Raw genomic sequence first — 54,743 nt, forward strand, 5'->3', positions numbered from 1 at the left:
GGCGGGGGGTGGATTCCCGCCCTGCTGGCCCTGGTCATGGGCATCGCGCTCACGGGCGCCTTCCACGAGGATGGCCTGGCCGACACCGCCGATGGCCTGGGCGGAGGCCAGACGCCGGCCCGCCGGCTTGAGATCATGCGCGACAGCCGGGTGGGAACCTATGGCGTCATCGCCCTGGGGCTGGTCCTGGCCCTGAAGGCTGCGGCCCTGGCGCAGATGCCCCCCGCCGCCGCGGCGCTGGCCCTGATCAGCGCCCATGGCCTGGGCCGGGGCGCCTCCGTGCTCGCCATGCGGCTCAGCCCCTATGCCCCCGACGCCTCCGGCGGCAAGTGGAAGCCCATGCCGCAGGGGGTCTCCCGCGGGGAGGCGCTGTCGGCGCTCTTCCTTGCTGTCTGGCCCCTGCCCTTCCTCGTCGTCCTGGTGGGACCGGCGGGACCTTTCGCGGCGGTCCTGACGGGGCTCGCCCTCGCGGCCCTGCTGCTGAGCCTGGCCCGAAGGCTCATCGGCGGCCACACCGGCGATGTGCTGGGCGCCGTGGAGCAGCTCTTCGAGGCCGGCTTCCTGCTGGCCCTGGCGGCGAGCCTGTCATGACCATCGTCGTCAGTCCCCTGGCGGGCGCGAGGGCCTGTTTCCAGCGCAAGACGCCCACCCACGTGGTCAGCCTGCTGTCGCCGGGCATGGCGCCGCCGGCCTGGCCCAGGCGGGACCTGGCGCGGCTGCACCTGGTGTTCAATGACATCGTCACCCCCCGGGAAGGCCTGATCCTGCCCGCCCCTGAGCACATGAACGCCTTCCTCCAATTTCTCGAAGGCTGGGACCGCCGCTCGGCCCTGATGATCCATTGCTGGGCGGGCGTCAGCCGCTCCACGGCCGCGGCCTATGTGGCGGCCTGCCTGCGCGACGGGCCGGGCTGTGAGGACACCTTGGCCCAGAACCTTCGCGCCGCCGCTCCCTTCGCCACCCCCAACGCCCGCCTGGTGGCCCTGGCCGACGAGGCCCTGCAGCGGGACGGTCGGATGACCGCGGCGATCCTGGCCATCGGACGCGGGGCGGAGACAACAACCGGAGCCGTGTTCGAAATCTAGGCCACCACCCAAGATTGAGCTTGACCACGGCTCGAACAAATCATGAACTGTCGACTGAACCTTGAGCGAGGGCGCCATGTCGATCCTGAAGCGGTTATTTGGAGGGGCCGGTTCTGCGGACCCTAAGGCCGAGGCTGTTCCGGGCCCGACCGTCGAGGACATGATCGAACAGATCCAGGCGGCCGCCCAGCCCTGCGTCCGCCTGACGCTCGGCCCAGGAGGCCAAAGCTGGCTGGGGGGCGAGGCCCGGTTCTTGGGACCCTGGCCCCGGTTTCAGGGCGCGCCCCTGACCCATGTCGCCCATATCGACCTGGCCGAGGTGCGCGCGGCCGGCGGGCCGGACTGGCTGCCGGCCGAGGGGCATCTGGCCTTCTTCTATGACATGGCGAGCCAGGGCTGGGGCTTGGGGCCTGAGGAAGCTGGCTGCGCCGTGGCGATCCATCAGACGGGCCCAGCGCCGTCGCAGGCGCCCCCTGCCGACCTGCCGCAGGACCTCATGATCCCCTCCGCGCCCGTGCGATGCGAGGCGGCGAGTTCCTATCCCCCCGCCGACCGGCTGGGCCTGAACACCGCAAGGCTCAAGGGCCGGGACTACGGGAGGCTCGAAGCGGCGGAAGAGGCGCTGCTGCCCTCAGGGCCGGCGCACCAGATCGGCGGCTTCCCCTTCCCTGTTCAGGCCGACGAGATGGAGGCCGACTGCGAGCAGAACGCGCCCCGCGAGCCGGGCCGGCGGCCGGGGGACGGGGCGGCGGAATGGCGGCTTCTTCTGCAGCTGGACAGCGATGACCGGGCCGAAATGGCCTGGAGCGACTCAGGCCGGCTCTATTTCTGGATCCGCGAAGTGGACGCCCGGGCGGGCGACTTCACCCGGATCTGGACCATCCTCCAGTCCTGCTGAACCCCGCCCCTCACCAGGTCCAGCGCAGGCCGACGGAGGCCTGTCGTCCCACCGAGCCGATCTGCAACAGCCGGCTGCGGGCGCCGTCATAGGCGAGGTCCCGGACATTGGTCAGGTTGGAGCCTGACACGACAAACTCTCCTCCCAGGGGCAATCGGTAGACGGCCTGGGCGTCAAGATAGCCCGCGGCGGCGACCGTGAAGTCGGACACTCCGCCGCCCTGAAGATCGGCTTCGGAGCGGAAGGGCGAGCGCCAGGACCACGACAGGTGCACCGCCAGCGGCCCGCGTTCCACATAGGGACTGAGCGACCAGGACCAGTCGGAGACGCCGGTCAATCGCCCGCCGCCCCTGAGCCGCGATTGGGTCCATGTGGCGCTGGCCCATAGACCCAGGCCGGCGGCGATCCTGTGGTGGAGCCCTAACTCCACGCCATCCACGATGGCGCGGCCCACATTCTGCGGCCGGGCGATGGGGATCGCCGCCACGACCGGCTGCCCGGACTGGGTCTCGAACACCACCTGTTCAACGGCCTCCACCGTCTCGATGAAGTCCTCGATGGACTTGTGAAAGTAGGCGGCTGAGACGCTGGTGCGCCGGCCGGTCATTTCATAGGACAGATCGAGGTTCGTGGAGACATAGGGCCGAAGAGCGGGGTTTCCGCCTACGCCGCTGAAGATCAGACCCGGTTCCGGATCGGTCAGAGCCTGCGTCCCGTCACGATAGATCGCCGAAACAAGCACGCTGGCCGGCACGGTCGAGGCGCGCAGGTCAGCGAGGGAGGGGCGGGTCATGGATGTGGAAGCCGCCAGGCGCAGGATCGCATTGGGCGTGAGATCGACCGCCACGTTCAGGCTGGGCAGCAGGATGCGGTGGTCATCTTCGAAGCGAACCTGGCGCACCTCGGCGCTCGGCCCGGCCAGAACCATCCGCGCCCCCTGGACCTCGGTGCTTGTCTGCACCGCCCGCAGCCCCAGATTGCCCGACATACTCAGCGCGGCGACCTCGCCCTCAAGGTCGAGGCGGACATAGGCGGCGGCCACCTCTTCGATGACGCCATAGGCGTTCTGGCGATCGGCGCCAGAGGCCTCCGCCTCACCCGGTCGAAAGACGATGTCATAAGGCGAAGCGGCCAGTTCGAAGGCCGCGCGAACCCGGTCAAAATCGGTGCGGATCCAGGGCCATGGTCGAACCGTGATCAGGTCGGAAAAAACATTGTCGGGGGTCGCGCCAGAAAACAGACCTGCCAGGTCGCCCGCGCCGTCCCGAAGAACCGCCCGGCGGTCGCGGCGGTCATAGTCCCGCGTCCTGCGGCTCAATTGCACCCCAAGGCCCAGGCGAGAGGCGCCCATCGCCGAGCCGTCCCGGCCCAGTGAGTGGCCCAGCGGGCGCTCGGCGTCGAAGCGCAGGGTGGCGTCGGTGTCCCGTGACTCCACGGCGCGGACGTTCAGTTGGGCCAAGGTGAGTTGGCCGGGGTCAAGAAGATCGAAGGGCGTGGTCAGGGTGGCGGCGCGCCGGCTCCGAACCGCATCCCCCAGGTCAAAGACGTAGGACGTCGTCGGCGATTGCATGGACAGGCGCTGCAGCGGAGTATCAAGCACCGAGGTCGCCGAGGAGAGGCTGATGCGCGGCGCCAGCCGCCAGCCTCGGAAACCCATCTCCGCCCCGAGAGAGGCCAGGAGATTGACATGGGCCTGGTCGGAAAACTCTGTGTTGTTGTCGATACGCCCGGCCTCGATGGAGCCGGCGGTGACGACCCCGTCCCTGACCTGCGTCACGGCGCCGGGCCGGGCCAGGCGTTCGCCCAGGCCGAACACCAGACGATCCTCGCGGATGGTGTTGTCGAAGGTCGAGACCAGGGCGTCGAAATCCAGACTGAAGTCCGCGCTCGGCCGCCAATCGCCCCCCAGGAAGAGGCTGCGCCTGAGCCTTTCCTCCTGTTCCACCGTCATGCGCACATCGTTGGGCGTGGCCAGGAGGACCCCATCCACCCGCGTCTCGCCATAGCGCATGATCTGAAAACGATCATAGCGGATGCTGCGCGCTTCCTGGGCGACGCCCAGGACCAACCCCAAATCTCCCGCCGTCGAGATCAACCGACCGGCCAGGGCGAAATCGGGGCTCAAGGCCGCGGCGCGATCGTTGATTTCCCCGCCCAATCGCAGCGAAACGAACGGCGAGCCCTCCAGGCCGCCGGAGGTCTCGATGTCGATGTTTGATCCGATCCCGCCGGCGATCAGATCGGCCGTGGCCGACTTGGTAAGCCGCGCCCCCGACAGGAGGTCCACCGAAAGGGCGCGAAACCGGAACTGGCGACCGCTCTGGGTTGAATTGCGGATGTTCTCGTTGAACGCCACGGGCGCGCCGTTCACCGTGACGGACTGAAACAGGGGGCCGAGGCCGCGCACGCTGACGAACTGCCCCTCCCCCACCTCACGCTCGATGGCCACGCCGGGCGCTCGCTGAAGCGCTTCGGCCAGATTGGCGGCCGGCAGGTCTCCCAGGCGGTCGACGGAGACTCCGTCGGAGATGGTGTCCGCCGCGCGCTTGGCCGCCAGGGCGGCGTCGATCTGGTCCGAGAACCGGCCCGTGACCACAAGGGGCCGCACCTCCACCGGGCCATCGGCGCCGGCCGGGAGAGCCGGAGCCTCAGCCGCGACCCAGACCCGCACACCCCGCGCCCCGACGAAGCGATAGCGCAGGGTCGTTCCCTCGCTCATCTGGGCCAGGGCCGAACGCCAGCTCATCTGCCCCCGAACGGCCCGCGTCCGCACCGCTCGTCCCGAGGCGGGCGTGAAGGCGAGGTCACAGCCGGCCGCCAGACAGAGCCGCACCAGGGCCTCGGAGGCGTCCTGGGCGGGGATGTCGATGTAGAGGATCTCGCCGTGGGGCGGTGTCGGGCGCGGCTGCGCATGCGCGAGAGACGCCCCCGCCAGGGCCGCCGACAGCGTCAGGGTGGCCGACAAGCGCCGGAGCGGCGGCGTGCCGCCCCTGTCTCGCGCGCACGACGATCTGCCCCCGGAACGGTCCATGCCTGGGCGCTCTACCCCACAGGCGTGACAGCTCTGCGATACCGTGCGCCGAGACCAGCCCTAGGATGGCGCTCTCATTCTGCGCGTACGAGGACCCTTCCCTCGGCGTCGCGGGTGACGCGTATGGGCAGCAGGCTGGCCATACGCTGGGCCAGTTCGCCCTCCCCATCCAGGGGCAGGACAGCGGTCACCGTGATCTCATTCAGGCGCGGATCGGCCGCCACCAGCGGGCGCTCGGAGTACCGGGCGGCGGCGGACACCACCTCGGCCAGGGTGGCGTTGCGGAAGACGAGACGCCTCCGGCGCCAGGCGGTGTGGGCCTCCACGTCGGCCCGCGCGGTGACCAGGTCAGCGTCGCCCACCCGGAATTGCGCGGTATCGCCCACCGTCAGGCTCGCAGCGCCGCGATGGGTGTCGGCGCGACCAGGATCTGGCCGGCTGACAAGGACCCGGCCCTGCAACACTGAAATCTCGGCGCCGTCGCCCCTGAGGCTGGTGACGAAGCGGGTGCCCACGACGATGACCTGGCGGTCGCCAACGGCCACCTGGAAGGGTCGCGCGCCATCATGAACAACATCGAAATAGGCCGCCCCTCTATGCAGCGACACCTGGCGAACCCCGCGCGAGAGATGGACGTCGATGGCGGAGTCCGCGTCCAGGGTCACCTGCGTTCCGTCCTCGAGGGCGACGTCCAGAATCTGGCCCGGCAGGCTTTCATACAGTCGCGGCCCCCGCCCATCGGACCACAACGGTGCGGTCACGACCACCGCCACCAGTCCGGCCGCGGCCAGCCCTCCGACCAGGCCGCGGCGCCCCATGAGCGGGGGCGCCTGCGCGGGCTGGCGACGCCAACGGGCGAGGTCGTCCTCGAACCCGCCGCGCAGGTCCTCAAGCTGAACCTGCAACGCCTTCAGCGATTCATATTGGGGCAGATGGGCGGGATCGGCTTCCAGCCAGGCGTGGAAGGCGGCTTCCTCATGCCCGCGCAGCCGCCCGCGTCCCATCCGGGCGAGCCAGGCTTCGGCTGACCGGGGCGTAGGCGCGAAAAATGCAAACAGCCGGCGAAACATCAGCAGACGGCGTCCCTTCCGAGTCCGAAGCGCAGAGTGGCCCGGGCTCCTGAGGGGACAACGATCCCCGCCGCCCATCCCTCAATCATCCTGGGACTCCTTCAGCCGGCGGAGCGCCTCGGCGATGTGCTTCTCGACCATGCTCACCGAGATTCCTAGACGCCCGGCGATCTGTCGATAGGTGCAGCCCTCGAAGCGATGCAGCAGAAACGCCTGCCGGGTCTTGGGGGGCATGTTGCGAATGGCCACGCTGGCGGCGGCCAGGTTCTGCCGGTCGATCAGTCCCTGATCGGCGCGGGGCGAAGGATGGCTCACCGCCCGCGGGCCGGCGTCGAGCGCATAGACATCGTCGGCCGTGCTGCGCCTGGCTTCGCGGGCGGCCACCTTCCAGCGATCGAACTGGATGTTTCGGGCGATCACGAACAACAGGGGCCGCGCGTCGCTCGCCGACAGATCGTGACCAGCCTTCTGAAAGCGAAGAAAGGCTTCCTGGACCACATCCTCGGCGTCCACGGCGCCCTGATCACGGCGACGCAGATAGGCCATCAGGTCGCCGCGCAGTCGGCCAAGGTCAGGGTCGCTACGCATGGCGGACGGCTGGGCTCGTCCCTGGGCCCAAGCGGGTCGTCCTGGCGCAGACGCGCCAACGCCCCCTCCAATGGAGGGGGCGCGACGCCCGGCGGCGCCCAGGGGAAGGAGGCGCTCCACCGGCGGACTTGATGCGATCGAGGTCCGACAGCAGCCTCACCACCCCATACGAACGCCCAGGCTGAAGCGTCGTCCGGAAAGTTCGTACATGGTCGGGAACGACGGGTGCATGGTGTAGCCCTTGGTCGCCTCGTCGGTGATGTTGATGCCTTCGAAGCTGACCTGGATTCGGTTCGTCAGATTGTAGCTGACCGAGATGTCGGTCTGACCGTAGCCCTCACGCCAGATCGGGTACATTTCGTAGCCGATCGCCTCAACATACTTGTCCTTGTAGTTGTACGAGGCGCGCGCCTGGAAGCGGTCATTCTCATAGTAGAGGGTGACGTTATAGGTCGTATCGGCCAGGCCCACCGGCGGGGTGGGAACGTCGATGTCCGACTCCCCGGTCAGGGAGCTGTCCAGCAGGGTGTAGTTGGCGTTGAGGCCGAACCCTTCCAGCGGCCGGTAGATCAGCCCCAGGGGGATGATGGCCACCAGTTCGACGCCGCTGACGTCGTACGACCCCTCGGCGTTGACCGGCTGATAGACGTCGAAGTCATAGACGCCGTCGATGGTGCCGTTGGCGTTGTACTTGGTGACGTTAGGCGCCGTGCCGGTGAGTTCGTTGCGGACCACGCCCTCGATCTGCTTCCAGAAGTAGGAGGCCGAGAGCAGGCCGCCGCGGGGAAGATACTTCTCGAGACCCAGTTCCCACTGCTTGGCATAGGTCGGGCGCAGGCCCGGATTGCCATCGGTGAAGCGGAAGGAGTTCCAGCTGGCCGTGCGCTTGTAGGCCAGGTCCGTCAGGGCCGGGCGGATAAGCGTCTCGGACGCCGCTCCGCGCAGGAGCAGGCTGTCGGTGAGCTCGGCGTTGAAGTTCAGGCTCGGCAGCACCTTCTGGTAACCGCCGGTGCTGGAGACGGGCTCCGGCGTGTAGGTGGTTCCGCCGGTCGGCGTCTGGATCTGGTGGAAGCCTGACGAGGTGACGCTGGTGTCGATATAGCGGGCGCCGCCATTGATGAAGACCGGGACCGGACCGATCTGGAATTCCAGGTCCGCCATGCCGTAGAGGCTGAACACCTCTTCGGACACCTCATAGTACTGGCCATCATCGAAAGGGGTGAAGAAGCCGGCGTACCGGAAGGTCTCGCGGGCATAGGCGTTGGACACCTGGCTCCAGTTCAAGTCACGAACGCGGTAGTCGCCCCCGGGCACGAGGTCGCCGATGGCGGTCAGGGGGCTGTCGGCCAGGGTGCGGGTATTCACCCAGGAGGCGTTGCCAGGTCCCGGCCCCTGGATGTTCAGAGCGCCGTACTGACGTTCCTTTGACTTGTCGGTGTAGCGGACACCAACCTCCATGCGGCGCAGGGCCGGGAAGACATCGAGATTGAAGTCCCGTGAGAGGTCGGCCTGGGCGGCGTACTTGTCGTCAGTGATGCTCTCCAGCGTGGTTTCATAGGCCTCGAAGAGATAGCTCCGCGGCGAATTGTACATGTCGATGCTGGCGGGATTGGCGCTGCGGATCGTCTCGCCGCCCTGAGCCGTCCAGCGGGTGCGCGAGGGCGCGTAGGCCACGTGCTTGAGGTTGGCGTAGTCGATGGTCCTCTCGGCGCCGGAATAGCCCGCCATGGCGTTGAACGCCCAGAAGTCGCCGCGCCAGTTCAGTTCGGCGCCGAACTGGGCGTAGTCGGTCTTGCTGATCCGCTCCTTGCTCAGGAACTCGTGCTGGGTGGCGGTGTAGGAGACATCGCGAAGCACGACGATCCCGTAGTCGCTCAGCGTGGTCCGATCATACTCGTGGATGGTCTCGAAGGTGCTGCGGCTGGAGGCGGAATAGGCCGCGGCGTCGTATTCATCCTCGGTGGCGTCATAGCCGCCGATCATGCCGTCAAAGGCCAGGCTGAAGCTTGCGGATGGGCGATACTGCAGGGAGACGGTCGCGCCCCACTGGTCCTGTTCGTTCAGATAGACGCGGTCGCCGACCTTGTCCTGGAAGATGATCCGGCCGGTCTGATTACGATCGGAGCGATTGGTGACCACCACGCCGGCGTCGCGGGCAAGCACGCTCTGCGCCTGGGTTCCCCGCACGCCGGAGGCTTCCAGGAAGCGGAAGGCGGGACGGAAGTTGATCCCGGAATTTGAGTCCGTCCGATTGGTGCGGCGGGCCGTGGACACGGAAAACAGCGCGCCCCAATCCCCCCAGGTGTTGCTGGCCAGCACCGAAATCTTGGGATCGATCTCCTCGGAGATCGAATTATACGCCCCCTCCACAGAGCCCACGACCCGCGGGCCGGCGAAGTCGAACGGCCGGGCGGTATAGATGTTGATGGAGCCGGCGATGCCGCCCTCTTCATTGGCCGCCGTGGGCGACTTCTGCACCGTGACCCGCTGAATGATCTCCGAGGCGTAGATATCGAACTCCACATCGCGACCGCCGCTGCCCGAGGCGGTGGCCAGGTCATTGATCGTGACGAAGGTGAATTCGCTGGGCAGACCGCGGACCATGACCCGGCGGCCAAGGCCCTTGTTGCGCTCGATCGTCACCCCGGGAATCCGCTGGAGGGCTTCGGCCAGGTTCTGCTCGGGGAAGTTGGCGACGTCGGTCGCCAGGATGGAGTCGGAAAAGCCCACCGTCTCGCGCTTCAGATCGACGGCCTGCTCCAGGCTGCGCTGATAGCTGCCGGTGACGATCAGTTCGCCCACCTCGGTCACGTCTGTCCCAGCCGACTGGGCCTGGGCGCCGGTGGCCGCCAGCAGGGCGACCGCCGCGCAGCTGGTCAGGAGCCCCGCCCCACGCCGGGCGCTTTTGATGCTGGCCTTGGATTGAATACCGGTCACTGAAAGTCTCCGCATGTCGATGTTGCGACGGCGGGGAACCTGGCGATCGCCCGGTCCTTGCCCCCGCCCCCTCAACGACGGCCCGTTGCGACCCCTCAATTTGTGACGGCGCTTTTCATTCAAACTTCATGGAGACGTCACAGAGCGTCGGCGCGGCCCCAAGATCATCCGCATTGTTCCGCCTAACGGAACGACGTTCTAATTTCTGTTATTCTTTGTTCGGGTATGGCATAGGGCGGTCAGCAGTAGTGATGACGCGCCCATGGACCGAGCGGTTTCCCGAGCCTTTTCCCTGTTGGAGCGCCTCTCGCGAGCGCGGGAGCCCATGCGCCTGACCGACCTGGCGCACGAGACCGGTCTTCAGAAGAGTACGGCCCATCGTATTCTGACCAGCCTGATCGAACTGGGCTATGCGCAGCAGGACCCGGGCGGTCGCTACGGCCCCACCCTGCGCGCCTGGGAGATCGGCGCCCGCGCCGTGGCGCAGCTGCCGGTCAAGAAGGTCGCCGCGGGCTTCCTCTACAGCCTGCACAGGACCACAGGCGAGACGGTCAGCCTGACCCTGCTGTCGGGGGATGACGTCGTCTATCTGGACAAGATCATCGCCCCGCGTCCGGTGCAGTTCCGCACCAGCATCGGCAGCCGGGCGCCGGCGGTCCTCACCGCCAGCGGCAAGGCCTTGCTCAGCCGCCGACCCGACGGGGCGGATATCGCAACCCGCGCCGCCCCCGCCCACAATCTGGATATCTCCGTCCTCCTGGCCGAGCTGGATGACGCCCGGCGGCGGGGATATGCGCTCTCCGGCTACAGCCCCGGCGTCTCGAGCATCGGCGTCGCGGTTGAGGCCGGGGGCGCAGCCCCCTTCGCCGGCCTCTCCATCTCGGCGCCCAGCGATCGCCTGGCGGGCAGCAGCCGCGACCAGGTCATCGAGGCCCTGCTCGAGACCGGCGCACGCATGAGCGAGGCCCTGGCGCAGTCATGAACACCCCCTCCACGGCCGCCCAGCCCCGCGACGTGACCGGAGCGCTCAGCGCCTATGTGGCCGGCGCGCTGGCCTCCACCCCGCCCGCCGAGCACCGGGAGCTGGCGCGGCTGCATCTGCTGGACACCCTGGCCTCCATCGTCGCCTGCCGCGACCTGGAGCCGGCGGTCCTGGCCCGCAAGTATGCGCTTTCCCTCAGCGGCGGCGCAGGCGAGACCACCATCCTTGGCACGCGCCAGCGCGCCGGCCTGGTGGACGCCGCCTTCGCCGGCGCCATGACCGGCCATGGCGCGGAGATCAACGACTTCATCCCCTCGGCCTTCGTCCAGCCGGGCCCGGCCGTGGTGTCCGTGGCGATGGCCACGGCCGAGCAACGGGGCGCGTCCGGGGCCGATCTGCTGCGGGCGGTCATCGCAGGCTATGAATTGGCCGGGCGTCTGCCCAAGGCCCTCGGCCTGAACAATCTGCGAAAGGCGGGCATCGCCAATCACGGGATCGGGCCCGTGTTCGGCGCAGCGGCCGCAGCCTCGGCCCTGCTGCGGCTGTCTGAGACAGAGATCGACCACGTCTGGACCTACTGCGCCCAGCAGGCCTCCGGCTCTTGGCAGTGGCTGCTGGACGTGGAGCATGTGGAGAAGGCCTTCGTGTTCGCGGGCCTGGGGGCGCGCAACGGCCTGCAGGCGGCCCTGATGGTCCAGGCCGGTTTCCGCGGCGTGCCAAACGCCCTGGATCACCCGGCCGGCTGGCTGCGCAGCGGCGCCTTCGCCGGCGGCGACCGTGACCTCGACTATCTGGTGAGCGACCTGGGCCGCCGCTCGGAGCTGCCGCTCACGGCCTATAAGCGCTACCCCGTGGGTGGTCCCACCCAGCCGGCGGTGGAGGCCCTGCTTTCCCTGTTGCCGCGGCTGTCGGGGGCGGTCGTCGAGGCGGTCGAGATCGAGATGCCGGGCCGCTGGGAAGCCTTCCGCGACGCGGCCATGCCCGCGCTCAACCTGCGCTATCTGACGGCGATCATCCTGATCGACGGCCGGCTGGACTTCGTCTCGGCCCAGAGCCTGGCGCGGATGGCCGGCGACGGGGCGGTCCGCCAGATGATGGACCAGGTCCAGATCGCCCATGACCCGGCCCAGGAGGCTGCGCCTGGTCAACCCCGCACGGAGTCGGCGCGCGTCACGGTGCGCCTGCAGGGGGGCGAGGCCGTCACCGCCTTCATCCCCCACGTCCTGGGCTTTCCCTCACACCCCATGAGCGCCGCCCATGTGGAGGCCAAGGCGCTGGAACTGATGGAGCCGGCGCTTGGTCCGGCGCGCGCCGCCCAGGTGGTGGAGACGCTCCGGAACATTGAGGCCATGCCGCAGGCGCGCGGCCTCATCGACCTCATCGCCCGCTGAACCCGCAGGAGAGCCCATGAGCACCGAGACAGTTCCCGAAGCCGATCAGGATCTCGTGGTGGTGGAGACCGCCCAGGGCAAGGTTCGCGGGCGCCGCGCCTCCGGCGTCAGCGTCTTCAAGGGCATGCGCTACGGGGCCGACACCTCCGGCGCCAACCGTTTCCGCCCGCCCCAGCCCGTAGCGCCCTGGACCGGCGTGCAGGACGCCCTGGGGTTTGGCGACCAGTGCCCGCAGATGCGCGGCATGCTGGCCGACAAGGGGCCGATGAGCGAGGACTGCCTGCGGGTCAATGTCTGGACGCCGGCGGCCGATGCGGGTCGACGGCCGGTGATGCTGTGGTTCCACGGGGGCGGCTTCGAGGCGGGGTCGGCATCGCAGAAGGTCTATGACGGAACCCGGCTCGCCCTGCGCGGCGACGTGGTCGTCGTCAGCATCAACCATCGCCTGAACGTGTATGGCCACTGCTTCCTCGGCGATCGTCTGGGGGAGGCGCACAAGGCCTCCGGGAACGCCGGCTATCTCGACCTGATCGCCGCCATGCGCTGGGTGCAGGAGAATATCGGCGCCTTCGGCGGCGACCCCGGCAATGTCACCCTGTTCGGACAGTCGGGAGGCGGGCGCAAGGTCAGTCTCTGCTATGCGGGGGCCGACGCCGCAGGTCTGTTCGCCCGGGGGGTGGTCCAGAGCGGATCCCACCTGCGCATCCAGACCCCGGAACAGGCCGCCAGGCTTACCGACGCCCTGCTGGCCCAGCTGGAGATCGCCCCTGCCGATATCGCCCGCCTGAAGGAGGTCCCCGTCGAAACGCTGACGCGGGCTCAGCTGCGGGTGATGCGCGAGCAGCGGTCGCGCTTCTCGCCGATGCTGGACGGGCTGGCGTTCACCGAGCATCCCTTCCTGCCGCAGGCGCCGGCGCGCTCCAGCCACCTTCCCATGATGGTGGGAACCACACGGACCGAGCTGTCCAATCAGCTGGGCTATGAGGAGGGCGCCTTCACCCTGGACGAGGCCGAGCTTCGCCGGCGTCTCGCCCGCTATGTGCCCGCCGAGGACGTCGAGACCGCCATCGCCACCTTCGGCGCCTCGCGGCCCCAGGCCACGGCGTCGGAACTCTATTTCACCATCACCTCGGCCAGGGGCTATGTGCGCGACGCCACGCTGATGGCCGAGCAGCGGGTCCTGTCGGGGGCGGCGCCCACCTATCTCTACCAGCTCACTTGGCGCTCGCCGGCCGATGACGGGAAATACATCAGCCAGCACACCCTCGACCTGCCCTTCGTGTTCGACAATGTCGAGGCCGCGCGCCACCTCACCGGGCCGGAGAGCGATGAGACCCGCGCCCTGGCCGAGGCCATGTCGGAGACCTGGCTGAGCTTCGCCCGCACCGGCGATCCCAACAACGCCGCCATTCCGCCGTGGCGGCCCTACGACCTCGACACCCGCTCCACCCTGCTCTTCGACGCGCCGCCGCGGCTGGCCGACGATCCCTGGGCGCCGGAGCGGGTCTTCATGAGCCGCTATCCGTCCCAGCAGATGGGCCGGACCCTGCACCGCTGAGCCGTAGGAGACACCATGACCACTGATCGCAGAGCCTTCATCACCGCCGGCGCGGCGCTGGGCCTCGTGGCCGCCGCCCCGGTCCGCGACGCCGAGGCGCGGCTGTTCCCCGTGGTGGAGACCGCCGAGGGCAAGGTTCGCGGGGTCAGCTCCGGCGGCGTCACCGTCTTCAAGGGCCTGCGCTACGGGGCGGACTCCTCCGGCGCCAACCGCTTCCTGCCGCCGCAGCCGGTGGCGCCTTGGGCCGGCGTCCGGGACGCCTTCGACTACGGCAATATCGCCCCGCAGATCCCGGGCAACCGCCGGCACGTCTATGCCGACCTGATCCTGAACGACGTCCAGCCGGGCGGCATGGGGGAGGACTGCCTGGTCCTGAACCTCTGGACGCCGGAGCCCAACGCCAACCGCAAGCGTCCGGTCATCGTGCGCTTCCACGGCGGCGGCTTCTATGGCGGGTCCAGCAACAATCCCGGCGGCGACGGCGAGATGCTGGCGCGGTTCGGCGATTGCGTGGTGGTGACGGTCAACCACCGACTGAGCGCCCTCGGCTATCTCTATCTCGGCGATGAAGGGCCCTATGCCGACTCCGGCGCGGCCGGCATGGCCGATCTCGTCGCCTCGCTGCAATGGGTGGCCCGCAATGTGGAAGCCTTCGGCGGCGATCCCGCGAAGGTGATGATCGTCGGCCAGTCCGGCGGGGGCGCCAAGGTGAGCCACCTGATGGCCATGCCGGCCGCCAAGGGACTGTTCTCCAGCGCCGGGATCATGAGCGGGTCGGCCCTGACCTCCATGACCCGCGAACAGGCGGACAAGGCCTCGGCCCAGCTGCTGGAGCGACTGGGGCTGCGCCGCGACCAGATCAAGGAGCTGCAGGCGGTTCCCTTCACCACCCTGCTGGCCGCCCAGGCCGACGTGGAGGCCGAGGAACGCCGTCGCGGCGAAGCTCCGCGCTCCTTCGCGCCGGTGCTCGGCGAGCTGATCCCCCGCCACCCCTTCACCCCCGGCGCGCCGGAAATCTCCCGCGACATCCCCCTGGTGGTGTCCACGGCGCTGGATGAGCGCACCTATCGCGAGACCCGTTTCGACCTGGGCTGGGACGAGGTGCTGGCCACGCTTCAGCGGCGGGTCGGGGAAGACGCCCCTCGCCTGCTGGAGGCCTATCGGGACGAGACGCCGTCAGCCACGCCCTTCATCATCAACGCGCGCATCGCCAGCGACACCTATTTCCGCCTGGCGGCCAACACCATGCTGGAACGCCGGGTGGCGGCCGGCGGCGCGCCCACCTGGGCCTATCTCTGGGAGGCGCCCAGCCCGGCCTTCGAGGGGCGCTACGGCGCCACCCACGGGATCGATGTCGCCTATTCCATGCACGACATCCGCTTCCCCCTGGCCGGTCCCAGCCGGGACAATCTGCGGCTGGCCGACGAGATCGCCTCGGCCTGGGTGTCCCTGGCCGCCAAGGGCGATCCCAACAACCCCAAGACGCCGGACTGGCCAGCCTATGACCTGACCGAGCGCACCACGCTGGTCTTCGGCCATCCCACCCGCGCCGAGAAGGACCCAAGAGGCTTCTTCCGGGAGTACTGGGCCAAGCGCGCCTCAGCCCGCGGGGGCTGAGGCCGCCTGACCAAGGGGCTCAGCCTGCGGACGGCTCCAGATGGCGTCGCCAGAACGCCATCCAGGAGTCCCGTTCGAAGGCCGGGATCTCCACATGCCGGCCGGGATTGATGTGCATGGTCTTTTCCGCAGAGCCGAAGGCGTCGAAAAGCGCCAGGCCGTGCTCGCGCTTCATCAGCTCGTCGTCCCACTGATAGACGAAGAGCACCGGGATGCGGATCTTCTCGGCGGCGTCCTTGTGATCCTCGAGCCCCGGAAAGGCCCCGAACAGGCCGAAGATGGCGCAGGTGATGCGGGGTTCAGCGGCGACGAAGGGCACGCCGAACCGCGTCCCCATGGACACGCCCCAATAGCCGATCTTCTGGTCGCGGCCCACGAAATCCAGGGCCTGGGCGGCGTCGAGGGCGGCCTTCCATTCCCCCACCACCTTGTCGACGGTGGCCGGGTCGCGGGAGATCTTGGGCTGATCGCCTGCTGGGGGCCGACGGCCTTCCTGGGCCGCCTTGCCGGCGGCGAGCGCCGCCGCCCGCACCTTCTCGGCGGCGTCCCGGCTCACCCGGTCCCCATGGCCGGGCGCGTCGATGGCCAGGGTCGCATAGCCCAGGTCGCGGGCATGGGCCACGGCCGCCGCGGTCAGATTGGCCACCTTCTTGTGCTGGGCGCCGCCATGCCCCAGCAGGATCAGAGGCCGCGGCCCACGCGCCCCCTCCGGCGCCCACAGGCACCCTGGCACGGTGTCGCCCGCCACCTGCAGCCGGAACTCCCGCCGCGTGACGCCCGCCTCGGTCTTCTCGCCGATGAACTCCATCTCGCCTCTCCCCAGTTCGTTTGTAAGGTCGGCGTCACGATATCACATTCTAGTCTGCAGTATGTTTGATTTCCGAGGGTTCCCTGACAGGTGAGACCTCGACCTTGATTCGGGTGCGGCCTCTCGCCCTGCGCCTGCGGGCCATGTCCATCTGCAGACCGAGGGCGCCCATCAGAACGAGACACAGGGACACCACGCCGGCCAGGATCAGGTTCTGCGCGTCCCGGCCCAGCGGGGCCAGGAAGGTCCATTTGTGCGCCAGGGAAAAGCTGGCCAGTTCCGGCCTCGCCGCATCGGGGGTGATGTCGGCCAGGACACCGGTGGCGGTGTCCACATAGAGGCTGGCCTTGAGCGGCGCGCCATAGGCGATCTTCCAGACCGGCAGGCGCTTGTTCCGGAAGTCATAGCCGTCGCCGAAACGGGTCACCATGGAGACCTCGGTGATGGCCTCGCGACCCAGGCCGCTGAACCGCTCGCCCAGTTCGATGGCGTAGTCCCGGTCCCCGCCCGCCCAGGCCGCACCGGTGGACGCATCCAGATAGACCACATCACCTTCCTTGGCGCGCCCGTCGAAGCGGGCATGGCGCATGGCGTGGTGATCGTGGGGGCCGGTGGTAACGTCGGGCGCCATGGACAGCCGGTAGAACCAGCCCCCGTCCGCGCGCTGCACCAGGGAGAGGCTGTTGACGCTCATGCCGTCCGCCACCTCCGCCCACCGCGCCTGGAGGGGATAGGCCGCTCCACGCAGATCCAGCGGCTCGGCGAGGGTCAGGGTCCGCTCCCGCTCCGCCCCCGCATGGCTGAGCAGATGGAAGAGGCCGCTGCCGGCCAGGGCCAGGATCGGAAGCCAGAGGGCGTAGCCCGCCAGCCGATGCCAGCCCCGCAAGGCAGGCGCGGGTGCGTTGCGCCGGATCAGCGCCAGCATGAGCAGGCCGGTCGCCGCCATCAGGATGAGGCCGCTGAGGCCCGCCGCCATCATCACCACCCGAAGAGGCTCAAGGACCTGGGGCATCCAGCTCCAGGTGTGAATCCACTGGAAGGCCGTGAGCATCAGGGCCTGCCGCCGGTTCGTGAGCGCCGCCAGGGCGTTGGTCTCGGTATAGACATAGGCGGTGAGCCGGTCGGCGCGATCAAACTCGACCCGATAGACCGGGAGAAGGCGGTTCACGGCCGGATAGGCGTCGGAAAAGGTCGTCACCCGCGTGAGACTGCGGACGTCCTCCGTTCCGGCGCCCGTATAGTGGCGCGCCAGGAACAGGGCGTGGCGCGGGTCATGGCCCAGCCGCTCCGCCCCATCGGTGAGGCTGAAATAGCGCCGCGGCGCATCCTGGGTCTCGGTGACCTGCAGCAGGGTCTCGTCCTCGCTCACGACCACCTTGACCGCGGCGGCCTTGCCCACCTGCGCCTGGGCGAGAATTTCCTCCAGCGGCATGGCCTGCGCCAGATCGAGGCTCCGCTGCGGGGGAAAGAAACTGGCCGGCTGCGGCGCGAACAGGCTCATGCCCACATGGATGAGGCCGGAGCCCCCCCAGAGGATCAGGGTCAGTCCCCCGACCAGGGCGATGGCGCGGTGCCAACGGATCATTCGGGCGCGCAGATGCGCCTGGCGCGGGCCGGCGGCCTTGGCCGCCTTGGGGTCGCTCGGTGTCATGGAGATGGAAGCCTTGGTCGTGCAGGAGATCACGCGGTCCCGGCGTCGCGACGGGTGAGCGTCGGCGAGGCGCAGGCGTCCGCTCCCACCGACATCGCGCACGGGCGCGGGGGCCGGGGCGAGAGCGGCGGGGCGATGGCGCCGCAGGCGCGCAAGCGCGCCCGGCGGCGAGGCTCAGACGTGGAGAGGCGGTCCGGTGGCCCAGGGCGGCGGGGCGAAAAGCCCGCGATCAAAGAGCTGCGCCCGGGCCTGGGCCGAAGCGGGCGCGGGGCTGGCATAGGACGCCCGCGTCCCCAGGGCGAAGGCGACCGGCTCGGCCAGGGGCGGCGTGGCGGCGAACACGCAAGGCGAAGCCTCGCGCCCGGCTCCATCCTCCGAGCCATCGGCAGCGTCGCCGGCCAGGCCCATCGCCCCCATGGCAGGGTCGATGACCCTGTCGGAGAGACCCTGGCTGGTGCAGATCTCGATACGAACCCCCTGGTTCGTCGTCTCCACCATGTAGCCGGCCGGCACGAGGGCGCGGCAGAGCAGGGTCATCAGGACCAACGCCAGAACGGCGTGTCCTCCCTTGATCCTGGCCAGCCCCTGTCCCATGGCCGCGCCGATTAGCAGGCGGCCCGCGCGCCTGTCGAGCCGCAATGACGGGCGCTTGGCGCCCTGCCCTGGACGGGCTCGGCCGGCGCCGCCCGTTCCTGAGGCGCCGGACGGCATGGAAGGCTCAAGTCGCGGCGTGCGCTGAAAAGTCGATTGATCGTTACGATATAACATCGCATAGCGACCCCCTTTCTATCGGGGGTTTATTTCGTCATGGATTTCAAGGTCCGCCCTTCGCCAAATGCCATTGGGCCGCCGGCGCCAGCTTGTCCGTTCTTCTTGGGGCCTGGCCCCTCGCCGCTATCGCCGATGAGGCCCAGGCCGATACGGCCACCACCGTGCGCTCGGTTCTCGTGGATGGTTCGCGCGGCGCCTACGCCCCGCCGCCGGTGTCGATCGGCGGCAAGGAGCCGGTCTCGGTCCTGGATGTCCCCAACACCGTCAGCGTCATCACCCGGCAGCGGATCGAGGATCAGAACCTGGTGACCATGGTCGACGCCCTGGCCCAGGTCCCTGGCGTCTATGTCACCACCTGGGACGGCCTGATCGGCCAGATCCGCTCCCGCGGCTATCTGCTGGACGTGTCCTATGACGGCATTCCCGCCTGGAACAGCGGACAGGCGCAGGAGTTCGACCTGATCGTCTATGACCAGATCGAGGTGCTGCGGGGACCGGCGGGCATCTTCAAGGGCTCCGGCCAGCCCAGCGGAACGGCGAACTTCGTGCGCAAGCGCGCACCCCGCGCCTTTAGCGGCTCCGTCGCCGCCTCTGTCGGCAGCTGGGACAACTATCGGATCGAGGCCGATATGGGCGGCCCCATCGCCCTGGAGGGTCGCCTGCGCGGTCGGGTGGCCGGTTCCTATCTGCAGCGGGACTTCTTCGTCGACCGGTCCCACGAAGAGAAGATCGTCGCCTACGGCACGGTGGACTTCGACATCACGGAGCGCACCCTGGCCTCGCTGGCGGTGACCTATCAGGATGACCAGGGCGACGCCATGAGCATGGGCCTGGCCAACTACGTCCTGGCCGGCCACCCGCTGAACAACCAGTTCCTCAACGCCCCGCGCTCGACCAACCAGTATCCGGACTGGAACCTCAACGTCTATGAGACGATCGAATACGCCGCCGACCTGCGCCACCAGTTCGACAATGGCTGGGTCCTGCGCTCCAAGGCGACCTACCGTGAGCAGCAGAAGATCTTCACCGACGGCTATCCCACCCCGGGCATCGGCCTGAACCCGGTCACCGGGCGCTTCGCAAGCTACAACCGCCGCACCAATGACGGGACCACCGAGCGGACGGGTGTGGACCTCTATGCCTCCGGCCCCCTGCGCCTGCTCGGGCGCGAACACAATCTGACGGTGGGCTACAGCTACGAGTTCTACGAGAACATCAATCGGGGGATTAGCAACGTGCCCTATACGGGCGCCCCCGCCGGCTCGGGGATCGCTCTGGGTGAGGCGGCGAACGTGCCGCGCCCCAACTTCGTCTACAATAACGGCGGGCATACCCGCACCGAACAGACAGGCTTCTACGGTCAGGGCCGCTTCGAAATCCTGGACGGCCTGACCCTGGTCCTGGGCGCCCGTCTGAGCGACTTCGACTCCAGGTTCCGCAACATCGCCCCGAGCCCGACGCCCACGGCGTTCCGCAGCCAGGGCCGGGAGACCGACTTGATCACGCCCTATGGCGGCTTGGTCTATTATGTTCGGCCCAATATCAGCCTCTATGGGAGCTATTCCGACATCTTCATCCCGCAGACCGCGCTCAAGTGGGATGGCGGGTCAGGAACGCCCCTGGACCCCCGCGTGGGCAAGCAGGCCGAGGTGGGGATCAAGGGCAGCTTCTTCGATGACGGCCTGATCGCCTCGCTCGCGGTCTTCCGGACGCGGGAGGTCAACCGCTCCTTCGCCGACGTGGCCCACCCCGGCTTCTTCCTGCAACTGGGCGAGGTGGAAGTCCGAGGGGCGGATTTCGAAGTGAACGGCCGTCCCTGGGCGGGGCTCGACCTTTCGTTCGGCTATTCCTTCCTGGAGACCGAGCATGTGGCCAATTCCAATGCCAGCCTGGTGGGCGCGGCCTTCAGCACCTGGGAGCCCAAGCGCACCCTGAAGGCCTTCGCCAAGTTCACCCCCAGCGCGCCGGGCTGGGACCGGGCGTGGATCGCCGCCGGCGTCCAGGCTCAGAGCACCCTGGTGGGCGGCGGGGTTCCGGGCGTCCGCGAACAGGAGCCCTATGCCGTGGTGAGCCTGCACGGGGGCTATCCCCTGACCCCGCGCCTGACGCTCTCGGCCTCGGTGAACAACCTCTTCGACGAGGTCTATTACGCCCGGGTGGGCGGACCAAACACCTACAACACCTATGGCGACCCGCGGAACTGGACCCTGGTCCTGCGGGCCCGCTTCTGATCTGAGCCTGAGGGCGCGGCCGGTTCTACCCCGACCCGGCCGCGCTCAGCGCCAGCGTGCGGCGACAACACCTAGGGAACAAAGATCGCGCCGGTGACCATGGCCGCGGCCGTGGAGACAAGCGCCAGGAGGATGGCCCAGGGCAGTCCGAAGCGTTGCAGCTGTCCGACGTCGGCCCGGATCAGGCTGGCCACCAGATAGATCGGCGCAATGAACGGGCTGAGCGCATGCAGCGGCATGCCCATGAGCGCGGCGCGTCCGATCACCTCCGGCGGCACGCCATAGGCTGCGCCGGTGGCGCCCAGGACCGGAACGATGCCGAAATAGAAGGCGTCGTTGGACATGAACATCAGCAGCGGCATGCTGATCAGCGCCGTGATCGGCCCCATATAGGGCCCCAGGGGCGCGGGGATGGCCACCACCAGGCTCTGAGCCATGGCCTCGATCATGCCCGTGCCGCTGAGGATGCCGGTGAAGGCCCCCGCCCCGAAGATCAGGGACACCATCATCAGTATGGTCTCGCCATGGGCGGCCAGGGCGGCCTTCTGCTCGGCCAATCGGGGGAAGTTCAGGGTCACGGCGATGGCGAAGCCGCCCATCACCACCGCCGGCAGCGGCGCTATTCCGCTGAGCATGCCGCCGATGAGGCCCAGGGTCAGCAGCAGGTTGAGGATCAGATTGCGGCTCTGCCGGAGCGGCGGCTCCACGGGGGGATGGGTGTCGGCCAGGTCCGGCGCGGCCTGGCCGCCACGCGCCAGACGGCGCTGCTCCATACGCCCGAGGCCGTAGGCCAGGGCCAGCACCGCCAGGAGCGACAGGCCGAGCGCCGGCAGAAGTGGGCCGACGATGTCCATGACATCGACCCTGAGCGCCATGGCCGCCCGGGCCGCCGGCCCGCCCCAGGGCAGCCAGTTCATCAGGGTGTTGCTGAGGCCCAGCAGCACGGCGAGGATCAAGGGGTTCAGCCCCAGACGCCGGTAGACCGGATACATGGCCGAGATGGTCACGATGGCGCTAGTGGCGCCGTCCCCATCCAGCGAGACGATCATAGCCAACACGGCTGAGCCCACCACCACCCGGACGGGATCATCCCCGGTGACCTGCAGGATCTTGCGCACCAGGGGCTCGAACAGCCCGGCCTCGATCATCACGGCGAAGTAGAGAAGGGCGAAGATCAGCATCAGGGCGGTGGGCGCCACCTCCACCACGCCTTCCAGCATCATGTCGCCCAGCCCCGCCCCCGCGCCGGCGATCAGGCCGAAGACGATGGGCGTCAGGATCAACGCCGCCACCGCCGACAGCCGCCGGGTCATGACCAGGACCATGAAGGTCGCCAGGCAGGCGAAGCCAAGTATCGCCAGGTTCATGAGCGCCCTCCTGCTGGCCCGGGCGTCGCCGCCCGTGCGGCCCGCCCCACCGGCCGCTTAGCCCGCCCCGTGAGCGAACGTCAATATTTTGCATCCAGTTTGTTGACCGAATGGGGCCACTCTCGCTAAGCCTCGACGAAAGGCGGTTGAAGGACGAGGGATCGGGATGGAAGACGGCCCAGTGAAGATACTCGTGCCGGTGGGCTCACTGGGCGCGGGGGTCCGGGAAGAGGAGCTGCAGTTCGGCTTGGCTCGCGGCGCGCAGGCCATCGCCACCGACGCCGGGTCCACCGACAGCGGCGCGGCCTATCTGGCGCTCGGCAAGTCCAAGAATGACCGCAGCTCGGTGAAGCGCGACCTCGCCCTCTTGATGAAGGCCGGCGCGGAGGCCGGGATCCCGGTGATCGTCGGCACCTGCGGCCAGGCCGGGGGCGACCGCAACCTCGACTGGACCCGTGACATCGCCCTGGAGATCGCCGCCGAACTCGGTCTGAAGCCGAAGATCGCCCTGCTCTATTCCGAACAGGACAAGGCGGTTCTGAAGGCCAGGAACGCCGCGGGTCGGATTCGTCCCCTGCCCCCGCACGGCGCCCTGGACGACGCCGACATCGAGGCCTGCGACCACATCGTCGCGGCCATGGGCGCCGAGCCCTATATCGCAGCCCTCAGCCAGGGCGCCGACCTGATCCTGGGGGGACGCACCACCGACACGGCCGTCATCGGCTGCTTCGCCCTGTGGCGCGGCGCCCACGCCGCGGCGTCCTGGCATGCCGCCAAGGTCGCCGAATGCGGCGCCCAGTGCACGGTCAACACCGGGGACGGCGCAGGCGTGCTCATCTCGGTGGGCGCCGACGGGTTCGAGGTGGAGCCGCTCAGCCCCTCCAACCGGTGCAGCCCGCACAGCGTTTCGGCGCACATGCTCTATGAGAACAGCAACCCGTTCCGCCTGACCGAGCCCGGAGGCGTGCTGGACGTCACCGAGGCGACCTACACCGCGGTGGACGCGCGCACCGTTCGGGTGACGGGCTCCCGCTGGGAGCCGCAGCCCTACACCATGAAGCTGGAAGGCGCCGCATCGGGACGGTTCCAGACCCTCATGCTGATCGGCATCCAGGATCCCGAGGTGCTGTCGCGCCTGGAAGAGTTCCACGACAAGCTGCTGCACGCCCTCTATCAGCGCACGCGGCGCACCATTGGCGAGGCGGCCGGAGACTTCCACATCTCCCTGAGGTTCTATGGCTGGAACGCCGTCTCCGGAGACAGGCCTCCCCCCGGCACGCCTGCGCCCCGGGAGGTGGGCGTGCTGTTCATCGCCACCGCCGACAGCCAGGCCATGGCCACCCAGATCGCCAACACCTGCAACGCCTACTTCTTCCACTTCCCCCTGCTGCGCGACAAGGAGCTGCCCAGCTACGGCTTCGCCTTCACCCCGGCGGAGGTCGAGCGCGGCCCCATCTATGAGTTCAAGCTCAACCATGTGGTGGAGATGGAAGACCCCATGGAACTCGTGCGCACGCGGTGGATCGACCTGTCAGACGAAGGATCCGCCCATGCCGACCGTTAAGGACGTCTGCCATCATGTCCGTTCGAAGAACGCCGGGCCCTTCTGGGTGACCTTCGATCTCTTCTTCGACGGCGCGGAGAGCTTCGCGAAATACGCCGAGGCGCCGGCCCTGGGACCGCCACTCTTCGCGCGGCTGTTCGGCGCTGATCCCGCCTTCGTTCAGCGCTTCCCCGTGCCGAGCCTGAACATGGTCAAGATCTCCTACGCCCGGACGAAGCCCCAGGGCGGGATGGTCGAGCGGGACATGCATTGCGGCCAGCAATATGTCCGCCTGCTGGACGTGGAGCTCGACTGAGCGCCGCAGGCCGCTCAGGCGCCGGACGGGGCCAGCCAGGGGTGACGCGCCAGATGCGCGGCTTCGAACGCCCGGATTTCGTCGGCCCGGGCCAGAGCCGCCCCCACCGCGTCCAGGCCGTTCAGCAGGGCGTGGCGTCTGGGAGCGTCGATCTCGAACCGCCAGGCGCCGCCGGCGCCCGAGATGGTCTGAGCCTCCAGGTCGACGCTCAGCCGGCTGGTCTGTGGCCGCGACACGCGATTGAGCAGCGCCTCCACATCGGCTGGCGGCAAGGTCACGGCCAGGAGGCCGTTGCGGGCGCAATTGTCGAAGAAGATGCCGGCGAAACTGGTCCCGATGAGGGCGCGGATTCCCAGCTGCGCCAGGCCCCAGACGGCATGCTCCCGGCTTGAACCGCATCCGAAGTTCGGTCCCACCACCAGGAAGCGCGCCTCCCGCCAAGGCGCCCGGTTGAGGACGAAGTCCGGCCTCTCCGCGCCGTCCTCGCAAAACCGCAGATCAAAGAAGACGCCGCGGTCCAGACCCGCGCGATCGACGCCCTTCAGGAACTGCTTGGGCATGATGACATCGGTGTCGATATGGGCGGCCGGCAAGGGCGCTGCGATCCCTTCGACCCGTCGGAACGGCTCCATGCCTAGTCCTCCCTCCGGCGCACATCGGCCAGCCGCCCCGCGATGGCCGCCGCCGCCACCATGGCCGGGCTCATCAGATGCGTGCGGCCGCCCGCGCCCTGGCGGCCCTCGAAATTGCGGTTGGTGCTCGAGGCGCACCGTTCCCCCGGCGCCAGGACGTCATCGTTCATGGCCAGGCACATGGAGCAGCCGGACTGGCGCCACTCGAAGCCTGCCGCCAGAAAGACCTGATCCAGCCCCTCAGCCTCAGCCTGACGGCGCACGGCGGTGGAGCCAGGGACCACCATGGCCCGCACCCCAGCGGCCACCTTGCGGCCGCGCAGGACGGCGGCGGCCTCGCGCAGGTCCTCGATGCGGGCGTTGGTGCAGGAGCCGATGAAGGCCCGGTCGATCCGGATGCTTTCCAGCGACGCGCCGGGTTCAAGACCCATGTATTCCAGCGCGCGGGCGGCATCCCGCCGCCGCGATGGCGTGGCCTCGGCCGCAGGGTCGGGCACGCGGCCGAGAACAGAGACGGCCTGATCGGGGCTGGTGCCCCAGGTGACCATGGGTTCAATCTCTTCGGCTCGCAGGACTTCTTGACGGGCATAGACGGCGCCGGCATCGGCCTTCAGCTGTCTCCATGACGCCACGGCGGCGTCCCACAGGTCCCCTTTCGGCGCCCTCGGCAGCCCGGAAAGGTAGGCGATCACCTTGTCGTCCGGCGCCGCCAGTGCGCCCCGAGCGCCGCATTCCACGGCCATATTGCAGAGGGTCATGCGGCCCTCGACGCTGAGCGCCTCTATGGTGTCGCCGCAGAACTCGATGGCGTAGCCGGCGGCTCCGTCGGCGCCGATCCGGCTGATCAGGGCCATCACCACGTCCTTGGCGGTGACCCCCACGGGCAGGCGGCCTTCGACTTCCACCTTCATGGGCTGCAGCCTGCGATAGACCACGGTGGAGGTGGCCAGCATGTGCTCGATGTCCGACGTGCCGATGCCGAAACCCAGGGCCCCAAACGCGCCATAGGTGGTGGTGTGGCTGTCGCCGGCGGCCACCACCATGCCCGGCAGGATCAGGCCCAGCTCCGGGGCCACCACATGCTCGATCCCTTGGTTGGGATGGAGGATATCGAACAGCTCGATACCGAAGTCCCGGCAGTTGCGGCTGAAATAGGCCACCTGTTCGGCCCCGCCCGTGTCGGGCATTTCGGCTGTGCGAACCGGCGCGGTGGCGTTGACGTGATCGACCACGCCCAGCAGGCGTTCCGGCCGCCAGACCTCCCGCCCGGCTTCCCGCAAGCCTGTGAAGGCCTGGGGGCTCGTATATTCGTTGAGGACGCTGCGATCGACATAGAGCAGCACCGTGGCGCCGTCGGCGTCCAGCCTGGCCACGGTGTGGGCGTCGACCAGCTTGTCATAGAGGGTACGGGGCGAGGTCATGGGCGCGCGCCCCGGCCGGGGCGGCCGTCGGCCACGACGCAGCCGGCCGGCGGGTCCTGTCCCTCGAGGACGGCGACCACGCAGCGGGCGGCGATCATATTGGTGCGGGCCAGCCCCTCGCGGGTGGAGGCGCCGGCATGGGGGGCGGCGATCACGTCCGGCCGGGCGATCAGGGCGTCTGTGACCGGCTGCAGGGCCGGATCGCTCTCGCTTTCGAAGACGTCCAGTCCGGCGCCGCCCAGGCGTCCGGCCTCAAGCGCCGCCAAGAGGTCGCGGTCGCAGACCAGGCCGCCGCGCGCCGTATTGATCAGAAAAGCGCCCGGCGCCATCCGCGCCATGGCCGCGGCGTCGATCATGTGACGGGTGGCGGGCGTCAGCGGGGCGTGCAGAGTGACGTAGGCGCTCTGCGCCAGCAGGGTCTCCAGATCGACGATCCGCACCCCGGTTCGGGCGGCGTACTCGGGATCGGGCCGGGAGGTGGCGACCAGCACCTCAGCCTCGAAGCCGCTCAGGCGCTGGACGACGCTGCGCCCGATGCGGCCCAGCCCGACGACCCCGACGGTCTTGCGATAGAGATCGGAGCCCATGAGGATGGACCAGGCGCCGGCGTTCATCTGCGCCTGGGCTTCGCGAAAGCGGCGGCCCAGGGCGATCATCATGCCGATGGCCTGATCGGCCACCGAGGCGTCGTTGCCGCCCGCGGCGATGGTCACCACCCGTCCGAGGTCTGCCGCGGCCTGCAGGTCCACCCGCTCATAACCGACGCCGCGACGGGCGACGACGGCCAGGTGCGGCAGGGCGGTGAGCAGGAAACGGGTGACCCTGGCATGGCCGACGATCCAACCCTGTGCCCCCTTGAGCAGAGCCGCCAAGGTGTCGTGGTCAAGGCCGCCATCGGCCTCGCCCGGCGGAAGGTCGGCGAGCACGACCTCGCAACCCGCCGACTCCAGATAGGCGATGGCGGCGGCGTCGAAGAACCGCTGGGTCACCACCACCCGTCGACTGCTGCGCGTCATCCTGCACCTCCCTTGGACGAGGGTGCGGTAACCCGGCGCGGCGCGGACAGGCCAAGGCCGGTTGCGCATAAGCCTATGCGCAGGTCTTTTCGGATCGGATCAGCGAGTGGCGATACTGTGCAGGCGCGCCTTGGTCCGCAGGACGTGTTCGCGCATCAGGTCGCCAGCCGCGCCGCTGTCGCCGCGCCGGATGGCTTCGAGGATCTCTTCGTGCTCGGCCTGCGAGGTCAGGATGAAGTCCGGCGGGGTGGGCGGCACCTCGCGCAGCCGGAGCGGCACGTGGTCGGCCACGGCCGGACAGAGCCGGGCGGGATCGCCGAACAGCGGATAAAGCAGGGTCATGCGGATGGCGCTGCGCAGGACCGTGTTCTGCGAGGCCAGCTGGATCCCCCGGTGAAACAGGCGGTTGATGGCGTACCAGTCCCGCTCAATGGCTTCCGACCAGCGGCCTTCCGCCAGCAGGGCGCCGCCGCGGGCCACCAGGGCCTCGATCTCGCTCAGAGCCTCGGCGCTCCACCCCATCTCCACGGAGAGCCGGCAGCCCAGGCCCTCCAGCTGGGCGCGGACGTCGATGGAGTCGAGGATGTCGCTGAGCCTCATGCTCTGGACGGTGTAGCCGCGATTGACCCCGTAGCTCACCAGGCCCTCGGCGGAGAGCACCGCCAGGGCGCTGCGCACGGGCGTGCGCGAGACGTTCATCTCGGTGGCCAGGGCCTCGGCGCGCAGCCGGCTGCCAGGCGGCAGACGTCCCTGGACGATCTGTTCGCGCAGGTGCGTGAGGACGGTGTAGGTCGCAGGCTCGGTATAGGGTTCGGTGCTCGCCGCCCCGAACGACGCCAGCCATCCGTCACCTGTCATCCCGCGCCTCCTCCCGCCAAACTTCTGCGCCGCAACGCTAGGCCCCGGATACACCAACACGCACCGATTCAGCGCCCCCGCGGGCGTGGCGTCGATGGGGTGCTAATCTAAACGCCCCAGCTTGCGGGACCCAACTTCAGGAGACGGCGGATGGAACTGGCCTGGCTCGACGACTTCCTGGCCTTGGCCGCGCACCTGAACTTCTCGCGCGCCGCCGAGGCGCGGAACATCTCCCAGCCCGCCTTCAGCCGCAGGGTCCGGATGCTGGAGGATTGGCTGGAGGCGCCGCTGTTCAGCCGCGACACCCACCGAGTGGAGCTGACCGCCGCGGGCGCCGAATTCCTGCCTATCGCCCAGGAGATCGTCCGCCGCATCGCCTTTGGCCGGGAGCGGGTGCGCGAAGCCTCCGAGTTGGCCGCCAATCGCCTGCGCATCGCCTGCACCAATGTGCTCTCGCTGACCTATTTTCCGGCCTGGCTGCAACGGCTGGAAGCCGGCGACGCCGCCTCGCCCCCGAACATCAGCCTGGTCACCGACAGCATGGCCGACTGCGAGCGCCTGATGATCGAGGGGCAGGCCCAGTTCATCCTCTGCCACCACCACGCGGCCGCAGCCACCGCCTTGGATTCCGCCGCCTTTGTCAGCCTGGACGTGGGCGCCGACACCCTGGTCCCGGTCAGCGCCCCTCTGACGCCTGCGACCGCCGCGCCACGCCATTCCCTGCCCGGTTCAGCCGACGCCCCGACAGCGCACCTGGCCTTCAGTTCGGCCTCCGGCATGGGACGCATCATTTCCATGAGCCGCGCCGCAGGCGGCCCGGCGGCGTGGCTGACACCGGTCTTCACCGCCCATCTCGCCATGGTGCTGCTGATCATGGCCCGGGAGGGGCGCGGCATGGCCTGGCTCCCCTTAAGCCTCGTCGCCGCCGATCTGGAGGCCGGACGACTGGTCCGCTGCGCGGAGGCCAGCGACTGGGACATCCCCATCGGCATCCGCCTGCACCGCCCGCGCGCCCGGCAGAGCCCGGCGGCCGAAGCCTTCTGGGCCCAGGCCCAGGCCGCGGCGGCGCAGCGGTGAGGCGACGGGATCAACGGCGAAATCGCGGGGTCGCCCTGTCGATCAGGTGGCGGCGCCCAGGGGATCGGGCAGGCCCAGGATGCGCTTGGAAATGATGTTGTTCTGGATCTCATAAGAGCCTGCATAGATGGTCGAGGCCTTGCCGGAGAGCCATTCGCGGGTGTTGGCCAGGGCGTCGGCGTCGAACGCCTCGCCCTCCCAACCGAGGCCGCCAGTTCCGTAAATCTCCAGCAGAAGTTCAGCCCGAGTCTGGTTCACCACCGAGGAGACGTTCTTCAGGATCGAGGTGGCCGCGCTGGGGCCCGCCCCCTTCGCCTCGGCCGCAGCCCGGTCCATGGTGAGGCGCAGCAGCTTCTTGTCCATCAGATGCTCGGTGAGGCGCCGGCGCAGGTCATGATCGGTAAGGCGCCCTGACCGATCGAGCCCGATCTGCTCGGCGGCGACCTGATTCAGGGGCCGCCCCTCCCCCGGCCGGGCCGGGGCGTCCTCGCTGCGCTGGCGCTCGTACTGGAGCAGCCGCTTGCCCACCGTCCAGCCGCCGTTCAACGGCCCCACCAGGTTCTCCTTGGGGACCCTGACGTCGGTGAAGAAGGTCTCGCAGAAGGGCGAAGAGCCGGAAATCAGCTGGATCGGACGCACCTCCACCCCCGGCGAGCGCATGTCGATCATCAGGAAGGAGATGCCCTCGTGCTTCTTGCTGGTGTCTGTGCGCACCAGGCAGAAGCACCAGTCGGCGTGCTGGGCGCCGGACGTCCAGATCTTCTGGCCATTGACCAGGAAGTGGTCGCCCTTGTCTTCAGCGCGGGTCTGGAGCGAGGCCAGGTCCGATCCCGCGCCCGGTTCCGAATAACCCTGGCACCACCGCCGTTCGCCGCGGGCAATGGGCGGGATGTGACGCTGCTTCTGCGCCTCGGTCCCGTATTCCAGCAGGGTGGGGCCGAACATGCGCACACCCATCGACCAGCCGATGGGATTCCAGCCGCCCGCCCTGCGGATTTCCTCGCGCACGACCCGGGCTTCGGCCGGAGAGAGGCCGCCGCCGCCATACGCCGCCGGCCAGGTCGGGGCGCCCCAGCCCCGAGCGCAGAGGCGCTGTTTCCAGAGGTCGAAGGCGGCCGTGTCGTCAGGCTCGCGCTGTCCGATCACCGGCGCCCGGCCGGCCAGCTCCGCCGGAAAGTTCGCCGCCACCCAGGCGCGGGCCTCCTCCCGCAGGGCTTCAAACTCGGTCACGGCGGCCTCCTTGCGACGGGGTCAGACCGATTGCGTAGATTTGATTGGTGCGACCGTCAACATAGCCAGAGCGGCAGAATATCGGTTTCGCAGCACCACATCCGGCGATGGTTGCGTCGTGGCGGAACATATGTATTGGTTGCTTCGTCAGAATGTGCCGAGGCGGAGGAAACCATGGCCCCCTATGCGAGCGGGCGCGTCTATCACGACGCCGACAGCCATGTGATGGAGCCCGGAGACTGGCTCATCCCCCATGCCGACGGCCCGCTGCTGGCCCATCTGAAAGCTCGAAAGTCCGCGGAGCGGATCGAAACCCAGGTGGCCGCCGCCCGGGCCCGCGCAACCGATCCGGAGGCCGCCCGGCGAGCGGCGGAAAAGCTGGTAGACGGCCCCAAGGGCTGGATCGCCTATGGCGCCTTCGACGCGCAGGAGCGCCGCCGCGCCCTGGATGAACTGGGCTTTTCCCGGCAGCTGGTCTTCGCCACCTCGTCCATCGCCCACTTCCGCGACAGCAAGGACCCCGAGGTCCTGTTCGCCGGGGCCCGGGCGCACAACAAGGCCATGGCCGCCTTCTGCGCCGATCCGCGCCTGATCGGCGTCGGCTTCGTGCCGCTGGACGATCCGCAGAAGGCGGTCGAAATCGCCCAGGAGGCCATCGCGCTGGGCTGCGGCGCCTTCTGGGTGCCCTCCACCCCGGCGGGAGACCGGTCGCCCGGCCACCCGGACCTGGATCCCTTCTGGTCGCTGCTGGCCAAGAACCGCATCCCCTTCATGCTGCACATCGGCCAGGGGTCGCGGGTCCTTCCCAAGGCCTACAACAACAATGGCAAGCCGCGCTCGCCCGACCTGCACGGCGGGGGCGAGAACCTGAGGTTCCAGGACTTCATCGTCCTGCCCTTCTCGGCCCAGATGTTCCTGGCGGCCATGGTCTATGACGGCCTTTTCGACCGGGTCCCGGACCTGCGCGGGGGCGTGATCGAGTTCGGCGCGGCCTGGGTCCCCGGCTTCCTGCGCCAGATCGACCTCGGCTATCGGAGCTTCTCCAAGACCGACCCGCAGCTGAAGGCCCTGGCCCTGAAGCCGTCTGAATACATGCGCAAGCACATCAAATTCACCCCCTTCCCCGGGGAGGATGTGGGCCACCTGATCGCCGACGCCGGCGCCGAGCTCTTCCTGTTCTCCAGCGACTATCCTCATCCGGAGGGCACGACCGACCCGATCGGCCGGTTCGAGCGGACCTTCGCCGAACTCACCGAGGATGAACGCGAGCGCTTCTACAGCCGCAATTTCGAAGAAATGATGGGCGCGTTCTAGAACGCCCGCCTCAGGGAGAGACCCATGGGCGACCCGGTCCAGGACAGGATCATCGAGGGCGAGTTCCGCACGCCCCATAACGGATTCCAGCAGGCGCCGGGCTCCATCCACAATGACGCGGTGGCCTCCAAGCTCGGCTTCAAGGGCGGCACGGTGCCGGGCTCGGTCCACATGGACCAGTTCGCGCCCATGCTGATGGAGGCCTATGGCGCCGACTGGTTCGCGCGCGGGAGCCTGTCGCTTCACTTCACCCAGGCCACGGTGGACCGCGAGCCGGTGAAGGCGGTGATGGCCGTCGGCGGCCAACGATCGCGCCTGACCATGTTCAACCGGGAAGGCGATCAGGTCTGCGTCGGGACGGCGAGCGGCGAGACCCGCGATCCGGAGTCGGAAATGGCCCAACGGATGGCCGCCCAGAGCCAGGCCGCGCCCGGGACCCTGCGCATCCTGGCCGGCTACGCCATCGGCGACGTCAACACCGACATTCCCATGCGCATCGAGCGTGACGCGCTGGAGAAATCGCTCGGCCGGATCACCGAGCGGCTGCCCATTTACGATGAGGGGGTCCTCCCCCCCTCTCACCTCGTGCGGCTGGCCCATATCAGCCGCCCCACGGTGCTGGCCAAGGTGAACCAGTCCGTGGGCCTCTTTGGCGCGCTGGAGATCCGCATCGCCGACGGACCGCTGCGCGCGGGCCATGACTATGTCGGGCGGACCACCATGCTGAAGCTCACCGAAAGTCCCCGGACGGAGAACGCCTGGTACGATGTGGACATCGCCGATGCGGCGACCGGGCGGGATGTGGCCACAGTCACCTTCATGATCCGCTTCATGAAGGCCTCCTCCCCCCTCTGGGCCAGGGACGCCTGACAGAGTAAGCCTTGCGGTCCATGGCCGCGTCGCAACTCCAGACCCCGCCCCCCACGCCGCCGCGCCTGACGCGGGAGGCGCTGTACGACGAGGTGTGGGCGACGCCGCTTTCCACCCTGGCCGCCCGCTGGGGGATCAGCCGCAACGGCCTGGCCAAGATCTGCGACCGGGTGATGGTGCCCTATCCCGGACGCGGCTACTGGAACGCCCAGAAGGCGGCGCGTCCGCCGCTGCCGCCGGCGCCGGCGGGCGCCGAGGCGGTCATCGACCTGTCCAAGCGCGCCAGGCGCGCCCGGCGCGACCGGACCCGGCTGTCGCCCGAGGCGCGGCAGGACCAGCTGATGGCTGCGGCCGCCGCCATCATCACGGCCGAAGGCCTGCATGCGGCGACCATGAAGCGGATCGCCCGCGAGACGGGCCTGAGCGAGGCCCAGGCTCACAACCTCTTTCCCCGTCGCGCCGACCTGCTCACCGCCCTGGCCCGACGCGAGCTGGCCGCAATGAACGACGAGCGGCAGGCCGAGATCGAACGGGGGCAGGACAATCTCACCCGTGTCACCCTCTCGACCCTCGCCTATCTGCGCCAGGTGGAGCAGCGCGGCGCCCTGATCCAGCGCCTGCTCAACAGCCCCGAGGTGCGCGCCGGCCTGCGCGCCGAACGAGAGGCCCAGAGCGGCTATTCCCGGCGGCGCATGACCGAGCGGCTGCAGACGCGCTATGGGGTCGAGGCCGACCTCGCCCGGGGCGCCACCGTGGTGCTGACCGCCGTCTGTCTGCGGGCAGGCCGCCTGCTGGCCGAGGGGAAGATTCCCCTGGCCATGGCCGAGCGGCTCAGTCTGGCCATCGTCACCGGCGGCAACCGCGAGATCGTTCGGGAGGGCCGGACCGGCCCCTAGCCCAGGTCCGGCGTCAGCGCGCGCAGGGACGACCCGATCAGCCGCCGGTTGAGCTCGCGCCCCCGCGTCAGGGGCAGGTCCCCCGCATGGACCATGCGGCCGGTCTCCTCCGGGATGGTGGTCAACAGGCTGACCGCGGCGACGGCCTCCTTGGGGGACAGCCGCAGGGTGAGGCGGGCGGTGCGCGCCAGGCGCCGGGCGATGCGGTCGCGCACGGCTGCGACGGCGGGATCGATCCGGCCGGCCATGAAGGGATCACGCAGGATGATGTGGACCACGGGTCCGGCCTTCGCCACCGCTTCCAGATAGAGATCGGCGCAGGCCTGGGCGGCGTCGAACGGGTCAGGCCGCGCCGCCGCCGCCTCAAGGCCCGCGGCCGTCATCTCCGCAAAACGACGCACCAGCAGGGCGTTGGCCAGATCGGGCTGAGTCGGGAAGTAGGCGTAGATCAGCGCCTTGCTGACCCCGGCCGCCTGGGCGACCTCGGCCAGCGGCAAGGGCAGGCCCCCATGGACCAGTAGAAGCGCCTCGGCGGCCTCGAGAATCCGCTCCCGTCGCACACTGGGGCTAAGCCGGGCGCGCCCACTTGTCTGCGCCGTGTCGGAGCTCATGGCGGAGTTGTGGGCCGCGTCTCTCCAGGGCGCAAGATCAACCGCACAGTTGCGCAGTCGACCTAGTGACATTCGCACCATTAGTGCGTCATATTGGCGCGATCCGCCGGTCGATCAGGAATCTCGACCCGTCCGGATCAAAGGCGATCAAGAAGGTTCGGCCATTGACGAAGACGCCATTGAGAGCGTCGCGGCCGGCGCAGGGAGGCCCCATGGCAGGACGGCTCGACGAGGATTCCGCAAACGCCCTGAAGGCGGCCGCCGAGCTTGGCATGGCGCCGGCCTTCTGGGCCGCGCGCCAGCCGGACAAGGTGGCGGTGTTCGAGATGTCCGGCGCCGCCCGCACCTTTGGCGAGCTCAACGCCAACGCCAACCGCATCGCAAGGCTGCTGCGGGCCAGCGGCCTGGAGCCGGGCGACTCCGTGGCCCTGCTCTGCCCCAACCGGGCGGAATTCGCCGATGTGCTGTTCGCCACCCAGCGCTGCGGCCTGCGCATGACGCCGGTGAACTGGCATCTGACGCCCGAGGAGATCGCCTATGTGATCGACAACTGCGAGGCCAGGGCGCTGTTCGCCGACGCGGCTGTCACCGGCGCCGTGGAGGCCGCAGACCAGTGTCCGCGCCTGAGCCTGAAGGTGGCGATCGGCGCGCCGCCGCCGGGCTTCGTGGATTATGAGGCGGCCCTGGCCCCCCATTCCGCCCACGACATCGAAGACCCGGTGCGCGGCCACACCATGCTCTATTCATCGGGGACCACCGGACGGCCCAAGGGCGTCTATAAGCCCAACGCCCCGATCCCCACCTATGACCCGGCCTATCAGGACGACGACGTCCATTTCTGCACCGGCCCGGCCTATCACGCCTCACCCATGGCCGGGGACGTGCGCAAGGCCCTGGTCAACGGCGTGCCGACGGTCCTGCTGGACCGGTGGGACAATGAGAAGGTTCTGGCCACCATCGAAGCCCGGCGCGTCACCCGCAGCCACTTCGTGCCGATCATGTTCCAGCGTCTGCTGGGCCTGCCTGAAGAGGTGCGCGCCAGATACGACCTCAGCTCCCTGCGGCGCATCTCGCATGGCGCGGCGCCGTGCCCGCCCGAGGTGAAACAGGCCATGATCCAGTGGTTGGGTCCGGTGCTGTTCGAATACTATGCCGGCTCCGAAGGCGGGGTGGGCTTCTGGGTCACCTCCGAGGACTGGCTGAAGAAGCCCGGCACGGTGGGCCGGCGGCCCGATCCGCTGGCGGCGAAGATCCTTGATGAAGCCGGCGAGGAACTGCCCTGCGGGGAGGCCGGGACGATCTATATGCGGTTGGCCGACCAGGGCGGCTTTGAGTACTTTAAGGACGCCGCCAAGACCGACTCCGGCCGCCGCGACGGCTATTTCACCATGGGCGACATCGGCTATTTCGATGAGGACGGCTATCTGTTCCTCACCGGCCGAAGCGCCGAGACGATCATCGTCGGCGGGGTGAACATCTATCCGCAGGAGATCGACAACGCGTTGATCAAACACCCAGCGGTCGCCGATTCCTGCACGGTTGGCGTGCCTCATGAGGAATATGGCGAAGAGGTGCGGGCGGTGATTGAACTTGCCCCCGGCTACGTCCCGTCCGAGGCCCTCAAGGAGGAAATCCTGGCCTTCGCCCGCCAGGCGGTGGCCAAGTACAAGATCCCCCGCGCCGTGGACTTCGCCGACCGCCTGCCCCGCAGCGAAGCCGGCAAAATCCAGCGCAACAAGGTGCGAGCGCCCTACTGGGAAGGCCGCGCCCGGGCGATCTGAGGGCTTTCCTGCCGATCCGGTCGACAGCGCCCGAACCCTTTCCCCCGGCCGTCCGTTTCTCTCCGATCCGGAGGAGGCAGACGCTCATGAGGTTATGCGTGGTGTTGGCCGGCGGCGCGGGCCGCCGCATGGGCGGGCGCAAACCTCAGCGCCTCTATCAGGGGCGCAGCCTCGGCGAACAGGCCCTGGCCCTGGCGGCCGGCTTCGGCGATCAGGTGGCGCTGTCCGTACGCGATCACGCGCAGGCCGAGGGGCTCCCGCCCGTGCCGCTGCTGTTTGACCCTGCTGATATCGAGGGTCCGCTGGCGGGGGTCGTCAGCAGTCTCGACCACGCCGTACGGATCGGGGCGGCGCAGGTTCTGACGATCCCTTGCGACACGCCCCACCTTCCCGATGACCTCTTCTTGCGGCTTGACGCCGCGCTCGCTGATTTCCCCGAGGCGCTCGCCGCCTCGGCCCACGACGGAGAGCGCGATCAGCCCGTCTGCGCCCTCTGGCGCGCGGCGGCGATCACCCCCGTCAGGGACTATGCCAGGTCTGGCCGACGCTCGCTTCGGGGCCTGCTGCAGGATTTGCAGGCTCCCCAGGTCATCTGGGATGACCCCAATGCCAACCTCTTTCTCAACCTGAACACGCCCCGGGATCTGCAGGCCGACAGCTCCTGCGGTCAGGGGGGCCACGAGGCCCAACCGGAGCACTGAGGGCCGGACAACCTGGGGGTCGGCCGAGAAAGGGAGCTGCGCCTTAGGAACGAAGCAACCTGGGGGCGGTTGTGGCTCCACATCAGCTCTGAGGCCCTATGACTCCCGTCGCCCCCCCGCGTCACCCCGGTCTCAGCATCTACTACGCCCCGCCTGGCGTTCTCCTGGAGCGCGATGGCCCTTCGCGTCTGGCGGAGCGGGCCGAGAGCCTTGGCTTCAACCATCTGCTGCTGGCGCCGCCCTTTGCTCACAACGGCGACATTTTCCGGCCGGCCGACCACGAGCGTTCCAGCCTGGCAGGCGCGTCGGTGTCTGAGGTGCTCAGGGTCCTGTCCGAAGCGTGCGCCGCCCGGAACCTGCGCCTGATGTTGGACCTCGACCTCAGCCGGTTCGACGCCGAACACCCTCTCGTGACGGAACGCCCGGAGGCGTTCACCCTGAGGCGCGAGGCGGTGGCCGACGGCCCTATCGATCCCAGGACCCCCACGCCGCCGCGGGGCATGGCGCTCGCCCGGCTGAGGGATGAGTCTTCCTGGGCGCTGGTGTCCGATTGGATATTGGCTCGCGCCGAGGCCTGGATCGAAAGCGGACTGTCGGGCTTCCGACTGCTGCGGCCCGATCAGGCGGAGCCGGCCCGATGGACGGGGCTGCTGGAGCGCCTCAGGCGCGCGCGTCCGGACCTGGTCGTGATCGCCGACACCCCTGGGCTTAGCCGTCAGGCGGCCATGGCGCTCGCTCCTTGCGGGTTCGACGCGCTGGTGTCCTCATCCGCCTGGTGGGACGGCAGGTCGCCCTGGCTTGTGGAAGAGCACGAGGATCTTCGCCCGATCGCCCCGCTCCTCGCCCAGCCGGAGGCGCCGTTTGGCCCCCGTCTGGCCAGTCGCCTGCCGGCGGGGGCGGACCTTGGCGCGGCCTATGTGCGGGCCCTGCGCCTGACGAGCGCGACGGGCGCCGGCATGCTGATGCCCATGGGATTCGAGGCCGGCGAGCGCATCCCCTTGAGCGAGGGAATGGCGCTTCCCATCGAACGCCCGGAGCTTGCCGAGGCGGTGAAGGCGGCCAACCGGTTGACGGCGGAGCTCGCCCCCTTCGGAGGGGAGATGCGGATGCTGACCGGCTCCGGCGCCCCCGCCACCGCCTTCGTCCGCGCCAGCGGCCCCGACCTGCGCACGGCTCAGGCCGTCATCCTGGTCCTCGCCAATCCATCCCTTGAGGTCTCCGCCGACCTCGAGCCTGCGACGTTCCTGCCGGCTGTCGGACCCTTTGGCCCCTTTGAGGCCCTGGACGGGCGAGAGGCGGCCTTTGAACCGCTGGCGGCCGGCGAAGTTCGTCTGCTCGGCGCCAGGCGCAGTCTTCCCATTACGAGCGCCGCGCGCGGGGGGCGGCAAGGCGCAAAGAGCGCCGCCAAGGCCCCACGCCTGGTGATCGAGGAGGTGTCGCCCCACGTCTCCGGCGGCGCCTTCGCGGTGAAGAGGATCGTGGGCGAGACCGTCGAGGTGACGTGTGCGGTCTATGGCGATGGTCACGAAGAGCTCGCTGTGGAGCTGCGGTGGCGCGCCGCCGACAGCGATGCCTGGTCATCCATGCGCATGGCCGCGCTCGGCAATGACGCGTGGCGGGGCGCACTCTCTCTCGAGCGGCTGGGGCGCCATCAGTTCACCGTCCAGGCCTGGATCGACCGCTACGGCACATACCGCCGCGACCTTTCCAAGAAGATCGAAGCCGGCGTGGCCCAGGCCGTCGATTTCGAGGAAGGGCGGCTGATGATCCTTGAGGCGGCGCCGCAGGATCCCTCTGGAGAACTGGCCGCCCTGGCCCGTGACCTGGAAGCTCTCACCCCGCAGGAGGCGGGTCAGCGACTGCTGGCGGCGGAAACCACCGATCTCATGGATCAGGCGCAAGGCCGGGCCTTCGCCTGCACAGCTGAGGTTCAGGGCATCGACGCGGAGCGTCGAGAGGCTCAGTTCGCCAGCTGGTACGAGCTCTTTCCCCGCTCTCAGACCGACGACCCCGCGCATCACGGGACATTCGACGATGTCATCGCCCGCCTGCCGGACATCCGCGCCATGGGCTTCGACGTGCTCTACTTCCCGCCGATCCATCCGATTGGCGAACGCCACCGAAAGGGCCGCAACAACAGCCTGACCGCCGAACCCGGCGATCCGGGCAGTCCCTACGCCATAGGTTCAGCCGACGGCGGGCACGACGCGATCCACCGGGAGCTGGGGACCTTCGAGGACTTTCGGCGTCTGGTGGCGGCCGCCGCAGACCAGGGTCTGGAGATCGCCCTGGACTTCGCCATTCAGTGCTCGCCTGACCATCCCTGGATCAAGGCGCACCCCGGCTGGTTCGACTGGCGGCCGGACGGCACGATCAAATATGCGGAGAACCCGCCGAAGAAGTACCAGGACATCGTCAATGTGGACTTCTATCGGGCAGAGGCGATCCCAGACCTGTGGCTCGCCCTGCGCGACGTGGTCCTCTTGTGGGTGCGCGAGGGTGTTCGGACCTTCCGGGTCGACAACCCCCACACCAAGCCCTTCGCCTTCTGGGAGTGGATGATCCGCGAGGTCCGCAGCGCCCATCCGGATGTCATCTTTCTGTCGGAGGCCTTCACCCGCCCAAGGGTGATGTACCGCCTGGCCAAGGTCGGCTTCTCGCAGTCTTACACCTACTTCACCTGGAGACACACCAAGGCGGAGTTCGTCGACTACCTCACCGAACTGACCACGACGGCGCCCAAGGCGTTCTTCCGCCCGAATTTCTTCGTCAATACGCCCGACATCAATCCGTACTTCCTGCAGACCTCGGGCCGCGCCGGCTTCCTGATCCGAGCGGTGCTGGCCGCAACCCTGTCCGGACTGTGGGGAGTCTATTCCGGGTTCGAGCTGCTCGAGTCCGAGCCCGTGCCGGGCAAGGAAGAATACAAAGACTCCGAGAAGTACGAGATCCGGCCGCGGGACTGGAAGGCGCCGCACAGCATCGTTCCGGAGATCACCCAGCTGAACCGCCTGCGGCGCAGCCATCCGGCCCTGCAGACGCACCTCAACGTGCACTTCCTGCCGGCCAGCGACGACAACATCCTGTTTTACGCCAAGCCGAGCCCGGACGGCGGCGACCTCATTCTGGTGGCGGTGAACCTCGACCCTCACGGCGCCCACGAGGCCGACGTGGAGGCCCCGTTCTGGCGGCTGGGCCTGGATGATCATGCCGCCGTTCAGACGGAAGATCTCCTGACCGGCCAGACCTTCACCTGGCAGGGCAAGTGGCGTCGTCTCGCCCTCGATCCTGCCCGACCCTACCTCATGTTCCGGATGGAGGCCCCGCGATGAGCGTCGCCTATCTCGCCGAAGACGCGGCGGCGGACGTTGCCCCGGCCGCCGACCCGCTATGGTACAAAGACGCCGTCATCTATCAGCTGCACGTGAAGTCGTTCTTCGACTCCAACGATGACGGCGTCGGTGATTTCAAGGGTCTGTCGGCCAAACTCGACTATATCGCCAGCCTGGGCGTCAATGCGGTCTGGCTCCTGCCCTTCTATCCGTCTCCGCGTCGGGACGACGGCTATGACATCGCAGACTATCGCGGCGTTCATCCCGAGTATGGCGACTTTGACGATGTAAAGCGCTTCATCGACGAGGCGCACGCCCGGGGGATACGGGTCATCACCGAACTGGTGATCAATCACACCTCTGACCAGCACCCATGGTTCCAGGCCGCCAGACGAGCACCCCCCGGCTCGCCGGAGCGGGACTTCTACGTCTGGTCGGACGACGACACCGCCTATGGCGGGACGCGCATCATCTTCCTCGACACCGAGACATCCAACTGGACCTGGGATCCCGTGGCCGGCGCCTATTACTGGCACCGCTTCTACGCCCACCAGCCCGACCTGAACTTCGACAATCCGAAGGTGCTGGAAGAGGTGCTTTCGGTGATGCGCTTCTGGCTGGAGGCCGGTGTCGACGGACTTCGCCTGGACGCCATTCCCTATCTCATCGAGCGCGAGGGCACGAACAACGAGAACCTGCCCGAGACCCATGACGTCCTGAAAGCGATCAGGGCCCATCTCGATGAGCACTTCCAGGACCGCATGCTGTTGGCCGAGGCCAACCAGTGGCCCGAGGACACTCAGCTTTACTTCGGGGAGGGCGACGAATGCCACATGGCGTTCCACTTCCCCCTGATGCCGCGCATGTACATGGCCATCGCCCAGGAGGACCGGTTTCCGATCACCGACATCATGCGCCAGACGCCGGACATTCCGGAGTCCTGCCAGTGGGCGATCTTCCTACGCAACCATGACGAGCTGACCCTCGAAATGGTGACCCATAAGGAGCGGGACTATCTCTGGAGCGTCTACGCCTCCGAAAGCCGGGCGCGGATCAATCTGGGCATACGCCGCCGCCTGGCGCCGCTGATGGAGCGCGACCGCCGCCGGGTCGAGCTGATGAACTGCCTGCTGCTGACCATGCCCGGGACGCCGGTGATCTATTACGGCGACGAGCTGGGCATGGGGGACAACATCTATCTCGGCGATCGGGACGGGGTCCGCACGCCCATGCAGTGGTCGCCCGACCGCAATGGCGGATTCTCGCGCGCCGACCCCGCCAGCCTCGTTCTGCCGGCCATCATGGACCCGCTCTACGGTTTCCAGGCGATCAATGTAGAGGCCCAGAGCCGCGACAGCCACTCGCTGCTGAACTGGCTTCGGCGGATGTTGGCAGTGCGGCAGCGCCACAGCGCCTTTGGCCGCGGGTCGCTCCGGTTCCTACGCCCTCAGAACCGCAAGGTGATGGCCTATCTGCGGGAGCACGAGGGCGACACCATCCTGTGCGTGGCGAACCTCTCCCGCACAGCCCAGGCGGTCGAGCTGGACCTCTCGGAGTTCGCCGGATGGGTGCCCCTGGAGATGTCGGGCAGCAACCCCTTCCCGCCCATCGGCCAGCTGACCTACCTCCTGACCCTGCCGCCCTATGGATTCCACTGGTTTCAGCTTTGCGAGAAGCTGGAGGGCCCCAGCTGGAGCACGGCGCCTGCGGGCGTGCAGCCCGAACAGCACACCTTCGTGTCGCGCGGCGACCTCAAGGGGCTGACCCAGCCGCCGCACAGGGAGGTCCTGGAACGCGAGGTGCTGCCAGCCTGGATGGCCGGGCGGCGCTGGTTCCAGGCGAAGAATGCCGAACTGCTGCGCGCTCGCGTCGATTATGCCGTCACCCTGCCCGACGCCCCCGACCAGCTGATGATCGAACTCAGCGCAGAGACCACGGACGGCGAGGCCCACTACCTTGTCCCCCTCGGCATCGCCTGGGAGGACGACGTGGCCGACCCCTTTGCGCACACCCTGGCGGTCGCGCGGGTTCGAAGAGGCGCACGGGTCGGGGATCTGACCGACGCCTTCCTGACCACCGACTTCGTCCGGGCGGTCATCTCAGGCCTGCAAGACGGACTTCGGCTCGACGCGCCATCAGCTCAGATAGAGTTTCAGTCCACCGGGCTGACCCTCGAAGACGACGCCGACATCGAGTGGTCGTCGGCCGAACAGAGCAACAGCTCGGTCATCATCGGTCGAAAGGTGGTTCTCAAGCTGCTGCGCAAGGTTGTCCCCGGCATCCACCCGGAGGCGGAGATGACCCGGGTCTTGAGCCAGCGCGGCTATCGGCATGTCCCCGCGCTCTTGGGGGACGTCCGCCGCATCGAGGCCGATGGGACCCCGCACACCCTGATGGTGGCGCAGGCCTTCATCGAGAGCCAGGGCGATGGCTGGGCCTGGACACAGGAATATCTGCATCGGGCGATCGACGATCTGGTTCTGGCCGGCGGTCCGGCCGCCACGCCGGATTTCGCCTCCTATGCGGAGTTCGCCGGCGTCCTTGGGCGCAGTCTCGCAGAAATGCACGCCGTCCTGGCTGAGCCCACCGACGACCCCGCCTTTTCGCCCGAGACGATCGATGAGGCCGCCGTAGCAGAAATCCGCCGCAGCATAGGCGAGCAGGTGAACGGCGCGCTGGACGTCCTGGAACGCGGGGGGGACTGGACGGCTCACCCTCAGCTCAAGCAACTGGCGCAAGACCTGGTCCACCGTCGCGAGGCCCTGAGCCGCCTGACAGAGACGCTGTCGGCCGCGGCCCTGGGCCAGGTGCGGACTCGCATCCACGGCGACCTCCACCTCGGTCAGATACTCGTCACCGGCGGCGGCGTGACCTTCATCGACTTCGAAGGCGAACCCGCCAGGCCGCTGGAGGCTCGTCGTGCGAAGGCGAGCCCCCTGCGCGATGTGGCGGGGCTTTTGCGCTCATTCGACTATGCGGCGGCCACCGGCGCTGTGGCCGCGGCGGGCCTCGCCCAAGGCCTTCACGAACGGACCGTCCTGACGATCAGTCAGTTCGAGACGGTGGCCCGCGAAGCCTTCCTTCGGGGCTACAGTGAGTCAGGCGGCGCCTATCCTCCCGCCCTGCTGGACCTCTTCCTGCTGGAGAAGGCCGCCTATGAGGTGAGCTATGAGGCGGCCAACCGGCCCGCCTGGCTGGGTACGCCCCTGCGCGGACTGGCGGCGATCGCTGATCGGTTGCTGGACCAGCCCGCATGAGCACGTCTGGCATCGCCCTCAACCACGCCCTGACCGCCGCGCTCATGGAGGGCCGGTTGACCGACCCCTTCGCCTTCCTGGGGCCTCATCAGGAAGACGGACGGACTGTGGTGCGAACCTTCCACCCCGGCGCCGCAGGGGTCACGGCCATTCAGTGCGGCGGGTCGAACTCCCCCCTCCAGGAAGTCGCGCCAGGGCTGTTCGCCGGCCCCCTGGCCGTGGAAGGCCCCTATCGCCTGAGCATCGACTGGGCGGGGACGATCCACGAAACAGAGGATCCCTACGCCTTCGGCCTGCTCCTGGGTGAGTTGGACCTCCACCTCTTCATGGAGGGCGCACATTGGGAGCTGGCCCAGCGCATGGGCGCCCAGCCGCAGTCCTTTGAAGGCGTGGAGGGCGTGGGGTTTTCCGTCTGGGCGCCCAACGCCCGGCGCGTGTCCGTCGTCGGAGACTTCAACAGCTGGGACGGCCGCCGACACCCCATGCGCCTGCGCCACCCCGCGGGCGTCTGGGAGCTGTTCGTCCCCCGCCTGCGGCCAGGCGAACGCTACAAGTTCGAGCTGGTGGGCGCGCAGGGCGACCTCCTGCCGCTCAAGGCCGATCCGCTCGCGCGGATGACGGAGCTGCCGCCCGGCCAGGCGTCCATCGTCGCGCCGCCCGCAAGCCACGCCTGGGGCGACGCCGAGTGGATGGCCGAACGCGCCGCGCGACAGAGGCCGGACGCCCCCGTCTCGATCTATGAGGTCCACGCCGCCTCCTGGCTTCGACCGCAGGACGGCCAGGCGCCGAACCTGGACTGGGACGGACTGGCCGAGCGACTGGCGCCCTATGTGGCCGATATGGGCTTCACCCATGTGGAGCTCCTGCCGATCATGGAGCATCCGTTTGGCGGCTCCTGGGGCTACCAGCCCTTGTCGCAGTTCGCCCCCAGCGCGCGTTATGGCGCGCCAGACGGTCTGGCCCGGTTCGTGGACGCCTGTCATCGCCTGGGCGTGGGGGTGATCCTCGACTGGGTTCCCGCCCACTTCCCCACGGACGCCCATGGCTTAGCCGGCTTTGACGGCACCCACCTCTATGAGCACGCCGATCCGCGAGAGGGTTTCCACCAGGACTGGAACACGCTGATCTTCAACCTGGGGCGCCGGGAGGTGCAGGGCTTCCTCATCGCCAGCGCCCTCTACTGGCTTGAGACCTTCCATATCGACGGACTGCGCGTCGATGCCGTGGCCTCCATGCTCTATCGCGACTACAGCCGCGAGCCCGGCCAATGGGTGCCGAATGTCCACGGCGGCCGGGAAAACCTGGAGTCCATACAGTTCCTGGGGCGCCTGAACGAGGTGGTGGCCGAGCGTTGCCCGGGCGCTGTGACCATCGCCGAGGAGTCGACAGCCTGGCCGGGCGTCTCAAACCCCGTCGCCCAAGGCGGGTTGGGCTTCCAGTACAAGTGGAACATGGGGTGGATGCACGACACCCTCCACCACATGGCCCGGGACCCGGTCCACCGGAGCTGGCATCAGAACGAACTGACCTTCGGCCTGATCTACGCCTTCAGCGAACGCTTCGTCCTGCCGCTGTCCCATGACGAGGTTGTGCACGGGAAAGGCTCTTTGCTGGGGAAGATGCCGGGGGATCGATGGCGGCAGTTCGCCAATCTGCGCGCCTACCTGGCCTTCATGTGGGCCCACCCGGGAAAGAAGCTGCTCTTCATGGGCGGCGAACTCGCCCAGCCTTCGGAGTGGAACCACGACGGGGTCGTGCCCTGGGACCTGCTGCGGCAGGCCGAACATGCGGGCATGCAGCGGCTGGTCCGCGATCTCAACGGCGTTTATGGCCGCGAGCCGGCTCTGCACGGAAGCGACGCTGATCCGGAAGGCTTCGCCTGGATCTGCACGGACGCCGAGGCCGGCGTGCTCGCCTTTCGTCGCCAGGCCGACGGCCAAGCGGCCCCACTGATTTTCGTGCTGAACGCGACCCCTGAACCTCGCCGCAGCTTCAGTGTGGGGGCCCCAGCCCCCGGCCCCTGGCGCGAACTGATCAATACCGACGCCGCCTTTTACGGCGGCGGGAACATTGGAAATGGCGGCGTGGTTCACACCGAGCCCACCGCCGCCCACGGCCTTCGGCAATCACTGAACCTCACCCTCCCCCCCTCGGCGCGGGTATCCTGCGTCATGAAGGAAGCTTGGCTTGATCCCTATTCCTGAGCGGCTGGAGGGCGGCCTTCCCTACCCCCTCGGCGCGAACTTCGACGGGCTCGGCATCAATTTCGCCGTCTATTCCGCCCACGCCGAGAAGATCGAACTCTGCGTGTTCGAAGAGACCGGACGGCGGGAGATCGCCCGACTCCCTCTGCCGGAATGGACCGACGAGGTCTGGCACGGCTACCTCCCTGGGGCGAAGCCTGGGCTGCTCTATGGCTATCGGGCGCATGGCCCTTACGCCCCTCTGGAAGGGCACCGCTTCAACCCCAACAAGCTGCTCATCGACCCCTATGCCCGCAGCCTGGCAGGCGATCTTCGGTGGACCGATGCGCTCTTCGGTTACCGCGTGAACGCCCCGCGGGCCGATCTCACGTTCGATCGACGCGACAGCGCGCCGGCCATGCCCAAGTCGATGGTCACCGCTGATCCCTTCGACTGGAGCACAGACCGCAGGCCCAACACCCCGTGGTCGGACACGGTCATCTACGAGTGCCACGTCCGCGGCCTGACCATGCTGCTGGAAGAGGTCCGCCCGCCGGTGAGGGGGACCTTCGCAGCCCTCACCCATCCCAAGGTGATCGATCACCTCAAGCGCCTGGGCGTCACGGCGGTGGAGCTGCTGCCCGTTCACGCCTTCGCCCAGGACCGGTTCCTGCAGGAAAAGGGCCTCGCGAACTATTGGGGCTACAGCACCCTCAACTACTTCACCCCGGAGCGTAGCTATCTGTCCGGGGGAGACCAGAACGAACTGCGCATGGCGGTGCGGCGGTTGCACGCCGCCGGGCTGGAAGTGATCCTGGACGTGGTCTTCAACCACACGGCCGAAGGCAGCGAGCGCGGGCCCACCCTCTCGTTCCGCGGCCTGGACAATGCCAGCTACTACACCCTGGTGGAGGGCGAACCCCGGTTCTGCGTCAATGACACCGGGACCGGCAACACGGTCAACATGTCCAACGCCCGCGTGGTCCAGATGGTCGCGGACTCCCTGCGCTACTGGACGCAATCCTACGGCGTCGACGGTTTCCGGTTCGACCTGGGCGTCACACTGGGGCGGGAGAAGCACGGCTTCGACCCCGGCGCCGCCTTTTTCGATGTTCTGCGCCAGGACCCGACCCTGCAGGGGATCAAGCTCATCTCAGAGCCCTGGGACATCGGGCCGGGCGGCTACCAGCTGGGCAACCATCCCCCCGGCTTTGCGGAGTGGAACGACCGGTTCCGCGACAATGTGCGGTGCTACTGGCGCGGAGATGAGGGCGGCAGGCCCGACCTAGCCGCGCGGCTTTCAGGCTCGGGCGACATCTTCGACCGGCAGGCCAGGCGGCCCTGGGCGTCTGTGAACTTCCTCACCTCGCACGACGGATTCACCCTGGCGGACCTCGTCTCCTATGAGGAACGCCACAACGAGGCGAATGGCGAGGACAGCCGCGACGGCCACAGCGAAAACCACTCCCGCAACTGGGGGGAAGAGGGACCGACCGCCGACGCCGACATCCAGCGCACCCGCGGGCGGGTGATGCGGGCCATGTTGACGACGCTGTTCGCCTCGTCAGGCACCCCCATGCTGCTGGGGGGCGACGAGTTCGCCCGGACCCAGGGCGGCAACAACAATGCCTACTGCCAGGACAATGAAATCTCCTGGTTTGACTGGCGTCAGCTGGAGTCGCCCGAGGGTCAGGGCCAGATCGACTTCGTTTCGCGTCTGATCGCCCTTCGCCGGACCTATGGGACGCTGAGGCCCAACCAGTTTCTCCACGGGCAGAACGAGTATGCGCCCGGCGTCCTCGACGTGGATTGGTTCGACGAGCACGGCCGCAACCTCTCCACCGAAGACTGGCAGAACCCGCACGGCCTCGCCCTGACCATGCGCCGCGCGGCGCCCCGCGAGGACGGCCGGGTGGAACTCATGTTGCTGCTCACCAACGCCAGCGACGACGCGATCACCTTCCATCTGCCGGAGCCCATGGGCGCACCGCAGGTCCTTCTGGACAGCGCCCACCCGGGGGTCGCAGAGCACGCCTTGACCGGCACTCAGGTCGAGGTGGAGGCCCATAGCGCCGTTCTTTTGCAGTCGGTGGTCGAGGGCTCCGGCGGCTCCGGGCGCTGGGTCCACGAACTGCCCTTCGGCGCCACCGTGCTCTCCGAAGATCGGACCCGCTTCCGGCTCTGGGCGCCGGCTTGCGAGACCGTAAGTCTGGAAGTCGACGGTCTGCCCGCTCAGTCCATGACCGCGGCCGAACAGGGCTGGTTCGAGGCCGAGGCGCCCTGCGGCGCGGGCTCCCTGTACCGCTTCCGGGTGAGCGAGGACGCCGCAGTCCCCGATCCGGCCTCGCGCCGTCAGAACGGGGACGTCCACGACGCCAGCGTGGTCGTCGACCCGGCCGCCTACCGGTGGCGGACCGCCGACTGGAAAGGCCGCCCCTGGGAAGAGGCCGTGATCCTGGAGGTCCATCCGGGCCTGATGGACGGCTTCGCCGGCATCGCCCAGCGGCTTGCCGACCTGAAGGCCTTGGGTTTCACGGCTGTGGAGCTGATGCCGATCGCCGACTTCCCCGGCCAGCGGAACTGGGGCTACGACGGCGTCCTGCCGTTTGCGCCCGACGCCGCCTATGGCTCGCCCGACGAGTTGAAGGCGATGATCGACCGCGCCCACGAGCTCGGCATGATGGTTTTGCTCGACGTGGTCTACAACCACTTCGGGCCGGACGGAAACGCGCTTGGCCTGTATGCGCCGCAGTTCTTCCGCGACGACATCCAGACCCCCTGGGGCGCGGCCATCGACTTCCGAAGACCCGAGGTCCGCCGGTTCTTCATCGAGAACGCCGTCTATTGGATCAATGAGTACCGCTTCGACGGACTGCGGTTCGACGCCGTCCACGCCATCAGCGAGCGCGACTGGATCGATGAGATGGGCGAGGCCGTCAGGGCCGCGGCCGGACGGGAGCGGCATGTCCACCTCATCCTCGAAAACGACGACAACGTCCCCGAGCACCTCAAGGGCGCCTTCGACGCCCAATGGAATGACGACGCCCACCATGTGCTGCATGTGCTTCTGACCGGCGAGCGCGAAGGCTATTACGCCGCCTATGCCGAGGCGCCGGCCGAAGCCCTGGCCCGGGCCCTGGCCGAGGGCTTCGTCTATCAGGGTGAAGCCTTCGCCCTTCGGGACGGCGCCCCCCGAGGCGGGCCGAGCGCCGGCCTGCCGCCCACGGCCTTCGTCAACTTCCTCCAGAACCACGACCAGATCGGCAACCGGGCCATGGGCGAGAGGCTCTCAACCCTGGCCGATCCCGCCGCGCTGCGTGCGGCGACGGGTCTCATCCTGCTGGCCCCGCACATTCCCATGGTCTTCATGGGCGAGGATACGGGCAGCCATGCGCCGTTCCTCTATTTCACCGACCACAACGATGATCTCGCCCACGCTGTGCGGGAAGGACGGCGGGCCGAATTCGCCCACTTTCCGGCCTTTGCAGACCCAGAGACCCGGGCGACCATCCCCGACCCCAACGACCCGGAGACCTTCGAGACGTCCCATCCCGATCCCGGGCCGGACGCCGCTGAGTGGCGACGCCTTTACGCCGACCTGCTCAAGGTGCGCGCCCGCGACCTGGTCCCTCGGCTGAAAGGCGCGCGCAGCCTGGGCGCCCACGCCGTTGGGCCGGCCGCCGTCACGGCCGCCTGGCGATTGGGAGACGGCGCGCGCTGGACGCTCGCCCTCAACTTGGGGACGGAGGCTGTCGAAATCTCCAGCCCGCCGGAGAGGACGGCGCTTGTGACCCTGGGCGGGGGGCTCGACGAGGCGGACCTGCTTGCGCCCGCCAGCCTGGTCGCCTGGCTGGAACCACGGCGGTGAGCGCGGCGGACCTCGAAGCCTTCGCAGCCGAAGCTGGGATCGCCGTGGATTGGGAAGACGTCCACGGCGCTCCGCAGCGGGTGAGTCCCGGCGCCCTGCGCGCGGTTCTGCAGGCGCTTGGTCTTCCAGCCGACACCGACGCGCAGCTGCGTGACAGCCGGGGCCGGCTGGGCGAGGCCCCACGGCCGAACTTCATGACGGCTGAGGTCGGCAAGCCCTTCCGGCCAGGCGGGGGCGGACGCGGGCTCGCCAGGCTCAGGTTTGAAGATGGCGGGGCGATGGATCTGCGGATTGATCCCGGCTCAGGCTTCACCCTCCAGGCAATAGACGCGCCCGGCTACCACCAGCTTGAGGTGGACGGACGGGACATCACTGTGGCGGTGGCTCCGGCCCGCGCCTTTTCGATCAATGAGCTTGGAACCCAGCCCCGGCTGTGGGGAACGGCGGTCCAGCTATATGGACTTAAAGGCCGGGACGCCGCCCCCTTCGGCGGGTTTGGTGAGCTGGCGGCGTTCGCCGCCGTCATGGGTCAGCGTGGCGCCGCAGCCTTGGCGGTCAGCCCTGTCCACGCCCTCTTCGCCGCCGATCCGGGGCGTTTCAGCCCTTATGCGCCATCCAGCCGTCTCTTTCTGAACGGGCTCTATGCAGACCCCGCGGCGATCCTGGGGCCAGTTCTTGGGGATCTGGGCGAACAGGCCGAAGGGGGCGCCCTCATCGACTGGGACGACGCTGTTCCCCGGCGGATGGCCGCGCTTCGCCGGGTCTACGGCCGCTTCAAGACCCAGGCGCCCCCAGCCATCAAGGCGAAACTGCGCCGCTTCGTCGAGGAGCGCGGGCCCGATCTGCGCGGTCACGCTCTCTTCGAGGCGATCCATAGCGTTCAGTTTTCCCAGAGCGGCGCCCGAGGTTGGCAGGACTGGCCTGCGCCCCTTCAGGACTGCGCGGGTCAGCCCGCGACGGCGTTCGCCGCGGAGAATGCCGACGACGTCGAGTTCCACATCTTCGTGCAGTGGCTGGCTGACGAAGGCCTCGCCCGCGCCCAGAGTGCGGCGCAAGGCGCCGGAATGCCCATCGGCCTGATCACCGACGTCGCGGTGGGCATGGACCCCGGCGGGAGCCATGCCTGGTCGCGTCCCGCCGATCTGCTCTCGGGCCTCAATGTCGGCGCCCCACCCGACGCCTTCCAGGCGAATGGGCAGGATTGGGGCGTCACGACCTTCTCCCCCCGCGCCCTGGCGGCCAGCGGCTATGCGGGGTTCCTCGCCACTCTCCGGTCGGCCATGCGGCACGCCGGCGGCGTGCGGATAGACCACATCCTTGGCCTGCGGCGTCTTTGGGTCGTGCCCCATGGGGCGGGTCCCATGGAAGGCGCCTACCTTTCCTACCCGATGAAGGACCTGATGCGCCTGATCGCGCTCGAATCCCATCGCTACGGCGTGCTGGTGATCGGAGAGGATCTGGGCACTGTCCCGGCCGGAATGCGCGAAACCCTGGACGCCGGCGGCGTGCGGGGCATGCAGGTGCTGCTGTTCGAGCAGAACGAGCAGGGGCGCTTCAAGCCCCCTGGGGCGTGGTCGCCCGGCGCCTGCGCCCTGACGACGACCCACGACCTGCCGCCCATCGCAGCCTGGTGGCGAGGCCTCGACATCGACTGGCGGATCAAGCTCAACACGGACCTCTCCGCAGAGCAGGCCGCCGAGCTGCGCACCGATCGCGCAAACCAAAGGACCGCCCTGTGGGAGGCCTTCAGCGCGGCGGGCTGCGCCAAAGGACCGGCGCCGGCCGCAGACATCACCGAACCCGTCGTCGACGCCGCCGCGTGCTTCCTCGGCAAAACAGCGTCCGAACTGGCGATACTGCCGGTCGAGGATCTGCTGGGGCTGGAGGCGCAGCCCAACCTGCCCGGCACCACCACTGAGCACCCCAACTGGCGACGGCGCCTGCCCGGGCCCGCGGCGGACCTGCTGGACACGCCAGCCGTCGCCCGCCGGCTCGCTCAGCTGAACAGAGAGCGGCCCAGATGATCCCGACGGCCACCTACCGCGTGCAGTTCCACGCCGGCTTCACCTTCGCCGACGCCGCAGGCCTGGCCCGCTACTGGGGGGACCTCGGCGTCAGCCATCTCTATGCCTCGCCCATCGCCACGGCCCGATCGGGGTCCATGCATGGCTATGACGTGGTCGATCCGACGACCATCAACCCTGCGCTTGGGGGCGAAGGCGGCTTTCGTGACCTCGTGGCGCGGCTGAGAGCCGAAGGCCTGGGGGTCATTCTGGACATCGTCCCAAACCACCTGGCCGTGGGCGGCGGCGACAACGCCTGGTGGCTCGACGTGCTGGAGAAGGGCGAGGCGAGCGCCTATGCGCCCGTGTTCGACATCGACTGGCGGCCGGCCGACCCTGCCCTGCGGGGCAAGGTGCTCGCCCCCTTTCTGGGCGTCCCCTATGGCGAGGCGCTCGCAGCCGGAGAGATCCGGCTCGAGGCCGGTGATGACGGCGCGATCTGGGCGCTGGCCCACGGCCACCACCGGTTTCCGATCCGGGAGACCGATCGCGCCGAAGTCCAGGCAAGCGGTCTCGCGGCCTTTGATCCGGCGCACGAGGCAGGCCGGGCGCGGCTTCATGACCTGTTGGAACGCCAGGCCTTCCGCCTGTCCTGGTGGCGGACGGCGGGCGACGAAATCAACTGGCGGCGCTTCTTCGACATCACCGAGCTGGCGGGCGTGCGTGTGGAAGATCCCGCAGTCTTCGACCTGATCCATGCGCTGCCGTTGCGCCTCTATGCGGAGAGTCTGATCGACGGCCTTCGGATCGACCACATCGATGGCCTGGCCGACCCAGGGGGATACATCGGCCGGCTTCGCACCTTGCTGGCGGAACGCGAGACCGACCGACCGGCCGAAGCCCCTGGGGGTTCGGCCTATCTCGTGGTGGAGAAAATCCTGGCGCCTCGCGAGACGCTTCAGGGCGGCTGGGCCTGCGACGGCGCCACGGGCTACGAGTTCATGGACGACGTCGCCGCCCTGATGCACGACCCGGCCGGCGCGGACCGGCTGACCGCCATGTGGGAGCAGGTGAGCGGGCGCCCAGGCGAATTTGAGGCCGAAGAGCATCTCGCCCGCCGTGAATTGCTCACCCACGGCTTCGCCGGTCAGGTGGAGGCCGCCGCCGGCGTCTTCCACGAGCTGGCCCGGGGCAGCCTTGCGACCCGCGACCTGACGCAGGGCGCCTTGCGGCGGGCGCTCATCGAACTGCTCGCAGGCTTCGGCGCCTATCGGCTGTATGGCGATGGCGCGCCCCTCTCGCAGGCCGAGCAAGAGTTGCTGTCCGCCGCAGGCGTCAAGGCGCGCAGCGGGCTCAAGCCCGCGGATCTCCCTGCCCTGGAGCAGATAGAAGCCTGGCTGGGGGGCCAGGGTCCCGGCGAGCTCGACATGCGCCGAAGGGCGCTGCGCAAATTCCACCAGTTGAGCGCGCCGGTCGCAGCGAAATCCGCGGAAGACACGGCGTTCTACCGCCACCTGCGGCTGCTCTCGCGCAATGAGGTGGGCTCCAACCCCGGGCGCCTGGCCCTTTCCACTGAAGACTTTCACGAGCAGAACCGCGCCCGCGCGGCCGAACATCCCGGCGCCATGCTGACCACGGCCACCCATGACCACAAGCGGGGCGAAGACGCCCGCGCCCGGCTGGCCGTCTTGAGCGAAACGGCCGAAATCTGGTGCGACCGGGTACGGACATGGCTGTCGCTGACGCCGCCTGAGATGGCCCAGGCCGACGCCTATCAGATGCATCAGACCTTGGTGGGCGCCTTGCCGCTGGATCTGGGCCTGGACGACGACCGGGGTCTGGCGGAACTCGAACAGAGGGTGGCCGGCTGGTTCGTCAAGGCTCTGCGGGAAGGCAAACTCCGCTCGTCCTGGGTCGCCCCCGACACCGTCTATGAAGAAATCTGCCTGGCCCATCTCTCCCGATGCCTGGCTGACCGCTCCTACCGCGCCTCCCTCTACGGTCTCGTCGGTGAGATCGCGCCGGCCGGCGCCATGAAGGGCCTGGCCCAGGCTCTCCTGCGCTCCGCGAGCCCGGGCATGCCCGATACCTACCAGGGGGCGGAACTGTGGGACTTCAGCCTTGTGGACCCCGACAATCGCAGACCCGTCGACTTCGATCGCCGACGGGCGATGCTGGTCCATCCCGACGCGCTGGACCTGGGCCGCTGGCGGGATGGGGGGGTGAAACAGCAGGTCATCGCCCGGAGTCTCGACCTGCGTCGTAAGATGCCGGAGACCTTCCAAGCCGGAGACTACGCGCCGCTTCAGGTGTCGGGCGTCCGAAAGGACGCGGTGATCGCCTTCGCTCGGCGTTGCAAGGCCGGGATGGTGGTGGCCGCCGCGGTGATCCACTGTCCGCCGTCGGCATTGGCGGCGGGACAGCCTCTCCCGGTCCGTGAGTGGTGGGAGGACACGGAGATCCAGCTGGGCGAAGCGGCCGATTTCTCTGACCAGCTATGCGGGGGCCGGATCGCAGCCGCGTCGGCCCCGGCCGCCGTCCTGTTCGAACGCCTGCCGGTGGCGCTGCTGTCGCGAACCTAGCCGCTCGGTCGTCACCTCCCCCTCACGCCCCTCGGAGCCGGTTATGAATGGCCGTAGCGGCCACCGCCGCCTCGCCCACCGCGACTGATATCTGATTGAGGCCACGCACCACGTCGCCGGCGGCATAGAGGCCCTCGATGCTGGTCATCTGATGAGCATCGACGATGAGGCGGCCCGACTCGTCTCGGCGCGCGCCCAGGCCGACGGCGACCTCCGCCTGGCCGGAACACCCCAAAGCGAGATAGAGGTAGTCAAATCGCTGGACGGCGCCCGCCCCTCTGACCAGGAAGCCGTCGCCCTCGAATGCGAGATCTTCCAGGCGGACAGCGAGCGTGTCCGGGCGACCGGCCCCCGAGGCCCCGCCCAGATCGAGCACCGTGACATCCCTGCTATAGGTTTCAAGGAACTGCGCCTCGCGGTCGGCCAGTGGTCCGTCGCCAAGGACCGCGATCTTGGCGTCGATCGCTTCGAAGGCGTCACAGATGGGGCAGATCCGCGCCACGCTTGCGCGGATGGCGGCTTCCACCCCCGGGATCGCTGGGAGCCGGTCGACCACGCCTGTGGCCAGCAGCACCACGGGGGCCTCGACGCGCTCTTCGCCAATCTTCCCCGTGAATCCGTCCGGGCCCCCCTGAAGCCCAGAGAGGCGCGCAGCCCGCACCACGGCCCCGTACTCCACCGCCTGAGCCCTCAACCGGCGCAGAAGGGCCTCCCCGCCGATCCCATGGGGAAAACCCGGAGTGTTGTGGCTCTCCGGAATCCAGGCCGCCCGAGAGGGACCCCCATCGAGCACCAGGACCCGGCGGCGGAAGCGCCCGAGATAGGTGGCGGCGGTCAGACCGGCCGGTCCGGCCCCCACGATCACGGCATCGAAACGCTCCACGGCCGTCATGACGCGGCGACCCGCGTCGCCGCACGCCGCCGGTGGAGGAACAGGCGCTTGAGAACCACGATCGAGCCTCCGCCGGTGAGAACACACACGGCCTCCACCGCCTGCAACAATCGCTCGCAGTGGGCGGAGGAGCCGGCGAACTCAATCTGGCGAGGCATGTCAAAAGTCTGTCCGCTTCCGCGACGCGCCCGCCCACGCGCCTGTCCCGCTGCAAAGCCGCAGCCGGGCTTCAAAGTTCCGATGAACGGCGCCGGCGTGCGGGCCGCAAAGCGCGCGAGGCGCCGCGGCGAATGGCGTGGCCCGCGATGGCTTGGATCGATCTGGTCGTGGCGAACACGCGCGACGCCGCCCCGCTGGTGGGCCCGGCAGGACTCG

38 protein-coding genes are annotated in these 54,743 nt (G+C 68.7%); 22 read left to right on the forward strand and 16 right to left on the reverse strand.

Features of this window, described 5'->3' with window-relative positions:
- The 3 genes from V7D28_RS00970 to V7D28_RS00980 form a co-directional block, all read left to right on the forward strand.
- Positions 1–591: adenosylcobinamide-GDP ribazoletransferase (locus V7D28_RS00970; RefSeq protein ID WP_333585481.1), on the forward strand; the 591-nt coding region annotated here is incomplete at its 5' end.
- Entirely contained in the window at positions 588–1,085 is a 498-nt protein-coding gene (locus V7D28_RS00975) for a tyrosine phosphatase family protein (RefSeq protein ID WP_333585482.1), read from the forward strand. The genes V7D28_RS00970 and V7D28_RS00975, both read left to right, overlap by 4 nt.
- 160 nt (positions 1,086–1,245) lie before the next feature.
- Positions 1,246–1,983: a YwqG family protein gene (locus V7D28_RS00980; protein ID WP_333585483.1), complete on the forward strand. Its 738-nt coding sequence runs from the start codon at positions 1,246–1,248 to the stop codon at positions 1,981–1,983.
- A 10-nt stretch (positions 1,984–1,993) separates the two neighbouring features.
- Here V7D28_RS00980 and V7D28_RS00985 read toward each other — a convergent pair whose 3' ends face one another.
- From V7D28_RS00985 to V7D28_RS01000, 4 genes are all read right to left on the reverse strand, one after another.
- A complete protein-coding gene (locus tag V7D28_RS00985) occupies positions 1,994–4,948 on the reverse strand; it encodes a TonB-dependent receptor (protein ID WP_333585484.1) in 2,955 nt (984 codons plus the stop codon).
- 140 nt (positions 4,949–5,088) lie between these two features.
- The gene (locus V7D28_RS00990) at positions 5,089–6,162 is read right to left on the reverse strand and encodes a FecR family protein (RefSeq protein WP_333585485.1); all 1,074 of its coding nucleotides are present in this window, start codon (positions 6,160–6,162) and stop codon (positions 5,089–5,091) included.
- Positions 6,163–6,165: 3 nt separating this feature from the next.
- Positions 6,166–6,672: an RNA polymerase sigma factor gene (locus V7D28_RS00995; protein ID WP_333585486.1), complete on the reverse strand. Its 507-nt coding sequence runs from the start codon at positions 6,670–6,672 to the stop codon at positions 6,166–6,168.
- Between the two features lie 156 nt (positions 6,673–6,828).
- On the reverse strand, positions 6,829–9,609 hold the full coding sequence (locus tag V7D28_RS01000) for a TonB-dependent receptor (RefSeq protein ID WP_333585487.1): 2,781 nt from the start codon (positions 9,607–9,609) through the stop codon (positions 6,829–6,831).
- 262 nt (positions 9,610–9,871) lie between these two features.
- Between V7D28_RS01000 and V7D28_RS01005 the strand changes: the two genes are divergently transcribed.
- From V7D28_RS01005 to V7D28_RS01020, 4 genes are read left to right on the forward strand one after another with little or no spacing between them, the layout of a single operon-like run.
- Complete coding sequence (locus V7D28_RS01005; protein ID WP_333585488.1) at positions 9,872–10,591, forward strand: IclR family transcriptional regulator; 720 nt, start codon at positions 9,872–9,874, stop codon at positions 10,589–10,591.
- Complete coding sequence (locus V7D28_RS01010; RefSeq protein WP_333585489.1) at positions 10,588–11,982, forward strand: MmgE/PrpD family protein; 1,395 nt, start codon at positions 10,588–10,590, stop codon at positions 11,980–11,982. The genes V7D28_RS01005 and V7D28_RS01010 overlap by 4 nt, the downstream gene beginning before the upstream one ends.
- A 16-nt stretch (positions 11,983–11,998) precedes the next feature.
- Positions 11,999–13,540 (forward strand): carboxylesterase/lipase family protein, encoded by a 1,542-nt coding sequence (locus tag V7D28_RS01015; RefSeq protein WP_333585490.1) that lies wholly within the window; start codon positions 11,999–12,001, stop codon positions 13,538–13,540.
- 15 nt (positions 13,541–13,555) lie between these two features.
- Complete coding sequence (locus V7D28_RS01020) at positions 13,556–15,157, forward strand: carboxylesterase/lipase family protein (protein ID WP_333585491.1); 1,602 nt, start codon at positions 13,556–13,558, stop codon at positions 15,155–15,157.
- A gap of 19 nt (positions 15,158–15,176) precedes the next feature.
- Here the strand turns inward: V7D28_RS01020 and V7D28_RS01025 are convergent, their stop codons facing one another.
- The 3 genes from V7D28_RS01025 to V7D28_RS01035 all read right to left on the reverse strand — a co-directional run bounded on the left by V7D28_RS01025 (position 15,177) and on the right by V7D28_RS01035 (position 18,210).
- Complete coding sequence (locus tag V7D28_RS01025) at positions 15,177–15,965, reverse strand: hypothetical protein (protein WP_333585492.1); 789 nt, start codon at positions 15,963–15,965, stop codon at positions 15,177–15,179.
- A gap of 49 nt (positions 15,966–16,014) precedes the next feature.
- The gene (locus V7D28_RS01030; RefSeq protein ID WP_333585493.1) at positions 16,015–17,616 is read right to left on the reverse strand and encodes a hypothetical protein; all 1,602 of its coding nucleotides are present in this window, start codon (positions 17,614–17,616) and stop codon (positions 16,015–16,017) included.
- 174 nt (positions 17,617–17,790) lie between these two features.
- A complete protein-coding gene (locus V7D28_RS01035) occupies positions 17,791–18,210 on the reverse strand; it encodes a hypothetical protein (RefSeq protein ID WP_333585494.1) in 420 nt (139 codons plus the stop codon).
- Between the two features lie 266 nt (positions 18,211–18,476).
- Between V7D28_RS01035 and V7D28_RS01040 the strand changes: the two genes are divergently transcribed.
- The gene (locus tag V7D28_RS01040) at positions 18,477–20,618 is read left to right on the forward strand and encodes a TonB-dependent siderophore receptor (RefSeq protein ID WP_333585495.1); all 2,142 of its coding nucleotides are present in this window, start codon (positions 18,477–18,479) and stop codon (positions 20,616–20,618) included.
- A 71-nt stretch (positions 20,619–20,689) separates the two neighbouring features.
- Here the strand turns inward: V7D28_RS01040 and V7D28_RS01045 are convergent, their stop codons facing one another.
- On the reverse strand, positions 20,690–21,985 hold the full coding sequence (locus V7D28_RS01045; RefSeq protein WP_333585496.1) for a CitMHS family transporter: 1,296 nt from the start codon (positions 21,983–21,985) through the stop codon (positions 20,690–20,692).
- Positions 21,986–22,166: 181 nt separating this feature from the next.
- On the opposite strand from V7D28_RS01045, the gene V7D28_RS01050 reads away from it, so the two are divergent.
- Positions 22,167–23,549: an acyclic terpene utilization AtuA family protein gene (locus tag V7D28_RS01050; protein ID WP_333585497.1), complete on the forward strand. Its 1,383-nt coding sequence runs from the start codon at positions 22,167–22,169 to the stop codon at positions 23,547–23,549.
- Complete coding sequence (locus V7D28_RS01055) at positions 23,536–23,844, forward strand: DUF4387 domain-containing protein (RefSeq protein WP_333585498.1); 309 nt, start codon at positions 23,536–23,538, stop codon at positions 23,842–23,844. Before V7D28_RS01050 ends, V7D28_RS01055 begins: the two co-directional genes overlap by 14 nt.
- Positions 23,845–23,858: 14 nt before the next feature.
- On the opposite strand, the gene leuD is transcribed toward V7D28_RS01055, so the two are convergent.
- From leuD to V7D28_RS01075, 4 genes are all read right to left on the reverse strand, one after another.
- Positions 23,859–24,476 carry a 3-isopropylmalate dehydratase small subunit gene (leuD, locus tag V7D28_RS01060; protein ID WP_333585499.1) on the reverse strand — a complete coding sequence of 206 codons (618 nt, stop codon included), beginning with the start codon at positions 24,474–24,476 and terminating at the stop codon, positions 23,859–23,861.
- Between the two features lie 2 nt (positions 24,477–24,478).
- A complete protein-coding gene (gene leuC, locus V7D28_RS01065) occupies positions 24,479–25,897 on the reverse strand; it encodes a 3-isopropylmalate dehydratase large subunit (protein ID WP_333585500.1) in 1,419 nt (472 codons plus the stop codon).
- Entirely contained in the window at positions 25,894–26,913 is a 1,020-nt protein-coding gene (locus V7D28_RS01070) for a phosphoglycerate dehydrogenase (protein WP_333585501.1), read from the reverse strand. Before V7D28_RS01070 ends, leuC begins: the two co-directional genes overlap by 4 nt.
- Positions 26,914–27,012: 99 nt before the next feature.
- A complete protein-coding gene (locus V7D28_RS01075; RefSeq protein WP_333585502.1) occupies positions 27,013–27,771 on the reverse strand; it encodes a GntR family transcriptional regulator in 759 nt (252 codons plus the stop codon).
- A 150-nt stretch (positions 27,772–27,921) separates the two neighbouring features.
- Here V7D28_RS01075 and V7D28_RS01080 point away from each other — a divergent pair, with 150 nt between their 5' ends.
- A complete protein-coding gene (locus tag V7D28_RS01080; protein ID WP_333585503.1) occupies positions 27,922–28,848 on the forward strand; it encodes a LysR family transcriptional regulator in 927 nt (308 codons plus the stop codon).
- Positions 28,849–28,890: 42 nt separating this feature from the next.
- Here V7D28_RS01080 and V7D28_RS01085 read toward each other — a convergent pair whose 3' ends face one another.
- On the reverse strand, positions 28,891–30,078 hold the full coding sequence (locus V7D28_RS01085) for an acyl-CoA dehydrogenase family protein (protein ID WP_333585504.1): 1,188 nt from the start codon (positions 30,076–30,078) through the stop codon (positions 28,891–28,893).
- Positions 30,079–30,252: 174 nt separating this feature from the next.
- Here V7D28_RS01085 and V7D28_RS01090 point away from each other — a divergent pair, with 174 nt between their 5' ends.
- Genes V7D28_RS01090 through V7D28_RS01100 form a run of 3 tightly spaced genes read left to right on the forward strand, consistent with a single transcriptional unit; the run spans position 30,253 to position 33,158 of the window.
- Positions 30,253–31,392, forward strand: a complete 1,140-nt coding sequence (locus V7D28_RS01090; protein ID WP_333585505.1) for an amidohydrolase family protein — start codon at positions 30,253–30,255, stop codon at positions 31,390–31,392.
- A gap of 24 nt (positions 31,393–31,416) precedes the next feature.
- Complete coding sequence (locus V7D28_RS01095; RefSeq protein ID WP_333585506.1) at positions 31,417–32,262, forward strand: hypothetical protein; 846 nt, start codon at positions 31,417–31,419, stop codon at positions 32,260–32,262.
- A gap of 20 nt (positions 32,263–32,282) precedes the next feature.
- Positions 32,283–33,158: a TetR/AcrR family transcriptional regulator gene (locus V7D28_RS01100; protein WP_333585507.1), complete on the forward strand. Its 876-nt coding sequence runs from the start codon at positions 32,283–32,285 to the stop codon at positions 33,156–33,158.
- Here V7D28_RS01100 and V7D28_RS01105 read toward each other — a convergent pair.
- Positions 33,155–33,718 (reverse strand): TetR/AcrR family transcriptional regulator, encoded by a 564-nt coding sequence (locus V7D28_RS01105; RefSeq protein ID WP_333585508.1) that lies wholly within the window; start codon positions 33,716–33,718, stop codon positions 33,155–33,157. The genes V7D28_RS01100 and V7D28_RS01105 overlap by 4 nt on opposite strands.
- Before the next feature lie 263 nt (positions 33,719–33,981).
- Between V7D28_RS01105 and V7D28_RS01110 the strand changes: the two genes are divergently transcribed.
- From V7D28_RS01110 to treY, 8 genes are all read left to right on the forward strand, one after another.
- Complete coding sequence (locus V7D28_RS01110; protein ID WP_333585509.1) at positions 33,982–35,550, forward strand: AMP-binding protein; 1,569 nt, start codon at positions 33,982–33,984, stop codon at positions 35,548–35,550.
- A gap of 86 nt (positions 35,551–35,636) precedes the next feature.
- The gene (locus V7D28_RS01115; RefSeq protein WP_333585510.1) at positions 35,637–36,251 is read left to right on the forward strand and encodes a molybdenum cofactor guanylyltransferase; all 615 of its coding nucleotides are present in this window, start codon (positions 35,637–35,639) and stop codon (positions 36,249–36,251) included.
- A gap of 98 nt (positions 36,252–36,349) precedes the next feature.
- Entirely contained in the window at positions 36,350–39,583 is a 3,234-nt protein-coding gene (locus V7D28_RS01120; RefSeq protein WP_333585511.1) for a maltotransferase domain-containing protein, read from the forward strand.
- Positions 39,580–42,840 (forward strand): maltose alpha-D-glucosyltransferase, encoded by a 3,261-nt coding sequence (gene treS / locus V7D28_RS01125; RefSeq protein ID WP_333585512.1) that lies wholly within the window; start codon positions 39,580–39,582, stop codon positions 42,838–42,840. The genes V7D28_RS01120 and treS overlap by 4 nt, the downstream gene beginning before the upstream one ends.
- Positions 42,837–45,044 (forward strand): 1,4-alpha-glucan branching protein GlgB, encoded by a 2,208-nt coding sequence (gene glgB, locus V7D28_RS01130; RefSeq protein ID WP_333585513.1) that lies wholly within the window; start codon positions 42,837–42,839, stop codon positions 45,042–45,044. Before treS ends, glgB begins: the two co-directional genes overlap by 4 nt.
- Positions 45,028–48,891 (forward strand): glycogen debranching protein GlgX, encoded by a 3,864-nt coding sequence (gene glgX, locus V7D28_RS01135; protein ID WP_333585514.1) that lies wholly within the window; start codon positions 45,028–45,030, stop codon positions 48,889–48,891. Before glgB ends, glgX begins: the two co-directional genes overlap by 17 nt.
- A complete protein-coding gene (gene malQ, locus V7D28_RS01140) occupies positions 48,888–50,915 on the forward strand; it encodes a 4-alpha-glucanotransferase (protein WP_333585515.1) in 2,028 nt (675 codons plus the stop codon). The genes glgX and malQ overlap by 4 nt, the downstream gene beginning before the upstream one ends.
- The gene (gene treY / locus V7D28_RS01145; RefSeq protein ID WP_333585516.1) at positions 50,912–53,476 is read left to right on the forward strand and encodes a malto-oligosyltrehalose synthase; all 2,565 of its coding nucleotides are present in this window, start codon (positions 50,912–50,914) and stop codon (positions 53,474–53,476) included. Before malQ ends, treY begins: the two co-directional genes overlap by 4 nt.
- 22 nt (positions 53,477–53,498) lie before the next feature.
- On the opposite strand, the gene V7D28_RS01150 is transcribed toward treY, so the two are convergent.
- Both V7D28_RS01150 and V7D28_RS01155 read right to left on the reverse strand, forming a co-directional pair.
- A complete protein-coding gene (locus V7D28_RS01150; RefSeq protein ID WP_333585517.1) occupies positions 53,499–54,368 on the reverse strand; it encodes an NAD(P)/FAD-dependent oxidoreductase in 870 nt (289 codons plus the stop codon).
- A partial coding sequence (locus tag V7D28_RS01155; protein WP_333585518.1) for a hypothetical protein occupies positions 54,365–54,743 on the reverse strand: 379 nt, incomplete at its 5' end. The genes V7D28_RS01155 and V7D28_RS01150, both read right to left, overlap by 4 nt.

This window comes from Phenylobacterium sp., from assembly GCF_036723115.1.
GTDB lineage: Bacteria > Pseudomonadota > Alphaproteobacteria > Caulobacterales > Caulobacteraceae > Phenylobacterium.

Excerpts from the sequence above, each read along its gene's own strand:
- V7D28_RS00975 (WP_333585482.1), top strand. The coding sequence starts at position 588 with ATGACCATCGTCGTCAGTCCCCTGGCGGGCGCGAGGGCCTGTTTCCAG.
- V7D28_RS00980 (WP_333585483.1), top strand. The coding sequence starts at position 1,246 with ATGATCGAACAGATCCAGGCGGCCGCCCAGCCCTGCGTCCGCCTGACG.
- V7D28_RS00990 (WP_333585485.1), bottom strand. The coding sequence starts at position 6,162 with ATGGGCGGCGGGGATCGTTGTCCCCTCAGGAGCCCGGGCCACTCTGCG.
- V7D28_RS00995 (WP_333585486.1), bottom strand. The coding sequence starts at position 6,672 with ATGCGTAGCGACCCTGACCTTGGCCGACTGCGCGGCGACCTGATGGCC.
- V7D28_RS01005 (WP_333585488.1), top strand. The coding sequence starts at position 9,872 with ATGGACCGAGCGGTTTCCCGAGCCTTTTCCCTGTTGGAGCGCCTCTCG.
- V7D28_RS01010 (WP_333585489.1), top strand. The coding sequence starts at position 10,588 with ATGAACACCCCCTCCACGGCCGCCCAGCCCCGCGACGTGACCGGAGCG.
- V7D28_RS01015 (WP_333585490.1), top strand. The coding sequence starts at position 11,999 with ATGAGCACCGAGACAGTTCCCGAAGCCGATCAGGATCTCGTGGTGGTG.
- V7D28_RS01020 (WP_333585491.1), top strand. The coding sequence starts at position 13,556 with ATGACCACTGATCGCAGAGCCTTCATCACCGCCGGCGCGGCGCTGGGC.
- V7D28_RS01025 (WP_333585492.1), bottom strand. The coding sequence starts at position 15,965 with ATGGAGTTCATCGGCGAGAAGACCGAGGCGGGCGTCACGCGGCGGGAG.
- V7D28_RS01030 (WP_333585493.1), bottom strand. The coding sequence starts at position 17,616 with ATGACACCGAGCGACCCCAAGGCGGCCAAGGCCGCCGGCCCGCGCCAG.
- V7D28_RS01035 (WP_333585494.1), bottom strand. The coding sequence starts at position 18,210 with ATGGGACAGGGGCTGGCCAGGATCAAGGGAGGACACGCCGTTCTGGCG.
- V7D28_RS01045 (WP_333585496.1), bottom strand. The coding sequence starts at position 21,985 with ATGAACCTGGCGATACTTGGCTTCGCCTGCCTGGCGACCTTCATGGTC.
- V7D28_RS01055 (WP_333585498.1), top strand. The coding sequence starts at position 23,536 with ATGCCGACCGTTAAGGACGTCTGCCATCATGTCCGTTCGAAGAACGCC.
- leuD (WP_333585499.1), bottom strand. The coding sequence starts at position 24,476 with ATGGAGCCGTTCCGACGGGTCGAAGGGATCGCAGCGCCCTTGCCGGCC.
- leuC (WP_333585500.1), bottom strand. The coding sequence starts at position 25,897 with ATGACCTCGCCCCGTACCCTCTATGACAAGCTGGTCGACGCCCACACC.
- V7D28_RS01070 (WP_333585501.1), bottom strand. The coding sequence starts at position 26,913 with ATGACGCGCAGCAGTCGACGGGTGGTGGTGACCCAGCGGTTCTTCGAC.
- V7D28_RS01075 (WP_333585502.1), bottom strand. The coding sequence starts at position 27,771 with ATGACAGGTGACGGATGGCTGGCGTCGTTCGGGGCGGCGAGCACCGAA.
- V7D28_RS01080 (WP_333585503.1), top strand. The coding sequence starts at position 27,922 with ATGGAACTGGCCTGGCTCGACGACTTCCTGGCCTTGGCCGCGCACCTG.
- V7D28_RS01090 (WP_333585505.1), top strand. The coding sequence starts at position 30,253 with ATGGCCCCCTATGCGAGCGGGCGCGTCTATCACGACGCCGACAGCCAT.
- V7D28_RS01095 (WP_333585506.1), top strand. The coding sequence starts at position 31,417 with ATGGGCGACCCGGTCCAGGACAGGATCATCGAGGGCGAGTTCCGCACG.
- V7D28_RS01100 (WP_333585507.1), top strand. The coding sequence starts at position 32,283 with ATGGCCGCGTCGCAACTCCAGACCCCGCCCCCCACGCCGCCGCGCCTG.
- V7D28_RS01110 (WP_333585509.1), top strand. The coding sequence starts at position 33,982 with ATGGCAGGACGGCTCGACGAGGATTCCGCAAACGCCCTGAAGGCGGCC.
- V7D28_RS01115 (WP_333585510.1), top strand. The coding sequence starts at position 35,637 with ATGAGGTTATGCGTGGTGTTGGCCGGCGGCGCGGGCCGCCGCATGGGC.
- V7D28_RS01120 (WP_333585511.1), top strand. The coding sequence starts at position 36,350 with ATGACTCCCGTCGCCCCCCCGCGTCACCCCGGTCTCAGCATCTACTAC.
- treS (WP_333585512.1), top strand. The coding sequence starts at position 39,580 with ATGAGCGTCGCCTATCTCGCCGAAGACGCGGCGGCGGACGTTGCCCCG.
- glgB (WP_333585513.1), top strand. The coding sequence starts at position 42,837 with ATGAGCACGTCTGGCATCGCCCTCAACCACGCCCTGACCGCCGCGCTC.
- treY (WP_333585516.1), top strand. The coding sequence starts at position 50,912 with ATGATCCCGACGGCCACCTACCGCGTGCAGTTCCACGCCGGCTTCACC.
- V7D28_RS01150 (WP_333585517.1), bottom strand. The coding sequence starts at position 54,368 with ATGACGGCCGTGGAGCGTTTCGATGCCGTGATCGTGGGGGCCGGACCG.